A 57671-nucleotide genomic window follows, 5' to 3' on the forward strand; every position below is an offset into this window, starting at 1 on the left:
CCTGTTCCCGGCATTTAAGCCGAAGTCAGGCAGAAATTCCACTTATCCCCGCTGTCCAGATTTCCCGAGCCAGCTCTCTCCATTACCTGAGTCACCAAGGCATTGTTCTCTTTCAGAATTTGGTTTGTAAAGTGCAGCATTTCAACCAAGGACCGGTCCGGTCCCAACTTAATGAGAAGAACCAAAGCGGCGCAGATTTACAAGAAGACAGGCAATCTCCGTGCAGTGCAAATCTTGCTCAGGCACACCAAGCTCGAAAGCAGCGTGCGATACCTTGGTGTCGAGGTGGATGACGCGTTACGGATTGCAGAGCAGATCGAATTGTAGACTCCGGACCACCGGCGAGAGTCGGTGGTTATCCCTGCGCCAGAAGCAGTCATCCGCAAATATCCGACGCAACCAGATCATTCTCGATGGAGCGATCCAATCTAAATAGCTCATGTAGACGCACGATTTGTGCACGATAAACGACCAATAGATGGCTGAGTGCTTTTAAGATCATGTCCGCATCAAGTTCACAGTAGGAATCTGTGAGGGCTTGGCTCACTTCGGGACTGGATCGTCGGTCAAACTTGGCGAGAACTGCCGTCTCCGGGGTCCGGCCATGCAGCCAATCATCAGATTGCATTACGTGTTGGCGCAGTTCGTCCATAAGCGTTTGAGAATAGAAGAGTTCTCCGCGCTTTGCGCGTCTATATGTCTCATGCGCGGCTGCCAGCCCCTTACTGATGGAAACGTCGATATCGTCTGCCGTGAAGGTGAACGTCATATCTCTGGAACGATTGGTGAGGTCGGCGACGATCCTTTCGGGATCGTGAAGAATGATCGTGGGAAGCCGGTACCATGGTGACGGGGTGAGCTTCGCAGCATCGAGATAGAATATATCTATCTTGTTGAAGGGGCGGAAATGCGAAACACAGTGACTCGTCCCAGGCATCCATTCGTTGAACAAAAAGCCGGGCCATTGCTGCGGAAAGTTCCGTCGATGCTCCGCAAACCAACTATGGCGCTCGGTTCTCACGACAACTCGAAGATCGATATCGGAGTACGCGTCTGAACTTTTGGCCGCTAGTGAGCCAGAAATAAACATACCAAGCACGTCTGGATCAGTACTGAAGTGACTGAACGCCACCGAAATCAATCGGTCTCTAGCGACTGACAAAGCTGTGAGGTCGAAGCTGCCCATTGTGAAATCCTATCAAAATCGGTCACGTCCGCAATGGGCCAAAAGCGGAAGATCAGCCGCTTCCGGAAATGCGCCAGCACGGGTCATCGAAAGGTCGACTACGGCGACCCCTTCTGCGGCCATCACGTTAGTTGAGCACGTTGGGCCCACGCGACGAAGCAGGCCTCGCCGTTGTGCAGAATGCAGGCTTTGGTGATAATTCCTAAATCGACAAGATTGGGTAGGCGAATGTGTCGGATATCCGGCGACGCAGTCCTGTCCTACGGCCACCAGGTGTCACTGTGATTGGTGTGCGCCCGTCAAAAGCTCGATCTGGCCCTGTGCGAACTTTTGGCGAGGCAAGCAGAACCATTGCGAACAGCTGGCCAACGCGATAGCCGTAAGAATGGCGGTTATTTCCAAATCGAGCGTTATCCGTATCAAAGCCCTCGGCCTACTTGGCGAGGCTCCCGGCTTTTGGCATTTGAGGTCTACGATAATGAAGGCCATCTCAAAGGAGTGCGGCCGCTTAGCGGAAGCATGGAGTTTGACCAAACCGCAAAAGAGGCAGTGGTAAGAGAGTTCAACAGTGGCAGTGGCAAGCACTGGCGCTTCACCCTACTCGCCGAGTTGCGGTATGTTCTCGTCGATTCCGTGCAAGAATACCGAGAGATAAACGTGATGACCTCAGAGAAAACTGTTTCATTCAAATCTGGCGGGCAGACGATTATGGGAACCATACGTCAGGCTAAAACCCCTGAAAACTCGACGTTTTTGCTGCTCCATGGCTTTGCAGGCACGCGGAATGAACTTGTGATTCCATCACTCGGGATTGGGATTTTTGAGTACGTTGCCGCCGCGCTGGGTGATCTGGGCCACTCTTCCCTGCGAATTGATTTTCGCGGCTCGGGTGACAGTGATGGTTCCACCGAAGAGACGAGCTACTCAACACAGATTGAAGACTGCTTGGCCGCCATGGATTTCATCGCCGCTCAACCGAGTCTGGGAAATGGCAAGATTGTCTTGCTTGGTTGGAGCCAAGGCGGACTGGTCGCGGCGGCGGCTGCGGGCCGAACCAATCGCCCATCAGGGGTGGCACTGTGGGCCGCTGTGGGAGAACCCCATATTTCTTTCCCCGGCTTGATCGGCCAAGATGCGTATCTGCGAGGCCTGGACAGCAAGGGGGCAACGAAATTGACGTTGCCTTGGGGAGCGTCCATCACCCTGGGACCACAATTCTTCTTGGAGGTTGCAAGTTTTGCTCCTGTGGCTGAACTATCACGGTACGTAGGCCCCGCTTTTATTGCAGAGGGCACCCTTGATGACGCAATACCTCGCGGAACCGCGAAAAAGTTCGCCGCAGCTCATGCTGGAGAGAACATTGTCTGGGAGGCTGCCATGGACCATGTGTTCAACACGGCCTCCAGCGTAGAAACCTTGAATAGCTTAATCGGCGCTACAGTCCGGTATTTAAGAGATCATGGATAATCTCATCGCAAGCTCCAGCAACAACTAGATCGCTTAGCCAACGAACAAAGCGTTCGTACTCCCCAAGGCTTTCGAAGCCATGGATTTCGAATAGTTCAACACTCGGATATTTCTGATCCATCTCTTGACCTCAACTTCAGTTGAGGTTGTACGAATTCAAGGCGGTCGTCGCCTATCGATGGCGATGCCCTTCAAGGGAGGACGTCTTGGTCACGTATTTTCGCTATTCGAAACCCAAATGTTCCTACGGAACACGCCTCGTTGCAGCCATCGTGTTACAGCTAGTCGGCACCGGACTATTGGCATCCACCTTTTGCCTACTGGATAACTTTACGACAAAACCAACGGTGACCCTCGGTCAATTTGCGCCATGTTTGCTTGGATGTGTCGCTGGCTTTTTCTTTGTGGCCTGCCGTCGTCCGGCAACGAACCAGCAGCTTAGCCTACTCGCGTCATCGTTCTTGGCATTTGGAGGCTTTTATTGGCTGGCGTCCTATTCATTGCCTGATCTTTTGCTGGCAAGATTGATATCGGGATTTGGGCTGGGTGTTGTTGTGGCAAGAGCCTTCCGACGTCACTTTCTTGAAAATCCGGTATTTCCGCGTATCCACTAGAATGCGCATGCATCTCGAACAGCTCAGAGGCTGGTTCTGTCGAAATTTAACGACGTTGAGAACATGAAGTAAATCTCTACGAGTTACTCTTGTACTATGAGCAAGTTTCCGCTTTTTGTTATAGCGTCTTCGGCAGCGGTCTTCCTCGCGGCGGGCGGACATTCACTCGTGCCACGCGGTTGGTACGACCCCCTATGTAATGTCAAAGGTAACATCTCCATCAACACCGGTCAGCGGATTTTCCACGTTCCCGGACAAGAGGACTACGACGTTACAACCGTCCGCACGGAATATGGCGAGCGGTGGTTCTGCTCTGAGGCGGAGGCCCGTGAGGCTGGTTGGCGAAAAGCGTCCAGATGATGCGCGGCATTAGCCACTCTACCGTACGCGGCGTCGTCCCTCCAGAGTGGTGGCGTTCCTTCCATGGCATACGGATAATGAGTTCACTGAAAGCCCAAGGTTAAACGTTCGCCTTCTTCCGAGAACGGGCTACTTGCTCCAATTGCCTTAAAGTGTGCCATGCGGCTCTCCTCCAAAATTCGCTCGGAGTTATTGATCGCAGCAAATGTGGTGATCCATTGGCCATTTTGCCGGCATGCCACCGCAACCGAAATTGTTTCAGCAACAGCGGTAAACGATCGACAATGTTGGCCACGCTTGTTTCGAACCGTCGCGCTTGGACGAACAATAATGTTCCCAACCCGCCCTTCTTTGCCGGAGGGTATCGTTTGCATCATTGCTGCCATGTGGCTGGGAAGTGGTTCGCCGATCACGATTTTTTCTTCTTCATCTTGGCTGACGAGAATACTTACAAACCCAGCGGCAATTGCCATTGATGATCCTAGCAAGCCGTAGTGAATATAGCGTGGCGTCTGGCCCGACGGCAGTGATCGCGCACCGCCTTCCAAAGGACTTTCAACACCCGCAAATAACCCCAGAGGAATAAGAATATAGAGCGTGAACAGATTGATGAGGAGAGTAAAATATTGAATTTCGGGGCTAACCGTCGGAACGATGAGGCCCGGGGTGTTTGCGCGAACGGTGGAACACCGCATTGAGAAGATGAAGGCACGTGCCGGCGTAAAATCGATAGTTCCACTGTTGATCGCCAAAAACCTAGACTCGGCTTCGTAGGCTTCGGCCTTTGAGAACCATACGAGGCTCGTCCTGTCGTGGATGTGACAACGTCGCATATATACGTTGAATTTCGAATCATCCGGATGTTTGAGCGCAACCTTAGAGGCCGTCTCCCAATCATGGGAAACTCCAAATGGTGACGTGAAGAGAGCGTAGCAGCTTTGGTACTGTTTCGGCATCGTGCATCGGCTGCTTCACTCTAAGAATCACGGGCCGACTACATTTTTCGGCAGGCAAGTGCGGTCGAGCCATACTGCACGGACAATGTGACCGACTTGCCGTTGATGTGAAGCCGATATGCCGCATTTGGGTCTGAAGCAAACAGGCCAACCGGAAGTTCCACCTGATAACAGGGAAAGGTAGTGTAGCCGGCGCGCTTCGGCTCGTTGGCGAGAAGTTGAAGGCGGTCTCTCGGGTCAGCCAGTAGAAGCTGTTTCACTATCGTCGCCCGCTCGCCGACAAGAGGTTCGACGCGTGACGCAGATGGTGATGCTTGTATGCCAACTGGTTGCTCAGACGTAGTGCAGCCGGTCAGAGACAACAGACATATCGCGGCGTGAAACGGTAGACGGAGCGAAACATTCATAGCCATCCCTCGGATTTACTTTGTTCCTGCGTGAGTAATCGCCAGACTACACTGCAATTTCTATAGGTTGATCAATGTAGTTTTCGAGGCGCAGCTTCAAAAAAGAAAACACTTATTTTTTGCGGCAGTTTCTTCAGGGTTTGTACTCCACGATGTAGCGGTCACCCAGTTCCATTTGCAGTCGCTTAACCAATTCGCTTCCTTTTTCAATATGAGCCGTTTCAAGTTGGGGTGATTTGAATGCGGAATCTGGGGGATAATCGGTATCAAACGTCGCCTGATATTCGTCATTCCACTCCTGAATCTTTTCTTTTAAGTCATGTGATATCGGCAAGTCATTGACATCGACATGCCCCATATACTGCGAGTCAGGGCAAAATATGGGATCGGCCAAATACTCTCGCCCTACTATCAATTTCATTGTCATGGCAATGGCTTCCATGTGAGATGCAGTGCGACGCTTGGAACGCCGATGGCTTCGCTGCTGTACATGTCCAAAAACATTCCGTCGTCTTCTGCATCCGCAAACCGAACCGAAAGCAGCTTAATGGCCAACTCGACGCCGCCATCTTTAGACGGATCATCCTCGTTCGATGATGGGAATCCTCGCCCACAAGGCGAGGATTGGTAAGACTTGGTCAGATCTAAGCTGACGGGCTATCAGGCAAAGAGCCGGCGGCCGCTTGCGACCAGCATGCCGGCCGCACCTTCCAGCCAGCCGGATTTCAGTTCCAGCGCCAGAAAACGGCTGCGCTCGAACGGGCCGGGCATGATCAGGTGCTGGGCCTTGTCGGCGAAAAAGCCGAAACGCTCGTAATAGGACGCGTCGCCAACCAGGAGAATGCCGCCGTGGCCGCGCTTGGTGGCTTCGGAGATCGCCGCACGCATCAGCGCCGAGCCGATGCCCTTGCCCTCATGGGCGGCATCGACGGCCAGCGGGCCAAGCAGCAGCGCTTCGACGGCGCGGCCTTCGCGCGAAATGCCGGCTTCGACATTCCAGAGGCGCACCGTGCCGATGACATGGCCGTCCTCATCGCGGGCGACGAGCGCCAGACCTTCGGCCGGAACGCGGCCGGCGCGCAGCTTTTCGGAAGACTTGCGGCGGCGGCCAGCGCCCATGGCGCGGTCGAGCAGGTTTTCACGGGCGACGACATCGCCCGGATTTTCCTGATCGATATGAAATGTCTGCGGTGTGAAAAATGCACGTACCGAATTCAGAAGAGCGGCCATCTCTCGGCCCTCCATCACACAACCGCCCACACGCGGCCCTTGATCAAAAATGGTGGAGCCGTTCCGGCCCGCCGACACGCTTTCCTCGGCTGGAAGAGGAGCAGCAAGCAGGGATTTGCGCGACAGCACAATCGGCAAAGCCGGAACGGAAGCTTGTTCGAGACGCCGCCCTATTCAGCGGACGGCGTTCGGTTTAGATGACGTAGGCTTTCAGCGGCTCGAAACCGTTGAAGGCAACCGCCGAATAGGTCGTCGTATAGGCGCCTGCGCCTTCGATCAGAACCTCATCGCCGATGGTCAGAGAGACCGGCAGCGGATACATGTTCTTTTCATACAGCACGTCGGCGCTATCGCAGGTCGGACCGGCCAGAACACAGGGCTCCATCTCGTCCTGATCGCGCTCGGTGCGGATCGGGTAACGGATAGCCTCATCCATCGTTTCGGCGAGACCGCCGAACTTGCCGATATCGAGGAACACCCAGCGGTGGTTGTCATTGTCGGACTTCTTCGACACGAGGACGACTTCCGCCTTGATGACGCCTGCATTGCCTACCATGCCGCGGCCCGGTTCGATGATCGTCTTCGGGATCTGATTGCCGAAGTGCTTGCGCAGCGCCGTGTCAATCGCGTGGCCGTATTCTTCGGCAGCAGGAACGTCGCGTAGGTACTTGGTCGGGAAACCACCGCCCATATTGACCATCTGCAGGTGGATGCCCTGCTTGGCAAGCGAAGCGAAAACGCGCTTGGCGTCGCCCAGCGCCGCATCCCATGCGTCGAGATTCATCATCTGCGAACCGACATGGAAGGAAACGCCGTAGGATTCGAGACCGAGCTGATGCGCGTAGACCAGAACGTCGACAGCCATCTGCGGCACGCAGCCGAACTTGCGCGACAACGGCCATTCGGCACCTTCACCATCCGTCAGCACGCGGCAGAAGACGCGCGCGCCAGGAGCGGCACGGGCAACCTTCTCGACTTCCTCGTGGCTGTCGACGGCGAAGAGATCGATGCCGAGCGCGTGAGCGCGGGCGACATCACGTTCCTTCTTGATGGTGTTGCCGAAGGAGATCCGGTCGGACGTTGCACCCGCATCAAGCGCCATCTGGATTTCAGCCACGGAGGCGCAATCGAAGTTGGAGCCGAGCGAAGCGAGCAGCTTCAGGATTTCGGGAGCCGGGTTTGCCTTGACGGCATAATAGATCGCGCTGTTCGGCAGGGAATGCCGGAACGCGTTGAAATTGTCGCGCACGACGTCGAGATCGACCACAAGGCAAGGACCTTCGGGGCGTCGGGTTTTGATGAAGTCGAGAATGCGTGCAGTCGTCATCGATATATTCCCTATAAAACCGGCTCCGGAAAATCCGGAGGACAAAGGACGCTCGAGGTATGCTTTCGAATCAGCCGGTGGAGGCGCAGAATCGATAGCATACGCTCAAGGCGCGAATGTGAATGACGCCCTGCCAGAGCATCATTCGGCTTTGTCTGCCATCGATTGGAGGGAATGACCCGACCGCACTTCAGGCAATGATGGTGTGCCTCTTCAGTACCCCGGCTGATGGAAAGCCGGCAGAGAACCAGAAAGGCCCGCACCGTCGTTGCTTCATATGTCCTCGCATTTCCCGGTTGGCCGGAATAGCGACTGGAGGGGTTAGTTCCAGGTACCTTACCGAACTCCTCACCACATCGAGGACTCGGCGGACACACATGGGCACGTGCGACTTTGGGCAGCACGGGAGATAAGAATATTCGCCGTCATAATCAAGAGGATTTTTTCACCAGAGAGCGGATTTTTTCAGCAACCATTTTACGGGTTGAACAGTGACCCCTCACCGTTCAATTATATGGAACGAACCGGAGGATTTTTATGGACACGCTCACCCGCATCCGCGCCTTTATCGATGTCGTCGAAGCGGAGGGTTTTTCCGCCGCCGCCCGCAAGACGGGGCGTTCCAAGGCGCTTTTGTCCAAATACGTCCGGGAACTGGAAGACGATCTCGGCGCGCTGCTTCTCAATCGTACCACCCGGCAATTCTCACTGACCGAGGCCGGCCACACCTATTACCGCACCGCCTCCGATATTTTGAAGGAGATCGACAACCTCGCCGATCTCGTGCGCGAGAAGAATGCCGATCTGAAGGGCAAGCTCAGGATTTCGGTTCCCCGCACCTTCATCGACGCCGATGTCGGCCAGAGCCTCATCGATTTCGCCAAGGAAAACCCGGAACTAACGCTGGAAATCGTCGCCGATGACCGATTTGTGGATCTGATCGAAGAAGGCTTCGATCTTGCGGTTCGAATCACCCGGCTGGAGGATTCGGGTCTGATCGCCCGCAAGCTTTCCGATTTCCGGGTCTATGCGGTGGCGACGGCAGATTTCGTGGCCAGGCACGGTCCGCTCGATGGCCCGCAGGATTTTTCCCGTGTGCCCTTCATCATCGACACCAACACCCGCTTCCACAATACCGTGCGTTATTTCGAACCGGGCGGCGGCTCAAACTCGGTCACCATCAGCGGGCCGATCGAGGTGAACAGCCCGCAGGCGACGCTGCGCGCTGCCCGTGCCGGGCTCGGCATCGCCATGGTGCCGGATTTCATCGCAAGGCCCTACATCCAGTCCGGCGAACTGGTGACGCTGTTCGACGACTATATTTCCAAGGACCGCGGCATCTACGCGGTCTATCCGCACCGCCGTTACCTGCCCGCCAAGGTGCGCAGCTTCGTGGACTATCTGTCAGCCTGGTTCAGGAAGAACGGGTGAGAATCTCCCCATCGTCATGCTCGGGCCTGTCCTGAGCATCTGCCACCGTTGAATATTGGACAGGTGATTAGATCCTCGGGACGAGCCCGAGGATGACGTAGAGTTTGGAGTAAGGTTTCCGGCCACCTCAACGCCCGCCTTCCAGCGGCCGTCGCATAGCCGGACCCCACGTATCAGAATGGCGAGTCCGGGAAGTAGAACTGCTCGGCATTGTCCTTGGTGATCAAGGTCGCGTCGAGAATATACTCACCGGCAACCGGCACCTGGTCATAGAAATGCCCGGCCGTCAGCTGCATGGCGGTCGCCACCATCGCCGGCGGGTAGAGCACGTCGACAGGCACCAGCTTGTCGCCGTCCATGACCTTCTTGATCATGTCCTTGGAGCCCGCACCCGCAACGATGTACTGGACATCGGTGCGTTTCGCCTGCTGGATTGCCTCCAGCACGCCGATCGCCATGTCGTCGTCCTGACACCAGACCACGTCGATCTTCTTGTACTTCGTCAGATAGTCCTGCATCACGCGGAAAGCGTCGTCGCGGTTCCAGTTGCCGTATTGGCGGTCGAGAACCTTGACGTTCGAGCCGGCGATACCCTTGTCGAACCCATCCTGGCGCTGCTGGTCAATCGGGATCGGCAGGCCGCGAATGACCACCACTTCCGCGTCAGGCGTGGTCTTCTTGATGTATTCGCCCGCCACTTGCCCGAGTGCCGGATTGTTACCCGCGACGTAAAGATCGCGGATCGAATTGTCGTTGACGCTCGGCGCGCGGTCGACGAGCGCGACGAAGGTGCCCTTGTCCTTGATTTCCTTGATGGCGTTGACGAGCGGATCGGGATCCGACGGCAGCACGACCAGTGCGTCCAGCCCCTGCACGGCAAGATCCTGAAGCGCGTTCGCCTGATTGGCGGCATCCGGCGAGGTCTTGACGATAATGTTCAGACCCGGATGCTCCTTCATCAGAAGCTTTGCCACCCGCTCGGCATGGTAAACGACGCCCGCCGTCCAGCCGTGGTCGGCTGCCGGGATGGATACGCCGATCGTGACCTTCTTGTCCTGCGCATGGGCAGAACCTGAAAGGACGACAGCCAGCGCGGCAAATGCCACGCCGATGAATTTTCTACGCATAGTCTCTTTCCTCCCAAGACCGGGGCGTTCCTCCGCTTAACGACCGCGTCTGCCCCATAACGCGACCAAACTTCCCATCCTCCCTGCTACCTGCGGCTCAAAGAGCGCTGCACCAGCATGGCGATGATGATGATCGCGCCCTGAATGGCGCCGATCAGATATTCGCTGACGAAGTTCGACAGGATCATGATGTTGCCGACGATCTCCAGAATGAAGGCGCCGCAAATCGTACCCCAGATGCGCCCGACGCCGCCCCGCAGCGCCGTGCCGCCGACGACGACGGCGGTGATGGCCTGCAGCTCCCACAATATGCCTGTCGTGGCAGAGGTGGAGGCGAGGCGCGGCACGTAAAGCAAAACCGCAACGGCAACACAAAGCCCCTGAACCACATAGGCAATCGTGCGTACCCGGACGACCGATATACCGGAATAACGCGCGACATCCTCGCTGGAACCGACCGCAGTCAGATGCCTGCCGTAACGGGTGCGATAAAGCACGAAGGCGGCGATAGCGGCAGTGACGAAGATGACGATCACCGGGACAGGCACACCGAAGACGTTGCCGAAATAGACCGGGCGATAAAGCGCCTGGATTTCCGGGTTGCGTAGCGTGATCGCCCCGCCCTGCGACAACCAGGTGGTCAGCCCGCGATAAATGCCCATGGTACCGAGCGTGGCAATGAAGGGTTCGATGCGGCCGATGGTGGTGATGAGACCATTGGCCAGCCCGCAGGCCGCGCCGATGGCGACCGCGAGTGCCATGGCGGCGAGCAGCATCGCCAGCGGATGCGCGATGACGCCGCTGTTCATGAACAGGATCATCAGGCTGGCGACGAAAGCCACCATCGCGCCGACGGACAGATCAAGCCCACCGGATGTGATGACATAGGTGGCGCCAAGCGCTATGATGGCAATGAAAGCGCTGCGGGTCACGACATTCAGCAGATTGTCGATGCCGATGAAATTCGGATTGGCGATAGCGCCGAGAACCAGAAGCAGAGCCAGCGCCACGAACGGCGCGACAGCGCGTAGGTCCCAGTCCTTCGAGGTCTTCGGCGTTTTGCCGTTATCAAGTGCGGCCTCAGTCATTTTTCCCCTCAGTCTTCTTCCCGTCAGGCATTGCCCTCAGGCAACCTCTTGCGTGTGAACGCCCGTCGCAAGCGCCACGATATCGTTTTCGGTCATGCGTTCCCCCGTTACCTCGCCGACGATCCTGCCGGAGCGCATCACAAGCACGCGGTCGCAAATGCCGATCAGTTCCGGCATTTCCGAAGAGACGACGATGATCGACCTCCCCTCGTCCGCAAGCTTCGCGATAAAGCGGTAGATCTGCTCCTTCGTGCCGATATCGATGCCACGCGTCGGCTCGTCGATGATGACGATGGACGGATCGAGCAGCATCATCTTGGCGAGCAGCAGCTTCTGCTGGTTGCCACCGGAAAGCTGGCCGGCGAGCAAATCCTTGCTGCCCGTGCGGATATCGAAATCACGCACAGCATCGTCGAGCGCTTGCGTCTCCCGGCGGGTATCGATCTGGAATAACCGGCTGAATTTGCCGAGCGAGGCAAGCGTGAGATTGACCCGCAAATCCTTCGTCAGCAGCAATCCCTTGCCCTTGCGGTCCTCGCTCAGATAAACGATGCCGGCCTTCAGGCTGTCTTCAGCCTTTGCGAAATGTACCGGCTTGCCGAGATGATGGATCGTCCCCCGCCCTGGACGCAGGCCAAGTACGCCCTCCATAAGTTCCGTTCTGCCCGCACCGACGAGACCTGCGAAACCGAGGATTTCTCCCCTGCGCAGGCTGAAACCGGCATCCTGCGCATAACCGGGAACGGTGAAATGCTCCACCTGCAGGACAGGCTCATGCTCGCCGCCGGCATTTCGGTCCGGATAGAGCTTGGCCACATCGCGCCCCACCATCAGCCGCGCCATATCGGCCGGCTCAAGCGCCGATGCCGGGTGCGAAGCGACCAGCCTGCCATCGCGCAGGACCGTCACCCGGTCGGCGATCTCCTTCACCTCCGGTAGCCGGTGCGAAATATAAAGCACGGCCACGCCCTTTGCCTTGATGTCGCGAATGACGTTCAGCAGCGCATCGGTCTCGATCGGCGTAAGGCTCGCAGTCGGCTCGTCGAAAATGACGACGCGATGCGGCACGAGCAGAACGCGGGCAATCTGCACCAGTTGCCGCTGGGCAATCGAAAGGCTGCCGACGATGGCGTCCGGATCGACCGTGCTGCCGAGATCGGCTATCGCCTTGCGGGCGCCGATGCGCATGGCGCGGTCGTCCATCATCGGACCTCTACGCAATTCGCGACCCAGATAGATATTCTGAGCCACCGTTAGATCGGGAGCCAGCAATATTTCCTGATGCACGAGAACGATGCCGCGATGTTCGGCGTCAACCGGGCCGCTCAGCGTAACGGCCTCGCCGTCGATCCGGATTTCACCACCCGACGGCTTCTCATTGCCGGCAAGCAGCTTCATCAGTGTCGACTTGCCCGCACCATTCTCGCCGATGATGGCGTGAACCTCGCCGGCGCGCACGGCAATCTCTATATCCTTCAGAACCTGTACCGGACCGAAGGATTTCGATAGCCCGACAGTCTCTATGAGAACCTGATCTGGAGATTCGTCAGCATAAGCCATTGCCGTCACCGGTATCCGGCACGAATAAAAGGCGCCTGCGTCTCGGTTTTACTTGAAATGACCATATGCGAACTCCTCCCAAAGCTCTTGAGAAGAAGCTAACGTCCGTTTTGAGGTACGTAAAGCAAATTTCGCTAGCCTTTTGGAATACACTCAAATTTGACCAGGATGACAACGCGAACGCCGCGCCGCCTGCGCTCAGAAGAGGCGTTTCACGGACGTGATTTCTGGTGGCGGAGAGGTCTTCGTCACGTCGCTATTATCGGCAGACCTGTTGCGCTGTGCGGCATAATAGGCATTTTTCTGTTCGTACATATGCATATCGGCACGGCGCACCAGCGATTCCATCGTCTCGCCGGTCTCGCTGGTCGCCACACCCAATGAAAGACTGAGCGGCGCACTGGAGTAGAACTGGTTGTTTATCTTCAGCAGTTCGTAAACGGTTTCGACCATCGCCGCGGCGATCTGTTTGTCAGCGCCGGGCAGAAGGATCGCAAATTCATCGCCGCCGATGCGCGCGGCATGGTTCGGCGCGGTGACGACGCCGTTCAGGACTTCGCCCAGGCGTCGCAACAACGCATCGCCGGCATCGTGTCCGAGCTTGTCGTTGGCATCCTTCAGGCCGTTGAGATCAATGACGATGGCCGAAACGGGTCGGAGCGCGCTGCGCTCCAGCCTGTTCATCTCGTCCGAATAGAAGGCGCGATTGTGCAGCTTGGTCAGCACATCATGCTTGCCGAGATATTCGAGATAGGCTTCCGCCTTCTTGCGCGTCGTAATGTCCGTCAGCGCCACCTGCACCAGCGACCAATCATGTTCATGGCCGGGGAAAACGGAAAAATGCAGCAAGACATGTCGCTCCGAACCATCCAGCGCATAGTTCACCACCTCGCGATGGTGGTTGAGATTGCCGTTCCAAAGCTCCATCAGCTGTTCGCGGAAAGGCTTTTCCATTTCGCCACGGAAAATATCGCCAAGCCGCTGCAACAGAACCTGCCGGTCCGGCGCGCAAAACAGGTCCAGCGTCGCCCGGTTGACGTCAATCACGCGGATTTCGCTCATGCATTGCCGCACGAATTCGGGATGCACATCCATGAACACCCGGAAGTCGACGATGCCGCGTTCCCTGACCTCCTCGATCAGCCGCCGAACGCGGCTGAAATCCTCCACCCACAGGGAAACCGGCGAATGCTTGAACATGCCTTCGGCATAACGGCGGTTGAAAAGCTCCTTGCGGCGGGCTTCCTCACGTTCCGTCACATCCTCTGTGGTCAGGAGCAGCCGTCCCAGCGTCCGTTCGTGGCCCGGAATGACCGCACCGCGCAGCTGGATATCCAGCCGCTTGCCGCCAATCGAATAATTGACGGCATTGCTGATGAATTCCGTCTTGCCGGCCCACAGTTCGGAAAGCTCGTTCACATGGCTTTCGAGCATGTCGTCGCGGAAAATCCGGTGCAGATTGTCGACGAGATGCGCCTTATCCCGCGCCTCGAACAGTTCCAGCGTCTTCGCATTGACTTGGACTACGCGGATTTTCTGCGAGCAGGTCGCCACCCGCGACAAATCTTCCAGCAGAAACGCCCGGATATCCTCGACGCCCTGCGCCCGCCAGATGTCGAACTGGCCCTTCACCTCGCTGAAATCCTCAATCCACATCGCCACAGGGGCGAGATCGAAGATATTGGTATCGATCGTTTCAATCATACGGGCGGTCTTCTTAAGGATAGATGCGGGAGAGCGGATACCGAATGCCGAAATCGTGCGAGACAGCAATGGCTGCCCACATCCGGATTTATTAGGGATATTCGATTTAACGCAAGCCCTTATCGCGCAAGCCACCGGATTGGGCGATAAATCTCGGTTTCGCCACGATGCCGCCCGTTACCAGAGCTTCACGTGCCGGTTCACATCCTTGTAGAGCAGGTAGCGGAACCGGCCCGGCCCGCCCGCATAACAGGCCTGCGGGCAATAGGCGCGCAGCCACATGAAATCGCCGGCCTGCACTTCTACCCAATCCTCGTTCAACCGGTAGACGGCCTTGCCTTCCAGCACGTAGAGGCCGTGTTCCATCACATGGGTTTCCATGAAGGGAATGGTCGCGCCCGGCTCCAGACTGACGATGTTGAGATGCATGTCGTAACGCACGTCTTCGGGATCGATAAACCGGGTGGTCGCCCATTTGCCGTCCGTGTCTGGCATCGCCGACAAAGCGTGCTCATCCTCATGCGTGAAGATCGCCGGCGGCGGCTCCAGACCGTCGACCGCCTGGAACGCCTTGCGAACCCAATGAAACTTGACGGGCTCATTACTCGAGTTGCGCAGCTGCCAACGCGAGCCGGCGGGCAGGAAGGCGAAGGAGCCCTCCCGCAACGCATGCTGCGCGCCCTCGAACTCCACGGTCATTTCACCGTCCACGACAAAGATCGCCGCCTCTGCCCTCTCATCGGGCTCCGGCCGCTCGCTGCCGCCGCCGGGCTGGACTTCGACGATATATTGCGCAAACGTCTCGGAAAAACCCGTCATCGGCCGGGCGATGATCCAGGCCCGCGTGCCGGTCCAGTGCGGCAGCACGCTCGTCACGATATCGGACATCACGGTTTTGGGGATGACCGCATAAGCGGTCTTGAAAACAGCCTTGCTCGACAGCAGTTCCGTCTGCCCCGGCAGACCGCCCATATCCGAATAATATTTCTTCATTTCAGCCATTCCACTCCGCAACGCATTTCGGCGAATTCTTAGGCCCGCGGCAGCGTTTAATCAAATAATTATTGGCGTGCGCAGGGCTTGCCGCCCGCATGGCAAAATGCGGGCCGCCTATTTCGCCCAGACATGCGAAACGAAGTCCGGATCAGCCCTTTTTGCGCATCGTGGCGTAAACGATATTGTGGTTTTCGCCAAAGAACACCTCCGCTTCGATGCTTGCGGGATCGGCACTGGCGTTCACGATCCGCCACATATCCGCCTTCGAGCGCAACAACAGCGCCCAGTTCATGAAGGTTTCCATGTAGCCGTCGACCACGATATCCTCGGAGAAGTTGGCGAAAAGGAACATTCCGCCGGGCTTCAGCATCTCCATGCAGCGCCGCGTGAGCTTGATCGCCACCCTATCGTTCAGATAGTCGTAGAGGCCGGCGGCATAGACCAGATCGAATGTGCCGAGGTCTTGAGAACGCAGGACGATATCGCGCACGGAGCCGTCGATCGCCTCGATGCAGCTGCCGTTGAAATCGCGGGCGACGGAACCAACGCTGAGGGGGTCCTGATCGAGCGCCACCCAGCGCCGGATGCCGCCTTCTTTCAACGCCACGGATGCATCCGCTTCCCGCAGATGTCCCGACGCGATGGTGAGGATCTCCGTCTCGTCCCCATGCCGGGCAGCAGCCTCGTCAACGAACCGCGTCAGCAGATCCCGCCGCTCGCGGACGGCGACCGAGGAACTGGCGTCCTTCGTATAGTCGTAAAGAGCCGCGCCAAGCGGTGTGGCATTTTTCACGATGCCGGCAACACTGTCGTGACCATAGATGAAGTCGAGAAGCTGAGCATCGCCCGAATAGCCTCTCGGCTTTTCAAACGACCAGCGCGTGAAGGGATCTTCCAGGAAATAGTCCGACACGGAGTGATTCTGCACCAGAGGGATCAGCTCCGCCCACACGCTGGAGTGGAGCTTTTCCCGCAGACCATGCAGAGCGCCCGCTGTTCGATGTATTATCTCATGTGCTGAAACACCATTTTCGAACTGCTGTTGTGCCAATTCAAGAATGATCGCGATTTCTGCTTTCGCAACTGCGAAATGCTCATCGAACGCTTCCGTTTTCCGTGCAAAAATCTCTTTTGCGACAGTATCCGGTGTGATCAGACTTGCTCCGTCCAGATTTCTTTTCTTTACCTGCCTCACTTCAGCCTCCAGTATTAACACATTGTTAACTATACGTTTCTGGGAGACGGAAGGCCACTCGCTTTCGATTTTTGAGCGGTGTAGGGATAGATTACTTTATTAGCGTATTTTTTTGGTCACACTCGTGGGCCGGAGGAGAAAGCGGATACGCGATTCAGCGAAACTTAATGTTGCGAGCGTATGATGCGCTCTTCCTTTCCATGTTTTCCGCCCGCATGGAGAGAGATCGGCAGGAACTCGCGCTCAGCGCGAAAGTACTCGCAAAAGTGGAATAAGCAGTTACTTGATAAAGTATACGCAACACTATGGGAAAGTGCATGAAGCACACATTGGGAGTGGTGAGTGGACAGCAAGAATATCGGCGGCCGGACAACCGGTTTTCTGATGAACTTCTTGCCCTTTACCAGCAGGAAGGTGAACGCAGCCGCCGGGGTACGATCAGACGCGGCCTGTGGACGGCTGTCTTCATCTATCTGCTGTTCGCCATTACCGATATTATTCTGATACCTGACGTCGCTTTATACACCATTACTGCGCGATTATTCGTCGTCCTGATATCCCTAGTGACGCTGGAAATCCAGCTGCGCATCGGCGCGCGCACCGCAGCGCTCGACCTGACCTGCGCGACCGCGCTCGTTATGGGATATATCGGCTGGCTGGTGCCTTCGCTTTTGACCGACAATCTCGAAAACATGTCCTATTACATGGTTTTCGGGGCGATCTTCATGATGGGCGCCAATCTGTTTTTCACCTTCCGCTTCCATCTTTCGCTCGTGTCTTCGGGTATCATTCTCGTCACCTATTTTCTGGCGGCGACACAGTTTCCTGAAGATGCGTTCTACAAGCTCGCTTTCGGCACCTTCTATATCTCCTGCTTCGTCTTCACCTCTTATGTGAACTGGAACCTGAACCGGGAACGCTACCACGTCTTTCTCAACGGGCTGGAGGCCAAGGCCCAGCAGAAAGCGGCGGATGAGCGAGGACAGGCACTGTTGCGGCTCTCGAATACCGATTCGCTGACCGGGCTGCAGAACCGCCGCGCCATTGACCATCATCTCCGCCTGTTGTGGGATAACTGGAGCAAGAAGGAAGAGGGTTTTTCCGTTTTCCTGATCGATGTCGACTTCTTCAAAAAATACAACGACCGGTATGGCCATCAGGAAGGCGACAAGTGCCTGGTGACGGTGGGCAACGCCCTGCAGGACGCGATCACCGACCATGGCGCCTCCATCGGCCGTTACGGCGGCGAGGAATTCATCGTGCTGGCGCCGTTCAAGTCGAGGCAGCAGGTGGGCGAACTTGCCGAAACGATCCGTCACACCGTCGAACACCTGTCGCTCGCGCATGACCAGCGCCGGGACGGCACCTTCATCGTCACCGTCAGCATCGGCGCGTCCTTCACCCGTCCCAATCCGGACGGCAAGCTCGAAAAAATCATCAACGAGGCGGACCGGGCGCTTTATATCGCCAAGGGCAATGGCCGCAATTGCATGAAACTGTTCGATCCGGACGATCCGCAGACCAGCGACGAGACGGAAAACATCGCAGCGCTTCTGAAAATCGCCGTTGCGGAAAATCTCGTTTCCCTCGTTTATCAGCCTATCCTCAACATATCGACCAACGAGACGGTGGGGGCCGAGGCGCTGATGCGGCTTCGCCTGCTCGACGGCGGCTCCGTCTCGCCAGGCATCTTCATCCCCATTGCCGAACGCACCGGCACGATCATGGAGCTGGGCCTCTGGACCATCAAAACCGCCTGCCGGCAGATACTGGCCGATGACAAGGCGGCGGTGGTCAGCGTCAATGTGTCCCCGATGCAGCTGAAAAACCCCGGCTTTGCCACCTCGGTCGCGGCGATCCTTGTCGAAGCGGGGATCGGCGGCGGCAGGCTTGCCTTCGAAATCACCGAAGGTGTGGACCTGGAGATGCATTCGGATGTGCTGCGCTGCCTCAACGACCTGAAGACGCTCGGCATCAAGATATGGCTGGACGATTTCGGAACGGGTTTCGCCGGCCTTTCCTGGCTGCGCATGACGGATTTCGATACCGTCAAGATCGACCGCTCCTTCCTGCACGACAGCAAGACGCCACGCGGCCGGGCGATGCTACAGGACATGATCCGCCTTATTCGCAATCGCGGCCACAAGATCCTGATCGAAGGCGTGGAGACGGAAGAGCAGCTGCGGCTCGTCCGTCAGCTCGAAATCGATTATGCGCAGGGCTATTATATTGGACGTCCCGTCGTGGCCGAACGGCTGAACGGAGTTGCGGCCGCCCCTTATGCGCGTCCCAATATGCTGCTGCGTCCCGCCTGAGCGGACGAGGGCAGCAGCAGACCGCTTTAATGATAGGCGGGTGGGCTGATCGAGAATTTTGCCGCAAGCTCGGAAAACGCTGCGCGGGTGACGGGATCGACCGGCGCGCCTTCCCTCTCCCGTCTTGCCGACACCGCCCATTCCCGGTCGCCTGGCGCCATCACCTTGCAATCCTCCCGGACCGGTGATCCCCGCAGCACCTCGAGGTAACGTTTCATTCCCTCGTCGAAGACCTCACGTTCAAGGAAGGCTTCCGGCTTCAGCGCCAGCACGAATGCGCCGAGCCCGCGCGGCGTGGAAAAGTCCGGCCCCGGCATGGGAGCGATATCGAAACTGAGTTTCATGCCGCTGAGAACAGCGCTGAAAATCTCGACCATTCCCGCCAGTGCAGCACCCTTGAAGCCGAACTCACCGCCGACCGGCGCGAGCATCTCAGCGGCATTGGGATCCCGCGTATCGACGCCGTCGCCATCCGAGGCGACACCATCAGGCAATTGCTGCCCCAGGCTGCGGTAAAGCAGAACGCGGTTATAGGGCACGGCGCTGGTCGCCATATCCAGAAGCCAGGGCATGTCATCGGCTGCCGGCACTCCGACGGCAATGGGGTTGGTGCCGTGGAAACGCATCGCACCGTCATGCAGGCGCACGAAGCTGTCGGAGTTGCAGAAGGCGAGACCAATATAACCCCGCCGCGCCGCCTCCAGCGCGTAAGCGCCAGCCGGTCCGAAATGCGAGGAATTCCTGATCGCGACTGCGCCGATGCCAAATTTCTCCGCAAGCGCCATGGCGCTGTCCGTGGCCGCATAGGTGGCGCGAGCGCCATGGGCGTGGTCCGCATCGATCGTCTCCACCGCCCCGAAGCCGGACACACGGCTGATCTGCGGTCGCGGATTAAGACGCCCGCCTTCCAGTGCCGTGATGTAGTGGGCAAGCAGGCGCACGCCGTGGCTGTCGACGCCCAGCCGCGTGCCATGCATCATCGCGCGGGTCGCCGCATCGGCCGTTTCGTCATCGGTACCGACGGCCAGGAACACAGCCCGGCAAAACCGCTCCAGCTCATCCAGTCTCGCCAGAACGGTTACGTTTTCATTGCTGTGCGACATCAGGGGAACCTCCCGATTCCAGAATCCATGCGCCACAGGCTAGTCACGGGGCGCGATTTTGCAATCGAATATCGCGCCCGGCGCATCGGATCGAAAATCGGAACGACTTTCGACGGAAACGATGCGCAGACTCAAAATGTTAGAGCATCCTTTGTCTGTCCGAACGGACGCACAGCGCTCTAAATCACCAATCAGTCGTCCGCCCCCAGCGCCTCGTAAGTATCACGCTCACCGGCGATGATGGCGCGTTTGCCGACATGGTTGGCGGGGCCGACAATGCCTTCCTGTTCCATACGCTCGACCAGCGAGGCCGCGCGGTTGTAGCCAACGGACAGGCGGCGCTGGATGTAAGAAGTCGAGCACTTCTTGTCGCGCATCACCACCTTCACGGCCTTTTCATAGAGGTCGTCGCTGTCGTCGTCGCCCATCGAGGTCTTGTCGAAGACGGCCGTTTCCTCTTCCGCCTCGTCGTCGGCCTCGTCGGCGTCTTCCGTGACGGTGCCGAGATATTCCGGGCGTCCCTGGGTCTTCAGATGCGCCACGACCTTTTCCACTTCCTCGTCCGATACGAACGGACCGTGGACACGGGAGATACGGCCGCCACCCATCATGTGCAGCATGTCGCCCTGGCCGAGCAGGTGTTCCGCGCCCTGTTCACCGAGGATGGTGCGGCTGTCGATCTTCGATGTCACCTGGAAGGAAATGCGGGTCGGGAAGTTGGCCTTGATCGTGCCGGTAATGACATCGACCGAAGGGCGCTGTGTCGCCATGATGAGATGGATACCGGCGGCGCGGGCCATCTGCGCCAAGCGCTGGATCGCGCCTTCGATTTCCTTGCCCGCAACCATCATCAGGTCGGCCATCTCGTCGACGATGACGACGATATAGGGCATGGCCGTGAGGTCCATTTCCTCCTGCTCGTAGACAGCCTCGCCGGTCGCGCGGTCAAAGCCGGTCTGCACGTTGCAGAACACAGTCTCGCCCTTGGCGCGGGCGGCAGCAGCCCTTGCATTATAACCGTCGATATTGCGCACGCCGAGGCGCGACATCTTGCGATAGCGGTCTTCCATTTCGCGCACGGCCCATTTCAGCGCCATGACTGCTTTCTTCGGATCGGTCACGACCGGGGTCAGAAGATGCGGAATACCGTCGTAAACGGAAAGCTCGAGCATCTTGGGATCGACCATGATCAGGCGGCATTCCTCCGGCTTCAACCGGTAGAGCAGCGACAGGATCATGGTGTTGATGGCGACAGATTTACCCGAACCCGTGGTGCCGGCAACGAGCAGATGCGGCATCTTCGCCAGTTCGGCGATGACGGGTTCGCCGCCAATGGTCTTGCCGAGGCAAAGTGCCAGCTTTTGACGGGTCTCGCTGTAGTCAGTCGCTTCGATCAATTCGCGCAGATACACCGTCTCGCGCACCGGGTTGGGCAGTTCGATGCCGATGACATTGCGGCCGGGCACGACGGCGACACGCGCCGAAAGGGCCGACATGGAACGGGCGATATCGTCGGACAGGCCAATGACGCGTGAGGACTTCACACCCGGAGCGGGCTCGAACTCGTAAAGCGTCACGACAGGTCCGGGGCGGACGTCGATGATCTCGCCCTTGATGCCGAAATCCTCCAGCACGCTTTCCAGCAGGCCGGCGCTCTGTTCCAGCGCTTCGGGCGTCATGGTCGTGGTCTGCTGGACGCGGGCCTGCTGCAAAAGATCGATGGAGGGGTATTCATATTCCCCGTCCGCAAAGACCGGCGCTTCCCGGAACATCGGCTGCGAGGCCTGAATGGGCGCGCGCGGCGTGAAACGCGGCTCGGCCACGATTCTTTCGACCGGCTGAACCTGCTCCACGGGCCTCACCGGCTCGGCAACCACGGCCGCCTCGACGATGGGCTGTGGCGCGATCTCGGGTTCGGGAACCTGAATGGAGGCCGGGACTGCAAGATGATGCACGCCGATTTCGCGGTAGAGCCTGATCGGGGAACCGCCCGGAATTCGGACGACAGGCGGTACGGTGGAAAGCCGGATGGCGGGGGCGGCAGGAGATGCAGGGGCTGCCGCAGCAATCGCAGGCGCCGTCAGCAACGGGTTTGCAAGAATGGTGCGCGCGGATACGGGAAGGCCTTCGCCGGCGTCATCAGGCAGATCGAGCGTCATCACCTCCCAGAAAAGCTCATCCGGAAGATTGGCGGCAAAGGCTGGAATGGATGCCTGGGGCGTGGTGACCCGTTCGACAGATGTAAACGGCCCCGCGGACAGCGGCTGAGCGGACAAAGACATTTCCGGCGCCGGCGTTTCGAAGACAACGGCTGCATCTGCCGTCGCTGGCATCAGCGCTGCGGCGGCGGCTTCTTCCGCCTGCTTGCGGGCAAGCTCCAGCCGCAATTTGTAAGTCAGCGCCCTAGCGCCCCGCGCATCGGGCGGTTGCGGCAAAAACGGCATGCGTTGTGGCTGAACGCGTGGTTCCGGCGAATTTACGATCGGCTGAGAGGCGATCTCCTGTTGCACCACGACCTGCGGCAGATCGACCACCTCAGGTTCGGCAGATTCGGGCGGGACGGCAACGGGGACTTCCTCTTCCGCAAGATGCGGCGTCTCGACCGGCATGCGCCGGGTAAAAACGCTTTCCGGCGTGCGGGTAAAGCGGACATTCGGCCCGAGCACGAAAGCATTCTGCCAGCCCGGCATTTCGGCGCGGCCTTCGATAGCATCGGCAGCGCTGACATCGGCATTCGGCCGGGGCGTGACGCCGGCTTTTGTTGCCGTGGCCTGCTCCTGGCCTGCAGCAGCCTTGCCGCCGGCATGACGAGCCTTATCGCTCCCCTCCCCTACGCTATTGGACGAATTCTGGAATCTGGATCGGGAGAAACTCATGGCAGCGTGCACACTCATCATAAACGTACATATTTCGGTCTCCTTGAAATAGAAAATAAAGGTTAATTACCCCTTTCCAAACGGGGTCATGGAGGCAGAATTTCACTTTGCCCACAGGCAGGATACAACATGACTGGCCAAGGCAGGGGTATCCCAAGCCGTTAAATTTATTGCGTTAAATCAAGTTTCCGTCGATGCCGGCCAGTGATCGGCGTGGCGAAAGAAAAGGGGATTGCGGCAGTAAAGCATATTGTTTCCGCAAAGAGCCGCGCAACGTAAAATCATTGCTGTAAAGCCCGCGAATTAACGTGGACAGTGCCGAGGTTGCAGTCTTAAGATCGGGCAGGCTGCGGTCCAGCGGAAAGGCCGCCCCGCCCTCATTCCGGAGTGAATTTCATGTCGCTTGTCCACCTGTCCCGCCGCTCGCTTCTCAAGACCTCGCTGCTTCTTGCCGGAACCACCGGACTTGCGGGCATTGCCGCCGCGCAGCAGTCAAAGCCCGGCGGGCGGTTGATCGTTGCCGCCGATTCCGAGCCGAAGAACCTCAATCCCGCAATCGTCGCTTCCAACGGCGTGTTCTATATTGCGAGCAAGATCATCGAGCCGCTGGCGGAAGCCTCTTTCAACGGCAGGGACGGGCTGGAGCCAAGGCTTGCGACGGAATGGCACGGATCGGAGGACGGCTTAAGCGCCACCTTCAAGCTGCGCGAAGGCGTGACCTGGCATGACGGCAAACCCTTCACCTCCGCAGATGTGGCCTTTTCCGCGCTTTCGGTATGGAAGCCGCTGCAAAATCTCGGGCGGTTGGTCTTCGCCAATCTTGAAAAAGTGGATACGCCTGATGACCACACGGCCATCTTCCATTTCTCCAAGCCCACCCCCTTCCAGCTCATCCGCAATGCTTTGCCGGTCGTTACCAGCGTCGTGCCGAAACATCTTTATGAAGGCACCGATATTGCCACCAACCCGGCCAATACCAAACCGGTCGGCACCGGGCCTTTCGTTTTTGCGGAATACAAGCCCGGCGAATATTATCGCCTGACCCGCAACCCGAATTACTGGGGCAAGAACCAGCCGCAGCTGGACGAGATCATCTATCGCGTTCTGCCAGACCGGGCGGGTGCCGCGTCCGCGCTGGAGGCCGAGGAAATCCAGCTTGCCGCCTTTTCCGCCGTGCCGCTTGCCGATCTTGCCCGCATCGCGAAGGAGCCGGGCATCAAGGTCATCCCGGAGGGTTACGAAGCCCTCACCTATCAGCTCGTCGTGGAAATCAACCATCGCCGCAAGGAGCTGGCCGATCTTAAAGTCAGAAAGGCCATCGCCCACGCCATCGACAAAAAATTCGTAATCGACAAGGTCTTCCTCGGTTACGCCACGGCATCAACCGGCCCGGTCCCGAAAAATGCGCCCCAGTTTTATACCGGAGACGTCGAGACCTACGATTTCAACATCGCCAAGGCGAACACCCAGCTGGACGAGGCGGGTTATCCGCGCGGTGCAAACGGCACGCGTTTTTCGCTGAGGCTTCTGCCGGCACCATACTTCAACGAAACCAAGCAGTTCGGCTCCTATCTTCGCCAGGCGCTTCAGGAAATCGGCATCGATGCCGAGTTGGTCAACAATGATTCCGCCGCACACCAGAAAGCCGTCTACACCGACCACGCCTTCGATCTTGCCATCGCGCCGCCGGTCTTCCGTGGCGATCCGGCGATCTCCACCACCATTCTCGTGCGCTCCGGCATTCCGGCAGGCGTCGGCTTCTCCAATCAGGGCGGTTACGAGAACAAGGCGCTCGATGCGCTGATCGACAAGGCGGCGGAAACCGTGGATACGGCCGGCCGCACGGTGCTCTACAAGGACTTCCAGAAACAGGTCGCCGCCGATCTGCCGTTGATCAACGTCGCCGAGTGGGGTTTCATCACAGTGGCGCGCGATACGGTCAAGCATGTCGCCAGCAATCCCCGCTGGGCGGTTTCCAACTGGGCGGATACCGTGGTCGGCACCTGAGAAGCGCCGTGAGACGCGCGGCGACGTTGCTGCGGCGAAGGGCGATCAGCGCCATTCCGGTGCTGCTGATCGTTCTGGTCTTCACCTTCGTCCTGCTTGAAAACGCATCCGGCGACGCGGTCGACGCCTATCTCGTCTCCATCGGCGGCGGCGATGCCGGGCTGCGGGATGCGCTGCGCGAGCAATATGGCCTCAACGGTTCGGTGCTCGCCCGCTTCTGGCTCTATGCCAGCTCGGTGCTGCGGCTGGATTTCGGCTGGTCGCTAGCCTTCGACCGGCCCGTGCTAGGGCTGATCCTCGAACGGTTGCCGAACACGCTGCTGCTGATGGGCAGTGCCACGGCGCTTGCTTTCATCACCGGGACTGCACTCGGCATCGTGGCGGGCGCCCGTCCCGGTGGGTTGACCGACCGGGTGCTCTCCGCCCTGTCGCTGGCGCTTTACGCCACGCCGGGCTTCTGGCTCGGCCTGGTGCTCGCCATCGTCTTTGCCGTGCAGCTCCGATGGCTGCCGACATCCGGCATCGAAACCATCGCTTCGGGAAAACAGGGCCTTGCAAGGGGACTCGATATTGCGCGCCATCTCGTTCTGCCGGTCGCCAGTCTCGGCCTGATCTATCTGGCGCTTTTCCTCAGGGTCATGCGCACCGCGATGGCGGCGGTCTGGCCGCTGGATTTCGTGCTGTTCGCCAAGGCCAAGGGGCTTTCGAGACGACGGATCGTGCTGCGCCATGTCGCCCGCAACGCCGCCCTGCCGCTCGTTACCGTGCTCAGCCTGCAAGCCGCCACCATGCTTGGCGGCAGCGTCGTGATCGAGAGCGTCTTTGCCATTCCCGGTTTCGGCCGGCTCGCGCAGGAGGCCGTCAGCGGTCGCGACACGCCGCTGTTGATGGGCATTATTCTGACAAGCGCCATCTTCGTCATCCTAGTCAATCTCGTTGTCGACATTCTCTATGCCGTCCTCGATCCGCGTATCGGCAGCGGGGAGCAACAGGCATGAGTTTCGCTCTCCGGCTCCTGCGCAGTTTCGAAGGTGCAACGGGCGTCATCATCCTGACGCTGCTTGCGGTAACGGCGCTCGCCGCTCCCCTCCTGTTTCCCGGCGACCCACTGTCGATCGTCGGCGAGCCGCTCGTCGCGCCCTTCTCCGACGCCGCCTCGCCGCTGGGCACCGACCGGCTGGGCCGCGATGTGCTGGCCGGGCTTGCCCATGGCGCGCAGGCATCCCTGCTCGTCGGCATCGGCGCTGCCGCTGCCGCCCTCATGATCGGCACCGTCGTCGGCACCATTGCCGGATTTGCCGGCGGCCTCATCGACGAAGCCCTGATGCGCGTTGCCGACGCCTTCCAGATCGTGCCGAATTTCCTGCTGGCGCTTGCCTTCGTCAGCACCATCGGCCCATCCATGCCCATCGTCATCCTTGCGATTGCCCTTGGCGCCTGGGCGGATCCGGCGCGACTGATGCGGGCGCAGGTCCTGAGCATCCGCGAGAGGGATTATGTACAATCCGCACGCGCCATCGGCATGCATCCGCTGGAGATAGCCTTCCGGCAAATCCTGCCCAATGCCCTGCCGCCGGTGCTGGCGCTCGCCGCCATCATCGTCGCCGCCGCAATCCTCACCGAAGCGGCGCTGTCCTTCCTCGGTCTTGGCGATCCGAATATCGTCACCTGGGGTTCGATGATCGCGGAGGGGCGCAACGTCCTGCGGTCTGCGGCGTTTCTTTCCGTCATCCCCGGCATCGGCCTTCTGGTCACGGTCCTCGGCGTCTATCTTCTCGCAGAAGGCATCAACAGGGCGATGGCGACAGGGAAAGAAGCGTCATGAGCGGCAATGCACTCTGCCGGATCGACAATCTCAGCGTTCGCTATACGGCAGACGATGCACCGGCGTTGCAGGACATTTCACTGACGATCAGGCAGGAACAAAGACTGGCGATCATCGGCGAAAGCGGTTCAGGCAAATCGACGCTTGCCAAAGCCATTGCCGGCCTTCTGCCTGCGAGCACACGGGTTTCCGGCGATATTTCCTGGAGCCGTGACAGCGGTCTTTTCCCGGACAGGCCGATGCCGGGCCGCGATATCGGCTACATCTTTCAGGATACCGGCGCGACGCTGAACCCGGTTCTGACCATCGGCGAACAGGTGGCGGAAGGTGCCGTAAGGCATCTTGGCATCTCATGGAAGCAAGCGCGTGATCTCACCCGTGATCTTCTGGAACGGGTGCGACTGCCGCATCCCACGCATCTTGTCTCAGCCTATCCACACCAACTTTCCGGCGGGCAAAGGCAGCGTGTGGCGATTGCCGCCGCCATTGCCGCCCATCCCGCGATCCTGATTGCCGACGAAGCGACGAGCGCGCTCGACACGGTGAGCCAGGCCGCCATCGCCGCCCTGCTGGACAATCTCGTGCGCGAGGAAGAAAGAACACTGGTCTTCATCACCCATGATATCGGCCTCGCCTCCAGCCTTGCCGACGAGATCGCGGTTCTGCGTAGCGGGCGACTGGTGGAACATGGCACAACCCGGCAGGTGCTTTCCGCACCAGCGCATGATTATACGCGCGCGCTGCTCTCCGATTATCTCGATCTCTCCACCCCGCCGCTCATCCGCGAGGCCGCGTCATGAACGAAGCCCTTCTGAGCGTCGAGAACCTCTCAAAGACCTATCGGACCGGCGCACGCACAGTGCCAGCGCTCTCCGATATCTCCTTTTCGCTTCAGCCCGGCGAGACGCTGGGGCTTGCCGGCCCTTCGGGCTGCGGAAAGTCGACGCTGGCGCGCATCCTGATGCGACTGATCGCGGCCGATGAAGGCACGGTCAATTTTGAAAACCGCGACTGGCTTGCACTTGACGGCGGCGAACTGCGCACTGCGCGACGGCATATGCAGATGGTGTTTCAGGATACGCACGGCGCGTTCAACCCGCGCGCCAGCGTCGAGGACGCCATAGGCGAGCCGCTGCGTATCCACCACATCGTCGAAAGACGCGAACGCCCAGCAGAAATCCGCCGTCTTCTCGACCGTGTCGGCCTGCCCGCCAGCTATGCCGGCCGCTCCGTCTTCGAGCTTTCGGGCGGCCAGCGGCAGCGCGTGGCGATTGCGCGGGCGATCTCGCTCAAGCCATCCCTGCTCATTCTGGACGAAGCGGTTTCAGCGCTCGATGTTTCCGTTCGTCGGCAGATTCTCGAACTGCTGGTGGAAATACAACGGGAGACAGCCGTTGCCTGCATTTTCGTTTCCCATGATCTCGCGGTCATCCGCGCCGTCTGCCACCGCGTCGCCATCATGGAGGCGGGGCGGATCGTCGAAATCGGCAGAACCGCAAATATCATTTCCACACCGCAATCCTCGACCGCCAGAACACTGATCGAGGCCGCGCCGCGCCTGACCGTCACCGCACAAGGATAAGACATGCCCGCCCCGGATTACGCATTGCTTCTCGACCCGCCCGCCTTTCCCACAGAGCGTTACGCCGTCCTCGCAGACCGGCTGGCGGGTTTGATGAGCACGAAAAACGATGTGCTTCTGATACAGGCGGAAGCCGTGCTGGCCCTTGAGGCCGCCGCCACCAGCCTTGCGCGGCCGGGTCTGAGAGCACTCAATATCGTCACCAGCCCCTATGGCGCATGGTTCGGCGGCTGGCTGGAAAGAGGCGGCGCCACCGTCCGCAACCTGACTGCCAGCCCCGCAAAGCCAATCGCACTTCAGGAGGTCGAGCGGGCGCTGGAGGACGGCCCGGGTTTCGATCTTCTCGCCATCGTCCATGCGGAATCGGCAAGCGGCATTCTCAACCCCCTGCCCGCCATCGCGACAATGGCCAAAGACAGAGGCATCGTCACCATCGTCGATGCCGTCGCCTCGATCGGCGGCCATACCTTCGAGGCAGATCGGCTCGGCATCGATATCGCGGTCATCGGCCCGCAAAAGGCGCTGGCAGGCCCCGCCGGGGTGTCGGCGATCTCCGTCAGCCAGAGGGCTTGGGAACTTCTTTCGCATGGTGCCGCACCGGAAAACTCCATGCTCTCGCTTCTCGACCAGAAGAAACTCTGGCTCGAAACCGGCCGCGGCGCGCTTCCGGGAACGCCAGCACCGCTGGAATTCTTCGCATTGGAAGCGGCGCTCGACCGGATCGAGGCGGAGGGTCTCGCATCCGCCAACGAACGCCACAAACGGGCAGCCTTTGCTACCCGCGCCGGTATAAGGGCGCTCGGCATCGGGGCGTGGGTGGAGGAAGCCCACGCTTCATCTCTCGTTTCCACGGCAATATTGCCTGATACGGTCGAGACCGGTGCGTTTCTCGCGGCGGCTGCCGGACAGCAGGGGGCGGATATTTCCGGCGGTGTCGGTCCCGGAGCGGAACGGCTGATAAGGCTCAATCACACCGGCCGGCGCGCAAATCCGGATGCGGTGAAAGCCAATATCGCCGCCGTCTCAAGCGCCCTGAAAAGCCTCGGCCACGCCACAGACAGCGATTCCGCACTGGAAGCGGTCGAAAGAAGCTATTCGGAAGCTCCTGCGCGCCGTCTGTAACAGCGCAGATAAACGTTCATTGCGTAAAATCCGGAACTGGCGGAACGTCAGTCACGCTATTGTTGTTAAAATGGTAGACAAATTCCCCGGCCAATCTTGACGAAATCATGGCAACGCGCGAAACTTAACGCACTGTTAACTCGCGTGAAGAAGGGAAATGGCCATGGTAGCAGGGTTCAACATGCTCTCCTTTGACCTCTTTGGCATTGGCCGAAGAACGCCCGCCATAAACGAGCGGGTCGAGAAGGATTTGCAGGACAGGACGCCGCGCAGACCGGACGACCAGTCGAATGATGACGACCGTGACCAGGAATATGAACTGTTCTTCTGGTCGCTTTATCCGGTAATTTGAATTTGTAGCGGCAGCCCACAGGGACGCGCAATCCGGCGGCGATTCGTGTCGCGGATTCAAGACAAGGCGGCCTGCGGTTGTTCCGCCGGCATTGAACCTTGTCAAGAAGCGCCAGTTCATTCAATGATGGCCGCATGCGCCGGTCCGGAAATGAAAACAACTCTGCCAACAGGGATTTGAAGCTGCTGCGCCGTCTCCTGCGCGCCAAGGATCATATGGACGCAGCACCACACGAGGCGTGGCCTGTTTTGCGCCTCGCGAGCGTCAGTGGCGCCTCGCAGGCCCACTTCGCAAGATCGTTTCGAGATGCTTTCGGCATACCGCCTCACCGCTATCTGCTGACCCGCCGGGTCGAGCGTGCGGTGGCTCTGTTGCGCGACACGGACCTCCCAATCATCGAAATCGCTTTTGAAACCGGTTGGAACAGCATCGGCACTTTCGGCCGCATTTTCCGTGACGTGACCGGGGAGAACCCGAGTGAATTGCGGCGGCGGATGCGGGCTTCACCGGGTGATCTTGAGCCGGTTCCCCATTGTTTCGTCAGCGCCGCGCATCGCCCCCATCTCAAAATGGCAGTTTCGGAGAAGCGCCGACAAACGGAAAGCGCTAGGTACGACGGGCGAAACGGAGATATCTCATGAAAAATGGTGTTCAGGTTGTCGGGCTTTACGTTCTTGATCAGGAAGAGGCGCTGCAATTCTATGTCGAAAAACTTGGATTTCGTGTGCACACGGACGCACGCAATGGCGATTATCGCTGGTTGACTGTCCAGCACCCGGACCAGCCGGACTTTCAGTTGGGCCTGTTTCGGCCGCAGGCCCCAACCATTGATGACGCGACGGTACAGAACCTCATGGAAGCCGTGGCCAAAGGCGCGATGCCGCCGCTGGTTCTGGTGGTCGATGATTGCCAGGCAGCCTATGACGCGATGCACGAACGCGGCGTCGAATTCACCCAGGAACCGATCGCCCGCTACGGCTCAGTGGATGCGAGCTTCCGCGATCCTTCCGGCAATGGCTGGAAGCTCGTTCAGGCTCGATAAAACGTGGATCAGCCCCGGAGTGAACCCCGGGGCTGATGGAAAAAAGAGGTCAGCCGAACCGGCCCTGCCTCAGTGGTTGTCGCGCGGTAGGCCCTTGGTCTGGGCGATGCGCTGATACTTCACGGCCGGTTCCAGAACCGCGCCGGTTTCCATCTGGCTGACGATGCCGCGCTGGATTTCCTGCCATGGCGTCTGGTGATCGGGGAACTTGAAACCGCCCTCGGCAGCCAGCGCCTCGTAACGCTTGGCGAGTTCCTCGCCGGAAATCAAGATATCGGCCTTGCCGCGACCCACATCGACGCGAACGCGGTCACCCGTCTGCAGGATCGCAAGACCGCCGCCGGCCGCCGCTTCCGGAGAAGCATTGAGGATGGACGGGCTGCCCGACGTGCCGGACTGGCGGCCGTCACCGATGCAGGGCAGCGAGTTGATGCCTTCCTTTAGCAGATAATCCGGCGCGCGCATGTTCACCACTTCCGCCGCACCCGGATAACCGATGGGGCCGGCGCCACGCATGAACAGGACGGTGTTCGCGTCGATGCCAAGCGACGGGTCGTCGATGCGGTGATGGTAATCTTCCGGACCGTCGAACACCACGGCGCGGCCTTCGAAGGCTTCCGGATCGTTCGGGTTGGAGAGGTAGCGGTTGCGGAACTCTTCCGAGATCACGCTCGTCTTCATGATGGCGGACGAGAACAGGTTGCCGCGCAGAACGCGGAAACCGGCACGCTCCTTGAGCGGCTGATCGAAGGGACGGATGACCTTTTCGTCCTCAATGATGGCGCCACGGCAGTTGTCGCCGATGGTCTTGCCGTTCACGGTCATCGCGTCTTCCTTGATGAGCCCCTGGGTCATCAGCTGGTTGACGACCGCCGGAACACCGCCGGCATGGTAATAATCCTCACCGAGATACTCGCCGGCCGGCTGCAGGTTGACGAGCAGCGGCACATCTTCACCATAGGTCTGCCAGTCATCGACAGTCAGTTCGACGCCGACGTGGCGCGCAAGGCCGTTCAGATGGATCGGCGCGTTGGTGGAGCCGCCGATGGCCGAGTTGACGCGGATGGCGTTGATGAAGGCATCCTTGGTCATGATGTCGGACGGCTTCAGGTCTTCCTTGACCATTTCGACAATGCGCAGGCCAGTGAGATAGGAAATTTCCTGACGGTCGCGGTAAGGCGCCGGAATGGCGGCGGAGCCCGGAAGCTGCATGCCGAGCGCTTCGGCGAGCGAGTTCATCGTCGTCGCCGTACCCATGGTGTTGCAATAACCGGTGGAGGGCGCGGACGAGGCGACGAGCTTGACGAAGCCCTGATAGTCGATCTCGCCCTTGGCCAGAAGTTCGCGCGCCTTCCAGACAATGGTGCCGGAACCGGTGCGCTCGCCACGGAACCAGCCGTTCAGCATGGGGCCGACGGAAAGGGCGATGGCCGGAATGTTGACGGTGGCCGCCGCCATAAGACAGGCAGGCGTGGTCTTGTCGCAGCCGATGGTCAGAACAACGCCGTCGAGCGGATAGCCGTAAAGCACTTCCACGAGGCCGAGGTATGCGAGATTGCGGTCAAGACCCGCTGTCGGGCGCTTGCCGGTTTCCTGGATCGGATGCACCGGAAATTCGATGGCGATGCCGCCCGCTTCACGGATGCCTTCGCGCAGGCGATGCGCCAGCTCCAGATGGTGGCGGTTGCAGGGCGAAAGGTCCGAGCCGGTCTGCGCAATGCCGATGATCGGGCGGTCGGACTGAAGCTCGGCCTGGCTCAGACCGAAATTCATGTAACGCTCGAGATAAAGCGCCGTCATATCCGCATTGGCGGGGTTGTCGAACCACGCGCGCGAACGAAGGTTGCCTTGGGTTGCGGGCAGATTGTCGGATTTGGTCATGATGCGGTCTCCAGCCGGAAGTGGCCAACGGTAAAATATTACGAAATGCGACAAGCTTATGTTGTGCGCAAGGAAAAGGGAATCAGCGTCTTGGAATCACGCATAGCCGACAGAGCAGGCCCAGACGAGTGAATTGGGGCTGTTCTTCAGTTTTAGCCGAATATTTTTCGGTGCTTACGACCATACCGGCGTTGCGCAACGGCCTCTCCCTCCCTGCCTTGCCGGATTGCGGCTGGCCCCGTGGCCCCACAATCCGTCACGACCTGACTTGCATATTTGTATTACTATTAGATAGCGTCGCGGCCTGTCAAGCCGGATCAGGGCTCATTATGGGCTGGTTCCGAGAGATGGAAAAATAAGAATAATTTTCATAAGCAATTGATTTATTACAGCATATTACCAATACTCAATGGAGAGGATGTGATGCGAATTGAAAGTCTGCTAAAAAACCCCTTTTCAAGAGTATTACTATATGCTCATAGTGACGCCGTCACGCTGACATCATTTCTGGGAGGATAAGATGAGAAAAGCTCTTGCGGCAATCACTGTCGCCGTTTCCGCATGCCTTGCATCCAGTGTTTCCGCACAATCGCTGACCGTCGGCTTCTCGCAGATCGGCTCCGAATCTGGATGGCGCGCTGCTGAAACCACCGTCACCAAACAGCAGGCTGAAAAGCGCGGCGTCACGCTGAAATTCGCCGACGCACAGCAGAAGCAGGAAAATCAGATCAAGGCCGTTCGCGGCTTCATCGCGCAGGGCGTCGATGCGATCCTGATCGCACCTGTCGTCGCAACCGGCTGGGACGCCGTGCTGAAGGAAGCAAAGGAAGAAAAAATTCCGGTCATCCTGCTCGATCGCCAGATCGAAGCGCCTGATGATCTTTATCTGACTGCGGTCACCTCGGATCAGGTTCACGAAGGCAAGGTCGCCGGCGACTGGCTCGTCAAGGATGTCGGCGCGAAGGACTGCAAGGTCGTCGAATTGCAGGGCACGACCGGCTCTTCGCCTGCCATCAACCGCAAGAAGGGCTTCGAGGAAGCCATCGCTTCGCACAAGAACATCAAGATCGTGCGCTCGCAGACGGGTGACTTCACCCGTACCAAGGGCAAGGAAGTGATGGAAAGCTTCATCAAGGCCGAAGGCGGCGGCAAGGATATCTGTGCCGTATACGCCCATAATGACGACATGGCCGTCGGCGCAATCCAGGCGATCAAGGAAGCCGGCCTCAAGCCCGGAAGCGACATCAAGGTCGTATCCATCGACGCCGTGCCTGACATCTTCAAGGCTATGGCCGCCGGCGAAGCCAATGCGACGGTGGAACTGACGCCAGACATGGCCGGCCCGGCTTTCGACGCTCTCGAAGCCTATCTGAAAGACAAGAAGGCACCGCCGAAGTGGATTCAGACCGAATCCAAGCTCTACACAGCGTCTGACGATCCGATGAAGGTCTACGAGGCGAAGAAGGGTCTGGGTTACTAAGCCATTTCTTCGGAGGAACGGTGCAAGAGTTGCGCCGTTTCTTTTAGCTGCCTGGGAGAGGAAAGATCTTTCCGGTTCAGTCCGCAGATTTATTGCGTTTGAAACGAGCGAGTGCCGCTTGTTTCTTCTACCCGACGGGGAGAGGGTCGCGGCAGCGGGATGAGGGGGCGAGGGTTCGGTCTATCGCTGACGTTGCCCCCTCATCCGACCCTTTGGGCCACCTTCTCCCCGGCGGGGAGAAGAAACAAGCGGCACTCGCTCGCTCCATAAGCAATCACACTGCGCCCTTGAGGCAAGACCCATTTCGATACGGAACCTGCTCAATGTCCGAAACGGCACCACTTCTGGAAGCACGCGCCATCGGTAAATCCTTTCTCGGGATCACGGCGCTGGACGGCGTCGATTTTTCGCTCGGGCGCGGTGAAATCCACGCGCTTCTCGGCGAAAACGGCGCGGGCAAATCAACACTCATCAAAATACTGACCGGCGTTTACCACCGCGACAGCGGCTCGATCTTTCTGGAGGGCGGCGAGATATCGCCCACCAATGTCGGCGAGGCGCAGGCGCTTGGCATCGGCACGGTCTATCAGGAAGTGAACCTTCTCGAAAACCTGACCGTTGCCGAAAATCTCTTTCTCGGCCGTCAGCCACACCGCTTCGGGCTGATCGACCGGGCCTCGATGCAGAGACAATCGCAGGCCTTGCTTTCCCAATACGGGCTTTCGATCGACGTCAACGCCCTGCTTTCCAGCTATTCCGTCGCCATCCGCCAAATCATCGCCATCGCCCGCGCAGTCGATCTTTCCGGCAAGGTCCTGGTGCTGGACGAGCCGACCGCCAGCCTCGATGCCCATGAGGTCGAGATGCTGTTCGGCGTGCTGAGGAACTTGCGCGCGCGCGGCATCGGCATCGTCATCATCACCCACTTCCTCAACCAGGTCTACGATATCGCCGACCGGGTAACGGTTTTGCGCAATGGCCGCCTCGTCGGTACGCGCGACATCGGCAACCTGCCGAGGTCCGAACTCATCGCGATGATGCTGGGCCGCGAGCTTCAGCACATCACCCACGAACATCAGGCGACTGACGATACGGTTGCCGAGGGCGAACCGCCGATCCGTTTCGAAGGTTACGGAAAACGCGGTAGCATCGCCCCTTTCGATCTCGGCATACGCCCCGGCGAGATCGTCGGTGTCGCCGGTCTTTTGGGCTCGGGCCGAACCGAAACGGCGTTCCTGCTGTTCGGCATCGACAAACCCGATACCGGCAAGGCCACGATAGACGGAAAGACCGTCACTCTTTCTTCGCCAGAAGCCGCGATCACCGCCGGCTTCGGGTTCTGCCCTGAGGAGCGCAAGACGGACGGTATCATCGGCGACTTTTCCGTGACTGACAATATTGCGCTGGCGCTTCAGGCCCGTCAGGGCTGGGCGCGGCCGCTTTCGCGCCGGCAGAAGGTGGAACTTGCCGAAAGCTTCATCAAATCGCTCGACATCCGCCCGGCAGATCCCGACCGGCCGATAAAGTTCCTGTCCGGCGGCAACCAGCAGAAGGCCATTCTGGCGCGCTGGCTCGCCACCCATCCCCGGCTTCTGATCCTCGATGAGCCGACCCGCGGCATCGATATCGGCGCCCATGCGGAAATCCTCAAAATGATCGAAAAACTCTGCACCGAGGGCATGTCGCTCGTGGTCATCTCATCCGAACTGGAAGAACTGACCGCCGTTGCCCACCGCGTCGTCGTGCTGTCGGACCGCCGCCATGTCGGCGAACTGAAGGGTAGCGATGTAACCGCCGACAACATCATGCGGGCAATTGCGGATGCGGCCCGCACGGAGGCGGCGTGATGGTGGGTGTGACACGACGACTGAAAAGGCTTGCTCCCCAGCTTGCGGCACTTTTCGTCATTCTGGCAGCGATTACAATCGTTTCGCCCGGTTTCCTCCATGTTTCGTTCCAGAACGGCAGGCTTTACGGCAGTCTGGTGGATATTCTCGTGCGCGCAGCGCCCGTGGCGCTCCTGACCATCGGCATGACGCTGGTGATCGCAACCAAGGGCATCGATCTGTCGATCGGCGCAGTGATCGCCATCTGCGGCGCGGTGGCGGCAACGCTCATCAGCAACGGCCATTCCATCCCCACCGTCATCGCCATCTCGCTTGCCGTCGGCATCGCCTGTGGCCTGTGGAACGGAGTGCTGGTCGCCCTTCTCGATATTCAGCCGATCATCGCCACGCTGATCCTGATGGTGGCCGGACGCGGTATCGCCCAGCTCATCACGGAAGGCGTGATCCTCACCTTCAACGATGACGGCTTCTCCGCCATCGGCTCCGGCTCCTTTGCGGGCATTCCCCTGCCCGTCATCATCTGGGTGGCGGTGGCTCTGCTGATCGGCGTTCTGGTGCGCAAAAGCGCGCTCGGCTTTCTGATAGAGGCCACCGGCATCAATCGCCGCGCGGCAGCGCTTGCCGGGGTGCGGGCGCGCTTCCTGCTGTTTTTCGTCTATGCCGTTTCCGGTCTCTGCGCGGCAATCGCCGGCATGATCGTGACCGCGGATATTCGCGGCGCGGATGCCAACAATGCCGGGCTGTGGCTGGAACTGGACGCCATATTGGCGGTGGTGATCGGCGGCACATCGCTGAATGGCGGCCGTTTCTCCATCACCGCCTCCCTGATCGGCGCGCTCATCATCCAGACCATCAATACCGGCATTCTGGTCTCCGGTTTCCCGCCGGAATTCAACCTCATCATCAAGGCGGGCATCATCATGGTGGTTCTGACGCTGCAATCACCGGCGATCATGGCGGTTCTGGGCTTCGTCAGAACGCCCAAGCCGCATGCAAAACCGGCCGCCACCAACGGCATGACCAAGGAAGGAACCGCGCGATGATCCACAGCCGCAATCTGCCGTTCCTCACCACGCTGACGATCTTCGTAATCGCCTATCTCCTGTGCGTGCTGCAATATCCGACGATCCTGTCGACGCGGGTGATCGGCAATCTTCTCACCGACAATGCCTTTCTCGGCATCGCCGCCGTCGGCATGACATTCGTCATCCTGTCGGGCGGCATCGATCTGTCCATCGGCTCGGTCATCGCCTTCACCAGTGTCTTCGTGGCTGTCATGGTCGGCACCTATAATATTCACCCGCTGCTGGCCTTCGCCATCGTGCTTGTGGTTTCGACGCTGTTCGGCTGCCTGATGGGGGCGATGATCCGCTTCCTGTCGATCCCGCCTTTCGTGGTGACGCTGGCGGGCATGTTCCTGGCGCGCGGCGCTGCCTATCTGATCTCCACGCAATCCGTGCCGATCTCGCATCCGTTCATCGATGCGATACAGGGGTTTTATTACCGCTTTCCCGGCGGCGGCAGGCTGACTGCACTTGCCATGGTTATGCTTGTTGTTTTCGCAGCCGGCATGCTGATCGCCAGCCGCACCCGCTTCGGGGCCAATATCTATGCGCTTGGCGGCAACCCGCAATCGGCGGAGCTGATGGGCGTGCCGATCGGGACAACGACAATCGGCATCTATGCGCTTTCGGGCTTCCTTTCGGGCCTCGCCGGTATCGTCTACACGCTCTACACTTCCTCCGGTTATTCGCTGGCGACAGTGGGCGTGGAGTTGGACGCCATCGCGGCCGTCGTCATCGGCGGCACGCTTCTGACAGGCGGCACAGGACTGGTGGCGGGAACCTTCATCGGCCTTTTGATCCAGGGACTGATCCAGACCTACATCGTTTTCGACGGAACGCTTTCCTCCTGGTGGACGAAAATCGTTATCGGCGTGCTGCTTTTCGTCTTCATCGTGTTGCAGCGCGCAATCATCTGGTATTCAAACAGGAGACTGGCCGGACCACATCCGGCATAACCGTAAACGGAGGCTTTATTGGGGTTGCTCGAAACGACGATAAGCGGACGAAAACGCCGGAACAGCCACGCGCATGTGGTGGCCGAACTCGGCAGCGCCATCGTCTCGGGCAGGATTGCGGAAGGTTCCCTGCTACCCAATGACGCCGAGCTTTCTCTCCGTTTCGGGGTTTCGCGCACCGTGCTGCGCGAGACGATGAAGACGCTGGCGGCCAAGCGGCTGGTTGAACCCAAGGCCAAGGTCGGCACCCGCGTTCTTGACCGTTCGAGCTGGAATTTCTTCGACCCGGATGTGCTGGGCTGGCGCTGCGAAGCCGGAATAGACCAGGAATTCGTCACGCATCTGGCGGAAATCCGCCTCGCGCTCGAGCCGGCGGCGGCTGCAGCGGCCGCCTTGCAGGCGACGAATGACGATATCGTCTCCCTTTACGTCATCGTCGCCAAGTTCGACAATCCGCAGCATACGCCGGAAACCATCGCCAAGGTCGACCTCGAATTCCACCTTGCCGTAGCGCATATGTCCGGCAACCCGTTCATGCGTTCGGCGAGCGGCCTGATCGAAGCAGCACTTGCCATCTCCTTCCAGCTTTCGTCCCCGGCCTCGTCGCCCGGAACCATCGCCGAGATCGCCGCCAACCACCTACGCATCGTGCACGCCATCGCCGCGCGTGATGCCGAAGCCGCCGTCAAGGCCATGCGCCATGTGATCGAGGTCGGCAAGGACCGGACGCGGAAGGCAATCAAGACGCCCTGAAGGTGAAAAGATAAAGGTTTCTTCTTTCACCATAAGTTCAGGCCCGCACGAATGCGGGCCCTTTTTCTCTTGGCAAATATCCTACCCCTGCGACGCTTCAACCTGCGGCACCACGCCACGGCGCGACGCCATGAGCGATGCGCCGAGGAGGGCCGCGATCGCCACGAAGACGAAGACCATGGTTGCGCCATGAAGGTCGATCAGCAACCCGCCCAGAATAGCACCGCTGGAGATGGCGATCTGGAAGGTGGTGAGCAACAGCGCGCCAGCGCTTTCGGCCTCGTCAGAGGCAACCCTTGTGATGAAGCTCTGCACGCTGACCGGAAGTGCACCGAAGGCGAAACCCCATGAAGCGATGGCAACGCCCGCAACGACGGGAGATGCACCCGCAATCACCAGAACAGAAGCGGATGCGGCAATCAGCGTAGCGGCGAATGTCACCGCCCATGCCGTGTTTTTCTCGGCTAGGAAACCGCCGAAGAGATTGCCGAAGAAACCGCCGATACCGTAGACCAGAAGAACAAGCGAGATCGCCTCGACGCCAAGCTGCGGCACGTTTTCCAGAAACGGACGGACATAGGTGAAACCGGCAAAGTGCCCCGCGACGATCAGCAGCGTCGTCAGAAGACCGATCCTGACCTGTGGCCGCTGCAACAGCCGGAACATGGTGGAAAGACCGGGCGCACCGGCGGGCGGCAGCGAAGGAATGGTCAGCAATTGCACGAGCAGTGCGAGGACGCCGAGCACACCGGCAACGACGAAGGCCGACCGCCAGCCGAGAGTAGCCCCAAGCCACGCTCCGACAGGTGCCGCGCAGACGGTGGCGACCGAAACCCCGGTGAGGATGATGGCCATGGCGCGCGGCATCTTATCGAGCGGCACGAGCCTCAACGCCAGCGCCGCCGACATGGCCCAGAAACCGCCAAGGCCGATGCCGAGCAGAACGCGCGATGCGAACAACATGAAAAGACCGTTGGCAAAGGCGGCAAGAGCACTGGAGATGATCAGCAGCGTAGTCAGACCGAGCAGGGTCCAGCGGCGATCGATACTGCGCGTGCCGATGACAACGCCGGGACCGGCAACCGCTGCGACCAGCGCAGTAACGGTGATGGATTGCCCGGCAAGACCGGAGCTGATGGAAAGATCGGCCGACAACGGCGTCAGAAGGCTGACCGGCAGAAATTCCGCCGTTACCAGCCCGAAGACGCCGAGCGAAAGCGAAACCACAGCGGCCCATTTCGCATCCGGTTCCTTGGTGCGCGGCACATATTCAAGTTCGTTGATTGTCCGGTTGTTCACGAAAATCTCCTGATGCGCATTCTGAGAATGCACCCTGAAACGGAATCACAAAGCGACGAAGCTGGTGGGAGCCCGGTTCGTCACCTCCAAATCGATACCTGCAAGCTACGCGTGACAGGTCGGCGTTTCCATGCTAGAAAATCTATATTCCTTAACTAAACGTCCGAATTTGCGAGATGCCATGAACGATGCCCTGACGGAAATGCTGCGCGGTTTGCGGCTTGACGGCGTGGAATACGGCCGCTGCCGCATGGCGACCCCTTGGGCCACGGCCTTTCCCGAACAGGAGGCGGCGCGGTTTCATTTCATCGGCGTCGGACAGGCGAAACTGCGCAAACCTTCCGGGGAATGGTTGACGCTGACATGCGGCGATGCGGTACTTCTGCCCCGCGGCCATGCCCATGTGCTGGGCAGCGGCGAGGATGTGACACCGGCCCTCTTCGACCGGTTTGGCAAGAAGGAAGTGTGTCAGGGCATTTTCGACATGGAATGCGCCGGTGCGGACGGCGACACGTTGGCGTTTACCGCGTCCATGCGTTTCAACATGGATAATCTGCACCCGCTGTTGCAACTGATGCCGGATGTGATGCTGACCAGCGATCTGGCCAAAAGCGACCCGGCCATTCCGCATCTGCTGGAGGCCATGGCCCGCGAGGTGGAACTGAACCGCGTTGGTGCTGGCGGCATTCTGGCACGGCTTGCCGACGTGCTGACGGCGACGCTGATCCGCACCTGGGTGGAACATGGCTGTGGCGATTCCAGCGGCTGGCTTGCCGCCGTGCGCAATCCCGAACTCGGGCGGGTGCTGGCTGCGATCCATCTTACCCCCGAGAAAGACTGGAGCGTGGAGGAGCTTGCCTCCCTGATGGGTGCATCCCGCTCGAGTTTCGCGGAACGTTTCACCCGTGTGGTGGGCGAAAGCCCGGCCCGTTATGTGGTGCGCATTCGCATGCATCAGGCACGACTGTGGCTGCGCGAGGGTATGCGCGTGACGCTGGCGGCGGAAAAACTCGGCTATGATTCCGAAGCCTCGTTCAGCCGGGCCTTCAAACGCGTGATCGGCGCGCCACCCAGCCAGTTCCGCAAGAGGGAGATGGCCGGGCTGGAGGATGCGGCATAGGGGGAATGCCTCTCAGTGGAAATTGCGGGAAATAACCTTTATCCGCTCCACCTCATCGTCATCATGGACAGCAGGCGGCGGTTGCTTTTTCATGTCGCGACGGTCTTCCGGTGGAGCCCCGTGGCGGAAATCGTCGCCACGTCCATGCGGCAGGGGAAAGGCGCGGTTACGCTCGCCGACGCTTGCCAGTGCCTCTGACAGATCGGTCAACCGGTGGGCGACCAGATGCACTACTTCGCCTTCCCGCTGGATCTTGCCGTAAATGCCGACCATGCCAGCGGACAACACCACGCGGCGGTATTTTTCAAAGGTCTTGACCCACAGGACCGCATTGGCAATGCCCGTCTCGTCCTCCAGCGTCATGAAAATCACGCCCTTTGCCGAGCCGGGACGCTGGCGCACCAGCACCAGACCCGCCGTTTCCAGCCAGGTTCCATCACGAGCACGCACCGCCTCCGCGCAGGTCAGAATACGACGGCGGGAAAGATCGCGTCGCAGGAAGGACATGGGGTGCTCGCGCAGGGTCAGTCCCACATGGCCGTAATCCTGCACCACCTCGCCACCGTCAGTCATGGGGCGCAGCGCGACGGAAGGCTCGTCGAGTTCGGCCACCGTGGCATTTTCCCGGCTGGCGGCGGCGGCAAAAAGCGGCAGCGGCTCATCCCGTAACGCCTTGATGGCCCACAGCGCCTCGCGTCTGGAAAGCGAGAGCGAGGGCAGAAAAGCATCGGCTTCGGCGAGACACACCAGCGCTGAGGCCGGAACGCCCGCCCTTCGCCAGAGATCATCCACGGAGACGAAATCGCGATCCTGCCGGCAGGCGACGATTTTTGCGGCGTGATCGTTGGAGAGGCCCTTCACCATGCACATGCCGAGCCGCACGGCAAAACGCTCGTCGCCCTTGTCATCTTTTTTGCCCGTGGGTTCCAGCGTGCAATCGAAGCGGCTTTTGTTGATGCAGACCGGGCGCACCTCCACGCCATGATCGCGCGCATCGCGCACGATCTGCGCCGGGGCGTAAAAACCCATGGGCTGCGAATTGAGAAGCGCCACGCAGAAAATATCGGGGTGATGGCACTTCAGCCATGAAGAGGCATAAGCGATCAGCGCGAAGGAGGCCGCATGGCTTTCGGGAAAACCATAGCTGCCGAAACCTTCCAGCTGCTTGAAGATGCGTTCGGCGAATTCTTGCTCATAACCGCGCTCCACCATGCCCTTGACCAGTTTTTCCCTAAACTTGGAAATGGTGCCGACATTCTTGAATGTCGCCATGGCTCGGCGCAACTGGTCAGCCTCATCCGGGGTGAAACCGGCACAATCCATGGCAATCCGCATGGCCTGCTCCTGAAACAGCGGAACACCCATCGTCTTTCCCAAGACGCTTTCAAGTTCTTTTTTCGGAAAATGAACCGGCTCTTTTCCCTGTCGACGTCGTAGATAAGGATGCACCATATCGCCCTGAATGGGGCCGGGACGAACGATGGCGACTTGAATGACGAGATCGTAAAATTCCTGCGGCTTCAAGCGCGGCAACATCGACATCTGCGCCCGGCTTTCGATCTGGAAAGTGCCCAGCGTATCGGCCTTCTGAATCATGGCATAGGTAGGCCCGTCATCCGGCGGCATAGCGGCGAGATCATATTTCTCTCCCGTGCGTGCCTCCAGCATATCGAAGCCGCGTTTCATGCAGGAGAGCATGCCGAGAGCTAGACAATCCATTTTCATGAACTTCACGATATCGATATCGTCCTTGTCCCATTCGATGATCTGTCGGTCGTCCATGGCGGCGGGCTCGATCGGCACCAGTTCGTCCAGCCGGTCATGGGTCAGAACGAAACCGCCCGGATGCTGGCTGTGGTGGCGCGGCGTGCCGACAAGCTGGTTGGCCAGTTCGAAAGCGAGTTTCAGACGGCGATCCTCCATATTGAGGTTCAGTTCCTTTACCTGTTTTTCATCCACCCCCTCGCTCCAGCGCCAGACCTGCGAGGACAGAAGTTTGGTCAAATCTTCCGGGAGGCCCAGAACCTTGCCGACATCACGCAGCGCCCCGCGCCCGCGATAACGGGTGACGACAGAACAGAGCGCGGCTTTGTCCCTACCGTAGGTGTCATAAACCCATTGAATGACTTCCTCGCGCCGCTGATGTTCGAAATCCACGTCGATATCCGGTGGTTCTCCCCGGTTCTCGGAGACAAAACGCTCAAAGACGAGATTGCTGAAAAGGGCAGGATCGATGGCGGTGATGCCAAGCACAAAACAGATAACCGAATTGGCGGCTGAGCCACGTCCCTGACATAGAATATCTTGTGAGCGCGCATAACGGACGATGGTATTCACCGTCAGAAAATAGGGAGCATATTCCAACCTGCCGACAACATCCAACTCATGATGCAGCGCCTTTTCTACCTTCTCCGGCAAACCATGCGGATAACGCCCCGGCACCGCCTCCCAGACCAGCTTTTCCAGCGCCTGCTGCGCCGTCAGCCCCGGTTGAGTGCGCTCTTCGGGATATTGATAGACCAGTTCCTTCAGCGAAAAGGTGCAGCGTTTGGTGATTTCGAGGCTGCGCGCCAAAGCTTCCGGATAACGGGCAAACAGCCGATGCATTTCTTCCGGCGGTTTCATGTAGCGGTCGGCATGCCGCTCGCGCCGGAAACCCGCCTCGTCGATGGTGCAATTGTGCCGGATGCAGGTAACGACATCCTGCAGCATGCGCCGCTCCGGCACATGAAACAGCACGTCATTGGTGACCACCGTCGGCACATCAGCGGCTTCAGCCATGTTCGACAATTCGAAAAGCCGCATCTGGTCGTTGGGGCGTCGGCGCAGGCTGAGCGCCATATAGGCACGATCCGCAAAAGCCGCCCTCAATCGGCGCAGGCGCAGGGCGCAGATGTCGTCCGCAAGATCGGCGAGCAGCACCACGATCAGGCCTTCGCCATAGGTGACGAGATCGTCCCATGTCAGCCGGCACTTGCCCTTGCCACCCCTTTTCTTGCCGACGGAAAGCAGCCGGCAAAGCCGCCCGTAAGCCGGACGATCCATGGGGTAGACCAGCACGGAAAGGTCATCATCCAGATCGAGCCGGCAACCGATGACGAGCCGGATGCCATGATTATTGGCAGCCTCGTAAGCACGGGGAATGGCCGCAAGGCTGTTGCGATCCACAATGCCCAGCGCCTCGATGCCGAGATTTTTTGCCTGTTCGAACAGTTCGTCGCAGGAGCTGGCACCGCGCAGGAAGGAGAAATGCGTGGTCACCTGAAGTTCGGCATAACGGGGGGCGCTCATGCAAACACTCCGTGGATGAACCAGCCCTGGGAGCCGGTTTCCGCATGTTCTCCGTCACCGGAGCGGAAAATCCAGAAGCGTTCGCCGCTTTCATTTTCCACCATGAAATAATCGCGTACGGCGGCCTTTTCCCGGTCTCGCTTCCACCATTCGCCGAAAACCCGTTCCGGCCCGTCGGCGCGGCGAACATTATGGCGCACGCCTTTCCAGATGAAATAACGTGGCGGATGATCCGGTAAAAGCGCCAGCGTCTCTATGGGTTCCGGCCTTGCGAAAAGCCGCACCGGACGTGGCCAATGACCGGGCCAGCCGAGCGTATCCTCTGATGCCTGCGCTGCAACGCGGGCAACGGAGCGCTCCGGCACGTCGCTTGCCACCGCCGCGTAACGATAGACCCTGTGGCCGCGATTGAGGATGACATCGACCGTATCGGCAATCTCAGCACGGTCTTCATCCAGAAGCGAGGAACGCGCCTGCGCGGCCACAAGCGGCTCCGCATGGGTCGCGGTCAGCACCATTATCTCGATGCCGAAACCGGGATCGATGGTGTCGATACGGTCGGTCAGGAGCCGAACAAGCTGTTTAACGTCGCGCACCGGTCTGGAGGTGCCGGCCCGTATCGCCTGCAAGCCGCTATCCACCCGGTGCAGCACCAGATCGACACGGCGGGCGCCGAGGCCGCGCTTTTCCAGTGCTGCGCAAAGCCCCGCAACCAGCTTTTGCATATAGCGGGCAATTGTCTCGGCCGCCGCGATCGGTTCTGGAAACGCGCGGCGCACCTCCACCAGTTCGGCGATGCGCACCGGCTCGATGGGCTCACCGGTCTCGCCGAAGGCCTGCGCCAGACGCCTGACCACTTCCGGGCCGAAACGCAGGGTAAGCGGCGCACGCGGAGCCTCGGCAAGTTCGCCTATTGTGCGAAAACCCAGCACCTTCAACGCCGAAACCGTGCGTTCCTCCAGTCGCAATGCCGAAAGCGGCAGCCCGCTGATCGCCCAGCGCTGGCCACCCGGCGGCACGATGTTGATTTCTTCACGGCCGAAACGGGCGAGCGCATGGGCGGCACCCCAGCTATCGGCAATGGCGGCACGGGCGGCAAAACCTGCGGCGTGCAAGCGGTTGACCATGCCGCTCAGCATCAACGTTTCATTGCCGTGCAGATGATCTGCGCCCGCAGTGTCCAGCACCAGCCCGTCCGGCGGATCGGCGGCGACGATGGGGGCATAGATACGCAGGAAATGAAAGGCGAGCTGTTGCAGGGCGCGGGCATCCGCCGCCTCATCGAGATTTTCGACGACGAGACCCGGCACCAGCGCCTGCGCCTTGCTGACGGGCGTGCCGGGCCGGATGCCCGCCGCCCTTGCCGCCTTGTCGAGCGCCAGCACCAGACGGCGGCTGCCCTGACGGCCGATCATGACCAGCGGTTTTTCAACCGGCGGCGCGTTCTGCCCCGAAAGACGCCGGTAGCGATCCGTCGGCCATGTCGGCAGGTAAAGCGAGACGACCCTTTGCATCACAGGCTTCCACTTCAAATTCAGCACTTTCGCCGCCGCGACACCGCAGAAGCTCCAGAAACCAGCGCGGCCTGCCCACCCCCGGCACCGGCAGGGCTGAGGAAGGCCGGACGGAGACACGCCAGCGCGTGACGGCCGCCGTCGGCTCGCCGAACAGCGCCGCATCGGCCGGGCGCCGGAAGCGGCGGATGGCGATGCCTGTCACACCGGAAGTTTCCGCCGCCAGTTGCAGCCGCCGCGAGGCATTCATCGGCAACTTCGCAAGCTCACCCATCACCGCACCGAAACCGTTGCAGCGCAGCCCCTCCTCGAAACAGTCGAGCACGCCTTTTTCATCGCGGCATTCGACAATGATCACACGGTTCTGCGACAGGCCTGCCTGCGCCAGTCCCGGCATGAACAGATCCCGCCGGGTGACGCACCACAAGACCTTGCCGGACAGCCGCGCCGCGACGCCTGCCGCAAAAAGAGCAGCCGCTGCGCCATCGGCAGCGCCATTGCCGCCGCCGCTCACCTCATGCAGACTGCCGAGCTTCAGCCCGCCTCCCGGCAAATGATGGTCGATGGCATCCACGCCGAAAGGCAAGGCCTCGTACAGGCGGGCAGGCCCGCCACCGATCCTTTCCAGCCTTTCACGCAGTTCTTCGACAACGAGCAACTGTTCCGCGCGCTTTTGCATGGCATGACAGGTTTCAATTCCAGATTTTCAATTCTATTGTTCTTGTTTTGTTCTTAATTCAACAAAGAGTCAAGCAATGCCGTGCCGCTCTTCAACAGTTTGCACGGGAAGAGCGGGATTATGGCCTTGCAGCCATGCGTACCGCCGTTAAAACGGAATTGTCCTATGCCGCCTCGTGTTTTTACGAAACCGCCGTACAAGGACCTCAGGGTTTTTGGAGGAAAGCCGCCCATGATCGCCAGCATTCTGATTGCCGTGGTTGCGGCTATTCATATCTACATCGTTATTCTGGAAATGCTGCTGTGGGAAAAGCCGGCGGGACGCAAGGCCTTCGGCCTTTCGGCGGATTTCGCCAGGCAGACGAAGGTTCTTGCCGCCAATCAGGGGCTTTATAACGGCTTTCTCGCGGCCGGGCTGATCTACGGGCTGGTGCAAGGCGATGCGGGCCTGAGCTTCAAGGTCTTTTTCCTCACCTGCGTCCTCGTGGCCGGCATTTTCGGCGCCATCACCGCCAATATGAAAATCCTGTTCATTCAGGCTTTGCCGGCATTGTTTGCGCTCGGCTTGCTCTGGATCGGAGTATGAACTTATGACCGCATGGAACGACCACCGCGCCAAAGATGCCCTCAACCGGATTTTCATGGCCGCCGTCGCGAGCGCCGATCCCGCAAAGGTGCTGAAACACCATCTCCCCTCGCCGCCCAAGGGCAGATGCGTGGTGGTCGGCGCCGGCAAGGCCTCGGCCGCCATGGCAGCAGCACTCGACAAGGCCTGGGCGGATGTCGATCTCTCCGGTGTCGTGGTAACGCGTTATGGCCATGCCGTTCCGGCCGGACGCATCGAGATTATCGAGGCCTCGCACCCCGTGCCCGACGACATGAGCGCGGAAGCGGCAAGACGCATTCTTGCCGCCGTTCAGGGATTGACCGCCGACGACATGGTAATCGCGCTGATTTCCGGCGGCGGTTCGGCACTGATGGTCGCGCCCGCTGAAGGCATGACGCTTGCGGACAAGATGGCCGTCAACCGCGCCCTTCTTGCCAGTGGTGCTACGATTTCGGAGATGAACGCCGTGCGCAAGCATCTCTCCCGCATCAAGGGCGGGCGGCTGGCACTCGCCGCAAAACCGGCCAGAGTGGTTTCACTGCTGATTTCCGACGTGCCGGGTGACGACCCCTCCGAAATTGCTTCCGGCCCGACGGTTGCCGATCCAAGCGACATCGACGGCGTGCGTGAAATCGTCTCCCGCTACGGGCTCGATCTTCCTGAAAACGTGCGCAAGGTACTGGAAAAGGGTGAGGAAACCCCGAAGGCAGGCGATATCGAGGAAGATATCAGATTGATCGCGGCCCCTTCGCTCGCCTTGCAGGCGGCGGCGGACGAGGCGGTGAAGCTCGGCCTTACACCGCTCATCCTCGGGGATGCGCTGGAAGGCGAATCCAGGGACGTCGGCGCGGTGATGGCCGGTATCGCACTATCCACCAGCTGCAAGGGTCTGCCAATCAAAGGCCCGGCAGTGCTGCTTTCCGGTGGCGAAACCACGGTGACGATCGGCAAGGGACCAGCCGGCAAGGGCGGGCGCAACACGGAATTCCTGCTGAGCCTTGCGCTGACGCTGAAGGGTGCAGATGGCATCTGGGCCATTGCCGGCGATAGCGACGGCATAGACGGCGTGGAGGATGCGGCCGGTGCATTGGTGACGCCGGATACGCTTATCCGCATGCGCAATGCCGGTGTCGACCCGCGTCAGTCGCTTGTGAGCCACGACAGCTATACCGCATTCAGGGCAGCCGGAGACCTTGTGGTAACGGGGCCGACTCTGACGAATGTAAATGATATCAGGGCGATCTTGATCGGGTGAAAGCGGGAGGGTTCGAACCGACCAGGACTGTGCGGTGTGCGCCTCAATGAGGAGAGGCCATTTTGACTATACCGTCAGACAGGTATAATCTGATGGCATATCTTTTGGAGCCTCAGCCATGCGTCTTGGAGTGCTCATATTTGGCCTGGTCATGGCACTGATCCCTACTTTGGCGGATGCCCACAACTGCAAATGCCGAAATCGCGGTGTCATGTTCCAACTCGGCCAGACATCCTGCCTGAAGGTCGATGGCGGCTCCTATCTCGCGCGTTGCGAGATGAAGCTCAACGTCTCGTCCTGGACCAAAATCCAGGACGGTTGCCCCGTGACAGAACGGGCGCAGGCGCAGTCGACACGCGTCAACTGATCACATCGTCAGGTGGTGTCAGACCGGGCGTGCAGCTTGTTTCTTCTCCCCCGCCGGGGAGAAGAAATGCGCCGCGACGCCATGTCCAGTCTTACAGCTTTACCCAGCCGCCATTCTTCTTGCCCGATTCGATGCACGCCGTAACGAAGGCAACGCCTTTGACGCCGTCATCGACGGTCGGATAGATGACCGCCTTGTCCAGCGCAGAACCGGTGCGGCGAGCCTCGATGGCATGGGCGGCTTCGGTATAGATGGTCGCGAAAGCTTCGAGATATCCTTCCGGATGGCCCGATGGAATGCGGGTGACGCGTGCAGCTGCGGCCCCTGCCCCGGCGCCGCCGCGGGTGATGAGCTGCTTCGGCTCGCCAAGCTTCGTGAACCAGAGATAGTTTGGATCGGCCTGCGTCCACTCGATGCCGGCCTTGTCGCCGTAAACGCGGACCTTCAGCCCGTTTTCATGACCGACGGCAACCTGACTGCACCAGAGCAGCCCCTTGGCTGCTTGCTTGGCATCCCTGGCCTTGAAGCGCAGCATCACATGCGCATTGTCGTCGAGACGACGGCCTTCGACGAAGGTGTGCACATCCGCCGCCAGCTCATCCGCTTCCAGACCTGAAATGAAGCAACCGAGATTATAGGCGTGGGTGCCGATATCGCCGGTGGAGCCACCAACGCCGGATTGTGCCGGATCGGTGCGCCAGACGGCCTGTTTCGCGCCGGTCTGTTCCACCGCTTCCGTCAGCCAGTCCTGCGGATATTCCATCTGCACCAGACGGATAGTCCCAAGCGCGCCGGTTTCCACCAGTTCGCGCGCATGCCGCACCATCGGATAACCGGTGTAGTTGTGGGTGAGGATGAACAGCGCATCGGCCTTGTCCGCCACGTCCTTCAGCTTTTTGGCATCCTCCAGATTGGAGGTCAGCGGCTTGTCGCAGATGACATGGATGCCACGTTCCAGAAACGCCTTCGCCGCTGGATAATGCACATGATTGGGCGTGACGATCGCCACCGCCTCGATACCATCCTCGCGCAGCGCTTCCTTCTCGGCCATCTCTTCGAACGAGCCGTAGCAACGCTCTGGATCAAGCCCGAGCTCACGGCCGGAGGCGAGGGATTTTTCCGGTGTCGAGGACAAAGCCCCGGCCACGAGATCGAAGCGGTTGTCGAGCCGCGCCGCCATGCGGTGAACGCCACCGATAAATGCACCCGAACCGCCACCGACCATGCCCAGACGAATCCGCGTGTTCGCCTTGTCGGTTGTCTTTCCTTCAATAGCCATAATGTCTCCTCAGCATTTTCTAAGCGCATTTCCTGAGGGAAAACCGCTTCACATTTTTTCTGGAAATGCTTTCAAAGCCCAAGCATACGGCGGTTGGCCGCGTCGTCGGTGCCGCTTGATGCAAAATCATCGAAGGCTTTTTCCGTGACGCGGATGATATGGTGTTTGACGAACTCGGCCCCTTCCCGGGCGCCGTCTTCAGGATGTTTCAGCGCGCATTCCCACTCGACCACGGCCCAGCCATCGAAATCATTGGCCGCCATTTTCGAGAAGACGGCACCGAAATCCACCTGCCCGTCACCCAGCGAGCGGAAGCGGCCCGCACGGTTGACCCAACCCTGATAACCGCCATAAACACCCTGGCGACCGGTCGGGTTAAACTCCGCGTCCTTGACGTGGAACATCTTGATGCGGTCTTTGTAGATGTCGATATTGTCGAGATAATCGAGGCATTGCAGCACGTAATGCGACGGGTCGTAGAGCATGTTGGCGCGCGGATGGTTCTTCACCCGCTCCAGGAACATCTCGAAAGTCACGCCATCGTGCAGATCTTCGCCCGGATGAATTTCGTAGCAGACATCGACACCCTGCTCATCGGCGTAATCGAGGATCGGCGTCCAGCGTTTTGCCAGTTCGTCGAAAGCAGTCTCCACCAGACCGGCCGGGCGCTGCGGCCAGGGATAAATGAAAGGCCAGGCGAGCGCGCCCGAAAAGGTCGCATGTGCGTTGATGCCGAGATTTCTCGAGGCTTTCAGCGCAAGCTTCACCTGCTCCACTGCCCATTGCTGCCGCGCCTTCGGATTGCCGCGCACTTCGGGTGCAGCAAAACCGTCGAAAGCTTCGTCATAGGCCGGGTGAACGGCAACCAGCTGGCCCTGCAAATGGGTGGAAAGCTCGGTCACCTCGACGCCGTTCTGGCGCGCGACGCCGGCGAACTCGTCGCAATAATCCTTGGATTCGGCGGCCTTTTTCAGATCGATCAACTGTCCGGCCCAGGTGGGCACCTGCACGCCGGCATACCCTTTTTCCGCCGCCCATTTGGTGATGCCGTCCCATGTATTAAAAGGCGCCGCATCCCCTGCAAACTGACCGAGAAAAAGACCCGGTCCCTTGATCGTCTTCATAAAAATATCCTCCTGTATCGATACAGTTGAGCGGTAAAACCGCTTTGGCTCCCAATTTGCCAAGCTAACCGCTCGTCGTTTTCATACAAGCCCCAAAAGTCGGAGGGGCGAGAGAATTTCGCTATTTTACTTAAAAAGCGAAAGGCGGCTAAAGCGCCAGACCGCTTGCCCTGTCGAATACATGCACACGCTCGTGGTGAACGGTGGCGGCAAAGGGGGTGTTGACCCTGACCGGCTGCTCGCCATCCACCACCGCCGTCACCTGATCGCCCGCCAGTTCGAAGACCACATGTGTCTGCGCGCCTGTCGGCTCCACCAGCACCGTCCTGCCGGAGAGCGAAATATCGCCGCCGATGGTCGAACCGATATGTTCCGGTCTCAAGCCAATCGTCACCGGCTGACCACGCTTGACCTTTCTGGAAGCGGCAATACGGATCGCGGTTCCGTCCTTCAGTCGTGCAGCAGGCTGATCGCCCTCGCCGTCAACCACGCCTTCGATGAGGTTCATGGCCGGTGAGCCGATGAAGGCGGCCACGAAGAGATTGGCCGGCGTCTTATAGAGTTCGAGCGGCGTGCCCTGCTGCTCGATGCGACCGTGATTGAGCACCACCACCCGGTCCGCCAGCGTCATCGCCTCGATCTGGTCATGGGTGACGTAGATGGAGGTCGTACCAACTTTCTGGTGCAATGCCTTGATTTCGCTGCGCATCTGCACGCGAAGCTTGGCGTCGAGGTTCGATAACGGCTCATCGAACAGGAAGACGGCCGGGTTACGCACCACGGCGCGGCCCATGGCAACACGCTGGCGCTGGCCGCCGGAAAGCTGCGAGGGCTTGCGGTCCAGAAGCTGGCCGAGATCAAGCATGCGAGCGGCTTCCGCCACACGCTGTTCGATGACGTTTTTCGGCTGGCCGGCAAGCTTCAGATTGAAGCCCATGTTTTCGGCCACCGTCATATGCGGATAAAGCGCATAGGACTGGAAAACCATGGCGATGTTGCGCTCGCGCGGTGTCATGTCGTTGACGACGGTGCCGCCGATGAGGATGTCCCCATCGGTGATTTCCTCCAGCCCGGCGATCATGCGCAGCAGGGTGGACTTGCCGCAGCCCGAAGGCCCGACCAACGCGATGAATTCACCATCGGTTATATCGAGCGAGATGCCGTGAATGACATCGAGCGCGGCATAGGACTTGCGGATATCCCTAAGTTCGACGGAAGCCATATTTTGCTCCTTTCAAGTCACGATTTGACGGCACCGGCCGTCAGGCCCGCGATGATGTGTTTCTGTGCGAGGAAGAAGACGATGACGGTCGGCAGGATCGTCAGCGTGATAAAGGCGAGAACGAGCTGCCACTCCGTGCCGAATTCGCCGCGATACACCATGATGCCGAGCGGCCAGGGATATTTCGATTCCGAATTCAGCATGATCAGCGGCAGGATGTAGCTGTTCCAACTGCCGACGAAAGACACGATGCCGACGGTGGCCACGATGGGTCGCGAAAGCGGCATGGAAATATGCCAGAAGAACCGCAGATAACCGCAGCCATCCACGAAGGCGGCCTGAAACAGTTCATCCGGCAGATTGCGGAAATAATTGCGGAACAGAAGAATGCTCATGCCAAGCCCGAAGGCCACCTGCGGCAAAACCACGCCCCAATAGGTATCGAGCAGGCCAAGATCGCGGATGCGGATGAACAGCGGCAGGATCGCCGTCGCCGCTGGAAACATCAGCCCCAGAAGGAAGTAATTGAGCAGGAACGACGAGCCGAAGAACTTCACATGCGCGAAGGTAAAGGCGGCCATGGCCGAGACGGTCAACGTCAGGAACACAGTCAACAGCGCGATGACAAGCGAATTGAAGATTTGCAGCCAGTAGCGCTTGCCGAAGAGGATATCGCCGTAATTGGCCCATTGCCATTCGGCCGGAAGACCGAACGGATTGACGCGCAGGTCCCCCAGCGTCTTGAAGCCGCCAAGCGCCGTGGTCAGCAGCGGGATGAGCACGATAGCCGCGATCAGGCTCAGCGATATGTAAAGATAAAGCTTCGTTTGCAGCGGCATGCGGACGGAAGTGGATGTATCAGTCATGGCGCATGAAAATCCTTTTGTAACCGAAGGCAAGCGTTACGCAGATGACGAAGAGAACGACGCCGACCGCGCTGCCAAGCCCCACCTGCATGCGCATGACGCCGTAGGTGTAGAGGAAGGTGACCATGGTCTGCGTGGAATTGGACGGGCCACCGCCGGTCAGCGGCATGATCATGTCGAACAACTGCAACGAGCCGATCACCGCGAAGAAGACGGACAGGCGCACCGTGGAACCGAGCATCGGCAGTGTCACGTAGCGGAACTTCTGCCAGCCGGAAGCACCATCGATTTCGGCCGCTTCCAGCACGTTCTTGTCGACGGACTGAAGGCCGGCAATGAACAGCATCATGTGGAAACCGAAATATTTCCAGACGATGACGCCAAGCACCGCGTAGATCGCGACGTCCTTGTCGGCCAGCACATAAGGGTTGGCGAAACCGAAGAAATTGGAGATGGCCGCGAACAGACCGTAATCGCCGTCATAAACGAAACGCCAGATCAGACCGGCTGCGACATCCGCCAGAACATAGGGCAGAAAGAAGACAAGCCGGAAGGCGACGACGCCGGGAAGCCGGTGGGCCAGCATCATGGCGAGCCAGATCGCCAGCGGTATCTGGATCAGCACGGAAATCAGGATGATGATGCCGTTATTCATCAATGCCTGCGAAAAGGCGGCATTACCGAACAGCACCTGAAAATTCTTCAAGCCGACGAAATCGGTCGGCGTGCCGTAGCCGTTCCAGCGATAAAGGCTGTACCACGCCGCCTCGCCCATCGGCAGAATGACGAACAGGGTAAAGAGCAGCAGCGCGGGCGGCAGGAAGACCAGAAGGGTCAGCGCCCGGTCATGTGCGACCGAGCTTTGCTTGCGCTTCGTCTTCGATGCGCGCGCCGGTATGGACGCAGAAGTCATGGAAATATCCGTCATCTCTATCCGCTTTCATTCAGGCAGATACTGCGGCGCCGCATCCCGCGCGGCGCCGTCATGGAACAGACGATCAGCGAAGCTCGAAAGCGTCCTGAATTTGCTGGGCACCCTCTTCCGCAGTCATCTGGCCGGAGACGATCTCGACAGAGACATCGTTGACGACACGGCCGACGGCAGCCCCAAGCGTCTGGTCGAAGAAGTTCTGGTGCCAGGTGGAGCCGGCGAGCTGCTTTGCCGAATCCGCCAGCAGCGGGTTCTTGACCGCGCCGGCAGCACCCGTCGCAACCGGCAGGATCATGCCAGCAGCCGCCAATTTCTCTTCGCTTTCCTTGCTGGTGAGGAAGGCTGCGAAATCGATCGCCTCCTTGGAGGCGTTTTTCGTAACCGCCCAGCCGTTCAGCCCGCCCAGCGTATCGGTGGCCTTGCCGGCACCGCCCTCTACGACGGGAAATGCGAAGCGGCCGATATTTTCAGGCGCCAGACCCTTGCCGTCGCCGGCATTCTTGCGCTGGTTGGCTTCGGTATTGTCGAAGCCGAGGATCATCGCCGACTTGCCGTCACCGAAGACGCCAAGCGCCTGCGGCCAGGTGGATCCGAGATAACCGGGCTGGAAGGGTTCGAGCTTGCCGAATTCGGCCAGTTGCTCGCCCGCCTTGATGATGGCCGGATCCATGAAACCTTCGCCCTCGCCCTTGCGGGCGGCATCGAACACGGCCTGCCCGCCATTGCGCATGACGAGATAGCTCCAGTAGAAGTGGATCGGCCATTTTTCACCGCCACCACCGGCAATCGGAACGATGCCCGCTTCCTTGATTTTCTTGACCGTAGCGCCGAGATCGTCCCAGGTCTTGATATCTTCGGCTTTCACGCCGGCCTTGGAAAACAGCGCCTTATTGTAGAAAAAGCTGACGAGGCTGACGCGGTAAGGCACAGCCCAGACCTTGCCGTCAAACGACAGGCCATCGATTGCGGCCGCGCTATAGGCCTGGCGCAGCTTGCCGCCATCAGCGTCGAAAACCTCGGTCAGGTCCTTCAGCGCACCGGTTTTGGACTGTTCCTCAAGAACCCCACCACCCCAGCTGTAAAAGAAATCGGGAACGTCGTTGGATTGCAGCAGGGTGGGCAATTTTGCCTTGAACGCTTCGTTTTCAAGAAATTGCAATTGTACGTCCACGCCCGGATGCTTGGCCTCGTATTCCTTGGCGATCTCCTCCCAGACAGCCACGGATTTCGGGTCCAGCTCCACATGCATCCATTTAACGACCGTTGCGGCCGAGGCGCTTGCGGCGCCGAGCATGAGAGCAATGCTTGTCGTTGTGGCAAAGCCTATCAGCCTGCCGCTCAGGCTTGCGCCTGCGTGCCTAATGGTCATGATCGTGATCCTCCCTCGGGGATTTCCTCATTTATTCCCCAATGCGGATTAATTCACATTAGCCCTCGCACATTGTCAAGGCACCGTGCCGATTTTTTGCGCGAATGGCTTGACACACCCCTCCCCTACACCGTTATTTAATCCGTATTCCGACATAAATCGGTTTTCGAACCGGCATTGATCGCAGCAGGACCCCATGAAGACCGCAGACCCAGAACTGATGCGCGCGATCAACAGGCTGAGCGTGCTGGACAGCATCCGCCGCCACGGACCGATCTCCCGGGTGGAAATCAGCGAAAGAACGCAACTTTCCACCACCACCGTTTCGGCGATCACCGCATCGCTGCTGGACGACGGGCTTATTCTCACCCGACATCTCGGGGACATCCGCACCGAAGGCGCGCGCGGCAGGCCACGCGTGATGCTGGAGTTGAACCCGGATGCAGCCCGTGTGGTAGGCGCCAAGATCGCGGCGAACCGTATGGTTTTCGTGGTCACCGATTTTTGCGGCAACGTGCTGTCTACCCTCGCTTTGCCGATCCGTGTCGACCGCCAGCCGATCGGCGTCATCGCCGATCTGGTGGAGGACGGTGTGCGCCGTTGTGTCGTCGATGCCGGGCTTTCCCTGGAAGACGTGGACATGGTCTGTCTTGGCCTGCCCGGCGTCATCGAACACCGCACCGGCAGGATCCGCAGCAGTCCCATCCTGCGCGAAGTGAACGTCGATTTCGCAGAGGAAATGACGGCGCGGCTGAATTCGCCCACCATCATCGAAAGCGACGCCCACGCCATCACGCTCGCCCACCACTGGTTCGGTCATGCACGCGATCTGGAAGACATGGTGCTGATCTCGCTCGAGCAGACGCTTGGGCTTGGCGTGCTGCATCAGAACCAGCTGTTTCGCGGCGCTGGCGGCCTCAGCCACAATCTCGGCGATCTCGTGATCGGCCTTGCCAGCGAAGGAACCGTGCGGCTGGCGAGCCAGGCGGGCGAAAACGCCATTCTTGGCACCCGCCCGGTTGACGGGCGTTTTGCCGAGGCGATCCGGCTTGGTCGTGGCATGCAGCATGCACATGCCCTGATTGCGGCGGAAGACAACGATCTGATCACGGCGGCTTTGCGCGCTGGTGCTGCACTTGGCCTGACGCTTGCCAATATCGTCACGCTGTTTGCGCCGCCGCGCGTCATCATCACCGGTTCCAGCCTCGAACTCGGTGAGCCCTTCATTGCCGCCATTCGCAACAGTTACAACGCCGCCGTGCCGCCATCGCTGGCCGGCGTCGCCGAACTGGTTTTCGACGTTGCGAGCGACGAATTATGGGCGCAGGGGGCTGCGGCCGTCGCACTCTACGAACTTTACGAATCACCATGGAACACAACGGGGCCAGCGCTCTAGCCGACACGGCTAGGAAGCGGACTACGGCATTTCTGATTTACGGGAGGAAATCATATGAACAAGGTCGGTATCGGCATCATCGGCTGCGGCAACATCTCCAGCGCCTATCTCAAGGCAATGGCGTCGTTTCCCATTCTCGATATTCGCGGACTGGCGGATATGAACGAGGAGGCCGCGAAGGCGCGGGCGGACGAATTTGGTCTTCAGGCAAAAAGCATCGACGCATTGCTGGCCGATCCCTCCGTGGAAATCATCGTCAACCTGACGATCCCCAAGGCGCATGTGGAGGTGGGTCTGCGCGCGCTTGAGGCGGGCAAACACGCCTATTCGGAAAAACCACTCGGCATCAATTTCGCGGAAGGCAAACGCCTTGCGGATGCGGCAAAGGCGAAGGGCCTGCGCATCGGCTCGGCCCCGGACACTTTCCTCGGTGGCGGTCACCAGACCGCGCGCCGGCTGATCGACGAGGGCGTCCTTGGCCAGCCCGTCGGCGGAACTGC

Annotated in this window: 50 protein-coding genes (1 of these 50 running past the window's edge); 25 read left to right on the forward strand and 25 right to left on the reverse strand. The window is 59.5% G+C overall.

Annotated features, from left to right (window positions below; genetic code table 11):
• Positions 1-376: 376 nt before the first annotated feature.
• A complete protein-coding gene (locus QSK43_RS14975) occupies positions 377-1186 on the reverse strand; it encodes a hypothetical protein (protein ID WP_332304092.1) in 810 nt (269 codons plus the stop codon).
• 456 nt (positions 1187-1642) lie between these two features.
• On the opposite strand from QSK43_RS14975, the gene QSK43_RS14980 reads away from it, so the two are divergent.
• The 3 genes from QSK43_RS14980 to QSK43_RS27180 all read left to right on the forward strand — a co-directional run bounded on the left by QSK43_RS14980 (position 1643) and on the right by QSK43_RS27180 (position 3627).
• Positions 1643-2653 (forward strand): alpha/beta hydrolase, encoded by a 1011-nt coding sequence (locus tag QSK43_RS14980; RefSeq protein ID WP_332304093.1) that lies wholly within the window; start codon positions 1643-1645, stop codon positions 2651-2653.
• A 206-nt stretch (positions 2654-2859) separates the two neighbouring features.
• A complete protein-coding gene (locus tag QSK43_RS14985; protein ID WP_332304094.1) occupies positions 2860-3267 on the forward strand; it encodes a hypothetical protein in 408 nt (135 codons plus the stop codon).
• Positions 3268-3363: 96 nt separating this feature from the next.
• A complete protein-coding gene (locus tag QSK43_RS27180; RefSeq protein ID WP_236773632.1) occupies positions 3364-3627 on the forward strand; it encodes a sunset domain-containing protein in 264 nt (87 codons plus the stop codon).
• 83 nt (positions 3628-3710) lie between these two features.
• Here the strand turns inward: QSK43_RS27180 and QSK43_RS14990 are convergent, their stop codons facing one another.
• From QSK43_RS14990 to odc2, 5 genes are all read right to left on the reverse strand, one after another.
• Positions 3711-4583 (reverse strand): hypothetical protein, encoded by an 873-nt coding sequence (locus tag QSK43_RS14990; RefSeq protein WP_332304095.1) that lies wholly within the window; start codon positions 4581-4583, stop codon positions 3711-3713.
• Between the two features lie 38 nt (positions 4584-4621).
• Positions 4622-4843 carry a hypothetical protein gene (locus QSK43_RS14995; protein WP_174003274.1) on the reverse strand — a complete coding sequence of 74 codons (222 nt, stop codon included), beginning with the start codon at positions 4841-4843 and terminating at the stop codon, positions 4622-4624.
• 280 nt (positions 4844-5123) lie between these two features.
• Positions 5124-5417: a hypothetical protein gene (locus QSK43_RS15000; protein WP_332304096.1), complete on the reverse strand. Its 294-nt coding sequence runs from the start codon at positions 5415-5417 to the stop codon at positions 5124-5126.
• 233 nt (positions 5418-5650) lie between these two features.
• Positions 5651-6220, reverse strand: a complete 570-nt coding sequence (locus QSK43_RS15005; RefSeq protein ID WP_045021919.1) for a GNAT family N-acetyltransferase — start codon at positions 6218-6220, stop codon at positions 5651-5653.
• Positions 6221-6413: 193 nt separating this feature from the next.
• On the reverse strand, positions 6414-7547 hold the full coding sequence (odc2, locus tag QSK43_RS15010) for an ornithine/lysine decarboxylase (protein ID WP_332304097.1): 1134 nt from the start codon (positions 7545-7547) through the stop codon (positions 6414-6416).
• A gap of 537 nt (positions 7548-8084) precedes the next feature.
• On the opposite strand from odc2, the gene QSK43_RS15015 reads away from it, so the two are divergent.
• Complete coding sequence (locus tag QSK43_RS15015; protein ID WP_332304098.1) at positions 8085-8978, forward strand: LysR family transcriptional regulator; 894 nt, start codon at positions 8085-8087, stop codon at positions 8976-8978.
• 173 nt (positions 8979-9151) lie between these two features.
• Here QSK43_RS15015 and QSK43_RS15020 read toward each other — a convergent pair whose 3' ends face one another.
• The 6 genes from QSK43_RS15020 to QSK43_RS15045 form a co-directional block, all read right to left on the reverse strand.
• The gene (locus QSK43_RS15020) at positions 9152-10105 is read right to left on the reverse strand and encodes a substrate-binding domain-containing protein (RefSeq protein ID WP_045021836.1); all 954 of its coding nucleotides are present in this window, start codon (positions 10103-10105) and stop codon (positions 9152-9154) included.
• A gap of 86 nt (positions 10106-10191) precedes the next feature.
• Positions 10192-11193 carry an ABC transporter permease gene (locus QSK43_RS15025; RefSeq protein WP_332304099.1) on the reverse strand — a complete coding sequence of 334 codons (1002 nt, stop codon included), beginning with the start codon at positions 11191-11193 and terminating at the stop codon, positions 10192-10194.
• A gap of 36 nt (positions 11194-11229) precedes the next feature.
• Complete coding sequence (locus tag QSK43_RS15030) at positions 11230-12753, reverse strand: sugar ABC transporter ATP-binding protein (RefSeq protein ID WP_332304100.1); 1524 nt, start codon at positions 12751-12753, stop codon at positions 11230-11232.
• Between the two features lie 198 nt (positions 12754-12951).
• Positions 12952-14457, reverse strand: coding sequence for a sensor domain-containing diguanylate cyclase (locus QSK43_RS15035; RefSeq protein ID WP_332304101.1), 1506 nt, complete (start codon positions 14455-14457; stop codon positions 12952-12954).
• A 177-nt stretch (positions 14458-14634) separates the two neighbouring features.
• The gene (locus QSK43_RS15040; protein WP_332304102.1) at positions 14635-15459 is read right to left on the reverse strand and encodes a bifunctional allantoicase/(S)-ureidoglycine aminohydrolase; all 825 of its coding nucleotides are present in this window, start codon (positions 15457-15459) and stop codon (positions 14635-14637) included.
• 142 nt (positions 15460-15601) lie between these two features.
• Positions 15602-16648 carry a class I SAM-dependent methyltransferase gene (locus tag QSK43_RS15045; RefSeq protein ID WP_332304103.1) on the reverse strand — a complete coding sequence of 349 codons (1047 nt, stop codon included), beginning with the start codon at positions 16646-16648 and terminating at the stop codon, positions 15602-15604.
• A gap of 317 nt (positions 16649-16965) precedes the next feature.
• Between QSK43_RS15045 and QSK43_RS15050 the strand changes: the two genes are divergently transcribed.
• Positions 16966-18963: a putative bifunctional diguanylate cyclase/phosphodiesterase gene (locus tag QSK43_RS15050; RefSeq protein ID WP_332304104.1), complete on the forward strand. Its 1998-nt coding sequence runs from the start codon at positions 16966-16968 to the stop codon at positions 18961-18963.
• Positions 18964-18989: 26 nt separating this feature from the next.
• On the opposite strand, the gene QSK43_RS15055 is transcribed toward QSK43_RS15050, so the two are convergent.
• Both QSK43_RS15055 and QSK43_RS15060 read right to left on the reverse strand, forming a co-directional pair.
• The gene (locus QSK43_RS15055; protein ID WP_332304105.1) at positions 18990-20066 is read right to left on the reverse strand and encodes an Ldh family oxidoreductase; all 1077 of its coding nucleotides are present in this window, start codon (positions 20064-20066) and stop codon (positions 18990-18992) included.
• A 191-nt stretch (positions 20067-20257) separates the two neighbouring features.
• Entirely contained in the window at positions 20258-22963 is a 2706-nt protein-coding gene (locus QSK43_RS15060; RefSeq protein WP_332304106.1) for a DNA translocase FtsK, read from the reverse strand.
• 375 nt (positions 22964-23338) lie between these two features.
• Between QSK43_RS15060 and QSK43_RS15065 the strand changes: the two genes are divergently transcribed.
• The 9 genes from QSK43_RS15065 to QSK43_RS15105 all read left to right on the forward strand — a co-directional run bounded on the left by QSK43_RS15065 (position 23339) and on the right by QSK43_RS15105 (position 30872).
• Entirely contained in the window at positions 23339-24949 is a 1611-nt protein-coding gene (locus QSK43_RS15065) for an ABC transporter substrate-binding protein (RefSeq protein WP_332304107.1), read from the forward strand.
• An 8-nt stretch (positions 24950-24957) separates the two neighbouring features.
• The gene (locus QSK43_RS15070; protein WP_332304108.1) at positions 24958-25947 is read left to right on the forward strand and encodes an ABC transporter permease; all 990 of its coding nucleotides are present in this window, start codon (positions 24958-24960) and stop codon (positions 25945-25947) included.
• The gene (locus QSK43_RS15075) at positions 25944-26774 is read left to right on the forward strand and encodes an ABC transporter permease (protein WP_332304109.1); all 831 of its coding nucleotides are present in this window, start codon (positions 25944-25946) and stop codon (positions 26772-26774) included. The genes QSK43_RS15070 and QSK43_RS15075 overlap by 4 nt, the downstream gene beginning before the upstream one ends.
• Complete coding sequence (locus QSK43_RS15080; protein WP_332304110.1) at positions 26771-27574, forward strand: ABC transporter ATP-binding protein; 804 nt, start codon at positions 26771-26773, stop codon at positions 27572-27574. The genes QSK43_RS15075 and QSK43_RS15080 overlap by 4 nt, the downstream gene beginning before the upstream one ends.
• On the forward strand, positions 27571-28356 hold the full coding sequence (locus QSK43_RS15085; RefSeq protein WP_332304111.1) for an ABC transporter ATP-binding protein: 786 nt from the start codon (positions 27571-27573) through the stop codon (positions 28354-28356). The genes QSK43_RS15080 and QSK43_RS15085 overlap by 4 nt, the downstream gene beginning before the upstream one ends.
• A gap of 3 nt (positions 28357-28359) precedes the next feature.
• A complete protein-coding gene (locus tag QSK43_RS15090; RefSeq protein ID WP_332304112.1) occupies positions 28360-29478 on the forward strand; it encodes a pyridoxal-phosphate-dependent aminotransferase family protein in 1119 nt (372 codons plus the stop codon).
• 157 nt (positions 29479-29635) lie between these two features.
• Positions 29636-29830, forward strand: coding sequence for a hypothetical protein (locus tag QSK43_RS15095; protein ID WP_013761494.1), 195 nt, complete (start codon positions 29636-29638; stop codon positions 29828-29830).
• 134 nt (positions 29831-29964) lie between these two features.
• A complete protein-coding gene (locus QSK43_RS15100; RefSeq protein WP_332304113.1) occupies positions 29965-30471 on the forward strand; it encodes an AraC family transcriptional regulator in 507 nt (168 codons plus the stop codon).
• Positions 30468-30872 carry a VOC family protein gene (locus QSK43_RS15105; RefSeq protein ID WP_332304114.1) on the forward strand — a complete coding sequence of 135 codons (405 nt, stop codon included), beginning with the start codon at positions 30468-30470 and terminating at the stop codon, positions 30870-30872. The genes QSK43_RS15100 and QSK43_RS15105 overlap by 4 nt, the downstream gene beginning before the upstream one ends.
• Before the next feature lie 69 nt (positions 30873-30941).
• On the opposite strand, the gene QSK43_RS15110 is transcribed toward QSK43_RS15105, so the two are convergent.
• Positions 30942-32753 carry an IlvD/Edd family dehydratase gene (locus QSK43_RS15110; protein WP_332304115.1) on the reverse strand — a complete coding sequence of 604 codons (1812 nt, stop codon included), beginning with the start codon at positions 32751-32753 and terminating at the stop codon, positions 30942-30944.
• A gap of 520 nt (positions 32754-33273) precedes the next feature.
• On the opposite strand from QSK43_RS15110, the gene ytfQ reads away from it, so the two are divergent.
• The 5 genes from ytfQ (at position 33274) to QSK43_RS15135 (ending at position 38853) form a co-directional block, all read left to right on the forward strand.
• Entirely contained in the window at positions 33274-34233 is a 960-nt protein-coding gene (ytfQ, locus tag QSK43_RS15115; RefSeq protein WP_045021854.1) for a galactofuranose ABC transporter, galactofuranose-binding protein YtfQ, read from the forward strand.
• Positions 34234-34556: 323 nt separating this feature from the next.
• Complete coding sequence (locus QSK43_RS15120; RefSeq protein ID WP_332304116.1) at positions 34557-36080, forward strand: sugar ABC transporter ATP-binding protein; 1524 nt, start codon at positions 34557-34559, stop codon at positions 36078-36080.
• Complete coding sequence (locus tag QSK43_RS15125) at positions 36080-37123, forward strand: ABC transporter permease (RefSeq protein ID WP_332304117.1); 1044 nt, start codon at positions 36080-36082, stop codon at positions 37121-37123. The genes QSK43_RS15120 and QSK43_RS15125 overlap by 1 nt, the downstream gene beginning before the upstream one ends.
• Complete coding sequence (gene yjfF / locus QSK43_RS15130; RefSeq protein ID WP_332304118.1) at positions 37120-38100, forward strand: galactofuranose ABC transporter, permease protein YjfF; 981 nt, start codon at positions 37120-37122, stop codon at positions 38098-38100. The genes QSK43_RS15125 and yjfF overlap by 4 nt, the downstream gene beginning before the upstream one ends.
• Before the next feature lie 18 nt (positions 38101-38118).
• Complete coding sequence (locus QSK43_RS15135; protein WP_332304119.1) at positions 38119-38853, forward strand: FadR/GntR family transcriptional regulator; 735 nt, start codon at positions 38119-38121, stop codon at positions 38851-38853.
• Positions 38854-38934: 81 nt separating this feature from the next.
• Here QSK43_RS15135 and QSK43_RS15140 read toward each other — a convergent pair whose 3' ends face one another.
• Positions 38935-40152 (reverse strand): MFS transporter, encoded by a 1218-nt coding sequence (locus tag QSK43_RS15140; protein WP_045021921.1) that lies wholly within the window; start codon positions 40150-40152, stop codon positions 38935-38937.
• A gap of 181 nt (positions 40153-40333) precedes the next feature.
• Between QSK43_RS15140 and QSK43_RS15145 the strand changes: the two genes are divergently transcribed.
• Positions 40334-41272, forward strand: coding sequence for an AraC family transcriptional regulator (locus QSK43_RS15145; protein ID WP_332304120.1), 939 nt, complete (start codon positions 40334-40336; stop codon positions 41270-41272).
• A 12-nt stretch (positions 41273-41284) separates the two neighbouring features.
• Here QSK43_RS15145 and QSK43_RS15150 read toward each other — a convergent pair whose 3' ends face one another.
• From QSK43_RS15150 to QSK43_RS15160, 3 genes are read right to left on the reverse strand one after another with little or no spacing between them, the layout of a single operon-like run.
• A complete protein-coding gene (locus QSK43_RS15150; protein WP_332304121.1) occupies positions 41285-44563 on the reverse strand; it encodes an error-prone DNA polymerase in 3279 nt (1092 codons plus the stop codon).
• The gene (locus QSK43_RS15155; RefSeq protein WP_332304122.1) at positions 44560-46077 is read right to left on the reverse strand and encodes a Y-family DNA polymerase; all 1518 of its coding nucleotides are present in this window, start codon (positions 46075-46077) and stop codon (positions 44560-44562) included. The genes QSK43_RS15150 and QSK43_RS15155 overlap by 4 nt, the downstream gene beginning before the upstream one ends.
• Positions 45992-46756, reverse strand: a complete 765-nt coding sequence (locus tag QSK43_RS15160) for an ImuA family protein (protein WP_332304123.1) — start codon at positions 46754-46756, stop codon at positions 45992-45994. The genes QSK43_RS15155 and QSK43_RS15160 overlap by 86 nt, the downstream gene beginning before the upstream one ends.
• Positions 46757-46987: 231 nt before the next feature.
• Between QSK43_RS15160 and QSK43_RS15165 the strand changes: the two genes are divergently transcribed.
• The 3 genes from QSK43_RS15165 to QSK43_RS15175 all read left to right on the forward strand — a co-directional run bounded on the left by QSK43_RS15165 (position 46988) and on the right by QSK43_RS15175 (position 48984).
• Positions 46988-47341, forward strand: a complete 354-nt coding sequence (locus QSK43_RS15165; protein WP_332304124.1) for a DUF1304 domain-containing protein — start codon at positions 46988-46990, stop codon at positions 47339-47341.
• A gap of 4 nt (positions 47342-47345) precedes the next feature.
• Complete coding sequence (locus QSK43_RS15170; RefSeq protein ID WP_332304125.1) at positions 47346-48617, forward strand: glycerate kinase type-2 family protein; 1272 nt, start codon at positions 47346-47348, stop codon at positions 48615-48617.
• Between the two features lie 118 nt (positions 48618-48735).
• Entirely contained in the window at positions 48736-48984 is a 249-nt protein-coding gene (locus QSK43_RS15175; protein WP_332304126.1) for a hypothetical protein, read from the forward strand.
• A 91-nt stretch (positions 48985-49075) separates the two neighbouring features.
• On the opposite strand, the gene QSK43_RS15180 is transcribed toward QSK43_RS15175, so the two are convergent.
• The 6 genes from QSK43_RS15180 to QSK43_RS15205 form a co-directional block, all read right to left on the reverse strand.
• Positions 49076-50263: a Gfo/Idh/MocA family protein gene (locus QSK43_RS15180; RefSeq protein WP_332304127.1), complete on the reverse strand. Its 1188-nt coding sequence runs from the start codon at positions 50261-50263 to the stop codon at positions 49076-49078.
• Positions 50264-50334: 71 nt separating this feature from the next.
• Positions 50335-51387: a sugar phosphate isomerase/epimerase family protein gene (locus QSK43_RS15185; RefSeq protein ID WP_332304128.1), complete on the reverse strand. Its 1053-nt coding sequence runs from the start codon at positions 51385-51387 to the stop codon at positions 50335-50337.
• 148 nt (positions 51388-51535) lie between these two features.
• Complete coding sequence (locus QSK43_RS15190) at positions 51536-52609, reverse strand: ABC transporter ATP-binding protein (RefSeq protein WP_332304129.1); 1074 nt, start codon at positions 52607-52609, stop codon at positions 51536-51538.
• A gap of 17 nt (positions 52610-52626) precedes the next feature.
• Positions 52627-53475: a carbohydrate ABC transporter permease gene (locus QSK43_RS15195; protein ID WP_332304130.1), complete on the reverse strand. Its 849-nt coding sequence runs from the start codon at positions 53473-53475 to the stop codon at positions 52627-52629.
• Complete coding sequence (locus QSK43_RS15200) at positions 53468-54403, reverse strand: carbohydrate ABC transporter permease (RefSeq protein ID WP_045021869.1); 936 nt, start codon at positions 54401-54403, stop codon at positions 53468-53470. The genes QSK43_RS15195 and QSK43_RS15200 overlap by 8 nt, the downstream gene beginning before the upstream one ends.
• 70 nt (positions 54404-54473) lie before the next feature.
• Positions 54474-55775, reverse strand: a complete 1302-nt coding sequence (locus QSK43_RS15205; protein ID WP_332304131.1) for an ABC transporter substrate-binding protein — start codon at positions 55773-55775, stop codon at positions 54474-54476.
• Between the two features lie 196 nt (positions 55776-55971).
• On the opposite strand from QSK43_RS15205, the gene QSK43_RS15210 reads away from it, so the two are divergent.
• Both QSK43_RS15210 and QSK43_RS15215 read left to right on the forward strand, forming a co-directional pair.
• Positions 55972-57171, forward strand: a complete 1200-nt coding sequence (locus QSK43_RS15210; RefSeq protein WP_332304132.1) for an ROK family transcriptional regulator — start codon at positions 55972-55974, stop codon at positions 57169-57171.
• A 54-nt stretch (positions 57172-57225) separates the two neighbouring features.
• On the forward strand, positions 57226-57671 hold the start of the coding sequence (locus QSK43_RS15215) for a Gfo/Idh/MocA family protein (RefSeq protein ID WP_332304133.1). The gene runs 655 nt beyond the window's last position; the window shows 446 of its 1101 coding nt (coding positions 1-446); the start codon lies at positions 57226-57228; its stop codon lies off the right edge, out of view.

It is taken from the genome of Rhizobium sp. GR12 (assembly GCF_036596185.1).
Lineage (GTDB): Bacteria > Pseudomonadota > Alphaproteobacteria > Rhizobiales > Rhizobiaceae > Agrobacterium > Agrobacterium nepotum.

Bases quoted from the DNA above. Each gene is read 5' to 3' on its own strand.
- QSK43_RS14975 (WP_332304092.1), bottom strand. From the start codon at position 1,186: ATGGGCAGCTTCGACCTCACAGCTTTGTCAGTCGCTAGAGACCGATTG.
- QSK43_RS27180 (WP_236773632.1), top strand. From the start codon at position 3,364: ATGAGCAAGTTTCCGCTTTTTGTTATAGCGTCTTCGGCAGCGGTCTTC.
- QSK43_RS14990 (WP_332304095.1), bottom strand. From the start codon at position 4,583: ATGCCGAAACAGTACCAAAGCTGCTACGCTCTCTTCACGTCACCATTT.
- QSK43_RS15000 (WP_332304096.1), bottom strand. From the start codon at position 5,417: ATGACAATGAAATTGATAGTAGGGCGAGAGTATTTGGCCGATCCCATA.
- QSK43_RS15005 (WP_045021919.1), bottom strand. From the start codon at position 6,220: ATGGCCGCTCTTCTGAATTCGGTACGTGCATTTTTCACACCGCAGACA.
- odc2 (WP_332304097.1), bottom strand. From the start codon at position 7,547: ATGACGACTGCACGCATTCTCGACTTCATCAAAACCCGACGCCCCGAA.
- QSK43_RS15015 (WP_332304098.1), top strand. From the start codon at position 8,085: ATGGACACGCTCACCCGCATCCGCGCCTTTATCGATGTCGTCGAAGCG.
- QSK43_RS15020 (WP_045021836.1), bottom strand. From the start codon at position 10,105: ATGCGTAGAAAATTCATCGGCGTGGCATTTGCCGCGCTGGCTGTCGTC.
- QSK43_RS15025 (WP_332304099.1), bottom strand. From the start codon at position 11,193: ATGACTGAGGCCGCACTTGATAACGGCAAAACGCCGAAGACCTCGAAG.
- QSK43_RS15030 (WP_332304100.1), bottom strand. From the start codon at position 12,753: ATGGCTTATGCTGACGAATCTCCAGATCAGGTTCTCATAGAGACTGTC.
- QSK43_RS15035 (WP_332304101.1), bottom strand. From the start codon at position 14,457: ATGATTGAAACGATCGATACCAATATCTTCGATCTCGCCCCTGTGGCG.
- QSK43_RS15040 (WP_332304102.1), bottom strand. From the start codon at position 15,459: ATGGCTGAAATGAAGAAATATTATTCGGATATGGGCGGTCTGCCGGGG.
- QSK43_RS15050 (WP_332304104.1), top strand. From the start codon at position 16,966: ATGAAGCACACATTGGGAGTGGTGAGTGGACAGCAAGAATATCGGCGG.
- QSK43_RS15055 (WP_332304105.1), bottom strand. From the start codon at position 20,066: ATGTCGCACAGCAATGAAAACGTAACCGTTCTGGCGAGACTGGATGAG.
- QSK43_RS15060 (WP_332304106.1), bottom strand. From the start codon at position 22,963: ATGATGAGTGTGCACGCTGCCATGAGTTTCTCCCGATCCAGATTCCAG.
- QSK43_RS15065 (WP_332304107.1), top strand. From the start codon at position 23,339: ATGTCGCTTGTCCACCTGTCCCGCCGCTCGCTTCTCAAGACCTCGCTG.
- QSK43_RS15075 (WP_332304109.1), top strand. From the start codon at position 25,944: ATGAGTTTCGCTCTCCGGCTCCTGCGCAGTTTCGAAGGTGCAACGGGC.
- QSK43_RS15080 (WP_332304110.1), top strand. From the start codon at position 26,771: ATGAGCGGCAATGCACTCTGCCGGATCGACAATCTCAGCGTTCGCTAT.
- QSK43_RS15085 (WP_332304111.1), top strand. From the start codon at position 27,571: ATGAACGAAGCCCTTCTGAGCGTCGAGAACCTCTCAAAGACCTATCGG.
- QSK43_RS15090 (WP_332304112.1), top strand. From the start codon at position 28,360: ATGCCCGCCCCGGATTACGCATTGCTTCTCGACCCGCCCGCCTTTCCC.
- QSK43_RS15095 (WP_013761494.1), top strand. From the start codon at position 29,636: ATGGCCATGGTAGCAGGGTTCAACATGCTCTCCTTTGACCTCTTTGGC.
- QSK43_RS15100 (WP_332304113.1), top strand. From the start codon at position 29,965: ATGCGCCGGTCCGGAAATGAAAACAACTCTGCCAACAGGGATTTGAAG.
- QSK43_RS15105 (WP_332304114.1), top strand. From the start codon at position 30,468: ATGAAAAATGGTGTTCAGGTTGTCGGGCTTTACGTTCTTGATCAGGAA.
- QSK43_RS15110 (WP_332304115.1), bottom strand. From the start codon at position 32,753: ATGACCAAATCCGACAATCTGCCCGCAACCCAAGGCAACCTTCGTTCG.
- ytfQ (WP_045021854.1), top strand. From the start codon at position 33,274: ATGAGAAAAGCTCTTGCGGCAATCACTGTCGCCGTTTCCGCATGCCTT.
- QSK43_RS15120 (WP_332304116.1), top strand. From the start codon at position 34,557: ATGTCCGAAACGGCACCACTTCTGGAAGCACGCGCCATCGGTAAATCC.
- QSK43_RS15125 (WP_332304117.1), top strand. From the start codon at position 36,080: ATGGTGGGTGTGACACGACGACTGAAAAGGCTTGCTCCCCAGCTTGCG.
- yjfF (WP_332304118.1), top strand. From the start codon at position 37,120: ATGATCCACAGCCGCAATCTGCCGTTCCTCACCACGCTGACGATCTTC.
- QSK43_RS15145 (WP_332304120.1), top strand. From the start codon at position 40,334: ATGAACGATGCCCTGACGGAAATGCTGCGCGGTTTGCGGCTTGACGGC.
- QSK43_RS15150 (WP_332304121.1), bottom strand. From the start codon at position 44,563: ATGAGCGCCCCCCGTTATGCCGAACTTCAGGTGACCACGCATTTCTCC.
- QSK43_RS15155 (WP_332304122.1), bottom strand. From the start codon at position 46,077: ATGCAAAGGGTCGTCTCGCTTTACCTGCCGACATGGCCGACGGATCGC.
- QSK43_RS15160 (WP_332304123.1), bottom strand. From the start codon at position 46,756: ATGCAAAAGCGCGCGGAACAGTTGCTCGTTGTCGAAGAACTGCGTGAA.
- QSK43_RS15165 (WP_332304124.1), top strand. From the start codon at position 46,988: ATGATCGCCAGCATTCTGATTGCCGTGGTTGCGGCTATTCATATCTAC.
- QSK43_RS15170 (WP_332304125.1), top strand. From the start codon at position 47,346: ATGACCGCATGGAACGACCACCGCGCCAAAGATGCCCTCAACCGGATT.
- QSK43_RS15175 (WP_332304126.1), top strand. From the start codon at position 48,736: ATGCGTCTTGGAGTGCTCATATTTGGCCTGGTCATGGCACTGATCCCT.
- QSK43_RS15180 (WP_332304127.1), bottom strand. From the start codon at position 50,263: ATGGCTATTGAAGGAAAGACAACCGACAAGGCGAACACGCGGATTCGT.
- QSK43_RS15185 (WP_332304128.1), bottom strand. From the start codon at position 51,387: ATGAAGACGATCAAGGGACCGGGTCTTTTTCTCGGTCAGTTTGCAGGG.
- QSK43_RS15190 (WP_332304129.1), bottom strand. From the start codon at position 52,609: ATGGCTTCCGTCGAACTTAGGGATATCCGCAAGTCCTATGCCGCGCTC.
- QSK43_RS15195 (WP_332304130.1), bottom strand. From the start codon at position 53,475: ATGACTGATACATCCACTTCCGTCCGCATGCCGCTGCAAACGAAGCTT.
- QSK43_RS15200 (WP_045021869.1), bottom strand. From the start codon at position 54,403: ATGACGGATATTTCCATGACTTCTGCGTCCATACCGGCGCGCGCATCG.
- QSK43_RS15205 (WP_332304131.1), bottom strand. From the start codon at position 55,775: ATGACCATTAGGCACGCAGGCGCAAGCCTGAGCGGCAGGCTGATAGGC.
- QSK43_RS15210 (WP_332304132.1), top strand. From the start codon at position 55,972: ATGAAGACCGCAGACCCAGAACTGATGCGCGCGATCAACAGGCTGAGC.